Source organism: Galbibacter sp., from assembly GCF_048266365.1.
Classification (GTDB): Bacteria; Bacteroidota; Bacteroidia; order Flavobacteriales; family Flavobacteriaceae; genus Galbibacter.
Genome location: NZ_JBLWZP010000001.1, coordinates 57,672 through 115,342, shown reverse-complemented (window position 1 = coordinate 115,342; position 57,671 = coordinate 57,672). Strand labels below are relative to the sequence as shown.

At 38.3% G+C, this 57,671-nt stretch carries 56 protein-coding genes and 1 pseudogene (1 of these 57 only partly in view); 11 read left to right on the top strand and 46 right to left on the bottom strand.

Annotated features, from left to right (window positions below; all coding sequences use genetic code 11):
- Positions 1–78: 78 nt before the first annotated feature.
- From rpsK to ACN0TV_RS00385, 35 genes are all read right to left on the bottom strand, one after another.
- A complete protein-coding gene (rpsK, locus tag ACN0TV_RS00555; RefSeq protein WP_417359054.1) occupies positions 79–471 on the bottom strand; it encodes a 30S ribosomal protein S11 in 393 nt (130 codons plus the stop codon).
- A gap of 14 nt (positions 472–485) precedes the next feature.
- Entirely contained in the window at positions 486–860 is a 375-nt protein-coding gene (gene rpsM, locus ACN0TV_RS00550; RefSeq protein WP_417359052.1) for a 30S ribosomal protein S13, read from the bottom strand.
- A gap of 2 nt (positions 861–862) precedes the next feature.
- Positions 863–979, bottom strand: a complete 117-nt coding sequence (gene ykgO, locus ACN0TV_RS00545; protein ID WP_008992256.1) for a type B 50S ribosomal protein L36 — start codon at positions 977–979, stop codon at positions 863–865.
- A gap of 3 nt (positions 980–982) precedes the next feature.
- On the bottom strand, positions 983–1,198 hold the full coding sequence (infA, locus tag ACN0TV_RS00540; RefSeq protein WP_008992257.1) for a translation initiation factor IF-1: 216 nt from the start codon (positions 1,196–1,198) through the stop codon (positions 983–985).
- A gap of 2 nt (positions 1,199–1,200) precedes the next feature.
- Positions 1,201–2,556, bottom strand: a complete 1,356-nt coding sequence (gene secY / locus ACN0TV_RS00535) for a preprotein translocase subunit SecY (protein ID WP_417359046.1) — start codon at positions 2,554–2,556, stop codon at positions 1,201–1,203.
- A gap of 13 nt (positions 2,557–2,569) precedes the next feature.
- On the bottom strand, positions 2,570–3,022 hold the full coding sequence (rplO, locus tag ACN0TV_RS00530) for a 50S ribosomal protein L15 (RefSeq protein WP_417359044.1): 453 nt from the start codon (positions 3,020–3,022) through the stop codon (positions 2,570–2,572).
- Positions 3,023–3,035: 13 nt separating this feature from the next.
- The gene (gene rpmD, locus ACN0TV_RS00525; protein ID WP_417359042.1) at positions 3,036–3,215 is read right to left on the bottom strand and encodes a 50S ribosomal protein L30; all 180 of its coding nucleotides are present in this window, start codon (positions 3,213–3,215) and stop codon (positions 3,036–3,038) included.
- Between the two features lie 12 nt (positions 3,216–3,227).
- Positions 3,228–3,752: a 30S ribosomal protein S5 gene (gene rpsE, locus ACN0TV_RS00520; protein WP_417359040.1), complete on the bottom strand. Its 525-nt coding sequence runs from the start codon at positions 3,750–3,752 to the stop codon at positions 3,228–3,230.
- 6 nt (positions 3,753–3,758) lie between these two features.
- Positions 3,759–4,115, bottom strand: a complete 357-nt coding sequence (gene rplR / locus ACN0TV_RS00515) for a 50S ribosomal protein L18 (protein WP_417359038.1) — start codon at positions 4,113–4,115, stop codon at positions 3,759–3,761.
- An 11-nt stretch (positions 4,116–4,126) separates the two neighbouring features.
- Positions 4,127–4,669: a 50S ribosomal protein L6 gene (gene rplF, locus ACN0TV_RS00510; protein WP_417359036.1), complete on the bottom strand. Its 543-nt coding sequence runs from the start codon at positions 4,667–4,669 to the stop codon at positions 4,127–4,129.
- 19 nt (positions 4,670–4,688) lie between these two features.
- Positions 4,689–5,087, bottom strand: a complete 399-nt coding sequence (rpsH, locus tag ACN0TV_RS00505; protein ID WP_417359034.1) for a 30S ribosomal protein S8 — start codon at positions 5,085–5,087, stop codon at positions 4,689–4,691.
- Between the two features lie 62 nt (positions 5,088–5,149).
- Entirely contained in the window at positions 5,150–5,419 is a 270-nt protein-coding gene (gene rpsN, locus ACN0TV_RS00500; protein ID WP_417359032.1) for a 30S ribosomal protein S14, read from the bottom strand.
- A gap of 3 nt (positions 5,420–5,422) precedes the next feature.
- Entirely contained in the window at positions 5,423–5,974 is a 552-nt protein-coding gene (rplE, locus tag ACN0TV_RS00495; protein ID WP_417359030.1) for a 50S ribosomal protein L5, read from the bottom strand.
- Positions 5,975–5,976: 2 nt separating this feature from the next.
- Complete coding sequence (gene rplX, locus ACN0TV_RS00490; protein WP_417359028.1) at positions 5,977–6,291, bottom strand: 50S ribosomal protein L24; 315 nt, start codon at positions 6,289–6,291, stop codon at positions 5,977–5,979.
- Positions 6,292–6,302: 11 nt separating this feature from the next.
- The gene (rplN, locus tag ACN0TV_RS00485) at positions 6,303–6,671 is read right to left on the bottom strand and encodes a 50S ribosomal protein L14 (RefSeq protein WP_417359026.1); all 369 of its coding nucleotides are present in this window, start codon (positions 6,669–6,671) and stop codon (positions 6,303–6,305) included.
- Positions 6,672–6,673: 2 nt separating this feature from the next.
- Entirely contained in the window at positions 6,674–6,931 is a 258-nt protein-coding gene (gene rpsQ, locus ACN0TV_RS00480; RefSeq protein WP_008613590.1) for a 30S ribosomal protein S17, read from the bottom strand.
- Positions 6,932–6,947: 16 nt separating this feature from the next.
- On the bottom strand, positions 6,948–7,139 hold the full coding sequence (gene rpmC, locus ACN0TV_RS00475; protein WP_008992270.1) for a 50S ribosomal protein L29: 192 nt from the start codon (positions 7,137–7,139) through the stop codon (positions 6,948–6,950).
- 13 nt (positions 7,140–7,152) lie between these two features.
- Positions 7,153–7,572 carry a 50S ribosomal protein L16 gene (gene rplP, locus ACN0TV_RS00470; protein ID WP_417359024.1) on the bottom strand — a complete coding sequence of 140 codons (420 nt, stop codon included), beginning with the start codon at positions 7,570–7,572 and terminating at the stop codon, positions 7,153–7,155.
- Between the two features lie 20 nt (positions 7,573–7,592).
- Complete coding sequence (rpsC, locus tag ACN0TV_RS00465; RefSeq protein WP_417359022.1) at positions 7,593–8,318, bottom strand: 30S ribosomal protein S3; 726 nt, start codon at positions 8,316–8,318, stop codon at positions 7,593–7,595.
- A 12-nt stretch (positions 8,319–8,330) separates the two neighbouring features.
- Positions 8,331–8,738, bottom strand: a complete 408-nt coding sequence (gene rplV, locus ACN0TV_RS00460) for a 50S ribosomal protein L22 (protein WP_417359020.1) — start codon at positions 8,736–8,738, stop codon at positions 8,331–8,333.
- A gap of 9 nt (positions 8,739–8,747) precedes the next feature.
- Positions 8,748–9,026: a 30S ribosomal protein S19 gene (rpsS, locus tag ACN0TV_RS00455; RefSeq protein ID WP_008992274.1), complete on the bottom strand. Its 279-nt coding sequence runs from the start codon at positions 9,024–9,026 to the stop codon at positions 8,748–8,750.
- 11 nt (positions 9,027–9,037) lie between these two features.
- Positions 9,038–9,862, bottom strand: a complete 825-nt coding sequence (gene rplB / locus ACN0TV_RS00450) for a 50S ribosomal protein L2 (protein ID WP_417359017.1) — start codon at positions 9,860–9,862, stop codon at positions 9,038–9,040.
- Positions 9,863–9,875: 13 nt separating this feature from the next.
- Positions 9,876–10,166, bottom strand: coding sequence for a 50S ribosomal protein L23 (rplW, locus tag ACN0TV_RS00445; protein WP_417359015.1), 291 nt, complete (start codon positions 10,164–10,166; stop codon positions 9,876–9,878).
- Between the two features lie 8 nt (positions 10,167–10,174).
- The gene (gene rplD / locus ACN0TV_RS00440; RefSeq protein WP_417359013.1) at positions 10,175–10,804 is read right to left on the bottom strand and encodes a 50S ribosomal protein L4; all 630 of its coding nucleotides are present in this window, start codon (positions 10,802–10,804) and stop codon (positions 10,175–10,177) included.
- A complete protein-coding gene (gene rplC, locus ACN0TV_RS00435; RefSeq protein ID WP_417359011.1) occupies positions 10,804–11,421 on the bottom strand; it encodes a 50S ribosomal protein L3 in 618 nt (205 codons plus the stop codon). The genes rplD and rplC overlap by 1 nt, the downstream gene beginning before the upstream one ends.
- A 230-nt stretch (positions 11,422–11,651) precedes the next feature.
- On the bottom strand, positions 11,652–11,957 hold the full coding sequence (rpsJ, locus tag ACN0TV_RS00430) for a 30S ribosomal protein S10 (RefSeq protein WP_008992279.1): 306 nt from the start codon (positions 11,955–11,957) through the stop codon (positions 11,652–11,654).
- Between the two features lie 11 nt (positions 11,958–11,968).
- Positions 11,969–14,098, bottom strand: a complete 2,130-nt coding sequence (gene fusA / locus ACN0TV_RS00425; protein WP_417359008.1) for an elongation factor G — start codon at positions 14,096–14,098, stop codon at positions 11,969–11,971.
- 8 nt (positions 14,099–14,106) lie between these two features.
- Positions 14,107–14,583 (bottom strand): 30S ribosomal protein S7, encoded by a 477-nt coding sequence (rpsG, locus tag ACN0TV_RS00420; protein ID WP_417359006.1) that lies wholly within the window; start codon positions 14,581–14,583, stop codon positions 14,107–14,109.
- Between the two features lie 23 nt (positions 14,584–14,606).
- Complete coding sequence (rpsL, locus tag ACN0TV_RS00415; RefSeq protein ID WP_008992282.1) at positions 14,607–14,981, bottom strand: 30S ribosomal protein S12; 375 nt, start codon at positions 14,979–14,981, stop codon at positions 14,607–14,609.
- A 212-nt stretch (positions 14,982–15,193) separates the two neighbouring features.
- Positions 15,194–16,366: a gliding motility-associated C-terminal domain-containing protein gene (locus ACN0TV_RS00410; RefSeq protein WP_417359004.1), complete on the bottom strand. Its 1,173-nt coding sequence runs from the start codon at positions 16,364–16,366 to the stop codon at positions 15,194–15,196.
- Positions 16,367–16,439: 73 nt separating this feature from the next.
- Positions 16,440–17,330, bottom strand: a complete 891-nt coding sequence (locus tag ACN0TV_RS00405; protein ID WP_417359002.1) for a hypothetical protein — start codon at positions 17,328–17,330, stop codon at positions 16,440–16,442.
- A 37-nt stretch (positions 17,331–17,367) separates the two neighbouring features.
- On the bottom strand, positions 17,368–18,210 hold the full coding sequence (locus ACN0TV_RS00400) for an immunoglobulin domain-containing protein (protein WP_417359000.1): 843 nt from the start codon (positions 18,208–18,210) through the stop codon (positions 17,368–17,370).
- A gap of 187 nt (positions 18,211–18,397) precedes the next feature.
- On the bottom strand, positions 18,398–20,326 hold the full coding sequence (locus tag ACN0TV_RS00395; protein WP_417358998.1) for an OmpA family protein: 1,929 nt from the start codon (positions 20,324–20,326) through the stop codon (positions 18,398–18,400).
- 11 nt (positions 20,327–20,337) lie between these two features.
- Positions 20,338–21,267 (bottom strand): type IX secretion system membrane protein PorP/SprF, encoded by a 930-nt coding sequence (locus ACN0TV_RS00390; RefSeq protein WP_417358996.1) that lies wholly within the window; start codon positions 21,265–21,267, stop codon positions 20,338–20,340.
- A gap of 51 nt (positions 21,268–21,318) precedes the next feature.
- Positions 21,319–28,302, bottom strand: a complete 6,984-nt coding sequence (locus tag ACN0TV_RS00385) for an Ig-like domain-containing protein (protein ID WP_417358994.1) — start codon at positions 28,300–28,302, stop codon at positions 21,319–21,321.
- Positions 28,303–29,833: 1,531 nt separating this feature from the next.
- Between ACN0TV_RS00385 and ACN0TV_RS00380 the strand changes: the two genes are divergently transcribed.
- The 6 genes from ACN0TV_RS00380 to rlmB all read left to right on the top strand — a co-directional run bounded on the left by ACN0TV_RS00380 (position 29,834) and on the right by rlmB (position 41,280).
- Positions 29,834–32,950: a SusC/RagA family TonB-linked outer membrane protein gene (locus tag ACN0TV_RS00380; protein WP_417358992.1), complete on the top strand. Its 3,117-nt coding sequence runs from the start codon at positions 29,834–29,836 to the stop codon at positions 32,948–32,950.
- 11 nt (positions 32,951–32,961) lie between these two features.
- On the top strand, positions 32,962–34,464 hold the full coding sequence (locus ACN0TV_RS00375) for a SusD/RagB family nutrient-binding outer membrane lipoprotein (protein ID WP_417358990.1): 1,503 nt from the start codon (positions 32,962–32,964) through the stop codon (positions 34,462–34,464).
- A gap of 17 nt (positions 34,465–34,481) precedes the next feature.
- Positions 34,482–35,336 carry a hypothetical protein gene (locus tag ACN0TV_RS00370; protein ID WP_417358988.1) on the top strand — a complete coding sequence of 285 codons (855 nt, stop codon included), beginning with the start codon at positions 34,482–34,484 and terminating at the stop codon, positions 35,334–35,336.
- A gap of 444 nt (positions 35,337–35,780) precedes the next feature.
- Positions 35,781–39,008, top strand: a complete 3,228-nt coding sequence (locus ACN0TV_RS00365; protein WP_417358986.1) for a SusC/RagA family TonB-linked outer membrane protein — start codon at positions 35,781–35,783, stop codon at positions 39,006–39,008.
- A gap of 10 nt (positions 39,009–39,018) precedes the next feature.
- Positions 39,019–40,458, top strand: coding sequence for a SusD/RagB family nutrient-binding outer membrane lipoprotein (locus tag ACN0TV_RS00360; RefSeq protein WP_417358984.1), 1,440 nt, complete (start codon positions 39,019–39,021; stop codon positions 40,456–40,458).
- Positions 40,459–40,542: 84 nt separating this feature from the next.
- On the top strand, positions 40,543–41,280 hold the full coding sequence (gene rlmB, locus ACN0TV_RS00355) for a 23S rRNA (guanosine(2251)-2'-O)-methyltransferase RlmB (protein ID WP_417358982.1): 738 nt from the start codon (positions 40,543–40,545) through the stop codon (positions 41,278–41,280).
- A 32-nt stretch (positions 41,281–41,312) separates the two neighbouring features.
- Here rlmB and ACN0TV_RS00350 read toward each other — a convergent pair whose 3' ends face one another.
- Entirely contained in the window at positions 41,313–42,119 is an 807-nt protein-coding gene (locus ACN0TV_RS00350; RefSeq protein ID WP_417358980.1) for a rhomboid family intramembrane serine protease, read from the bottom strand.
- A gap of 99 nt (positions 42,120–42,218) precedes the next feature.
- Here ACN0TV_RS00350 and ACN0TV_RS00345 point away from each other — a divergent pair, with 99 nt between their 5' ends.
- Positions 42,219–43,496 carry a replication-associated recombination protein A gene (locus ACN0TV_RS00345; RefSeq protein ID WP_417358978.1) on the top strand — a complete coding sequence of 426 codons (1,278 nt, stop codon included), beginning with the start codon at positions 42,219–42,221 and terminating at the stop codon, positions 43,494–43,496.
- 21 nt (positions 43,497–43,517) lie between these two features.
- On the opposite strand, the gene ACN0TV_RS00340 is transcribed toward ACN0TV_RS00345, so the two are convergent.
- The 10 genes and pseudogenes from ACN0TV_RS00340 to ACN0TV_RS00295 form a co-directional block, all read right to left on the bottom strand.
- Complete coding sequence (locus ACN0TV_RS00340) at positions 43,518–44,315, bottom strand: hypothetical protein (RefSeq protein WP_417358976.1); 798 nt, start codon at positions 44,313–44,315, stop codon at positions 43,518–43,520.
- Between the two features lie 15 nt (positions 44,316–44,330).
- On the bottom strand, positions 44,331–45,758 hold the full coding sequence (locus ACN0TV_RS00335) for a DUF5723 family protein (RefSeq protein WP_417358974.1): 1,428 nt from the start codon (positions 45,756–45,758) through the stop codon (positions 44,331–44,333).
- An 87-nt stretch (positions 45,759–45,845) separates the two neighbouring features.
- Positions 45,846–46,514: a hypothetical protein gene (locus ACN0TV_RS00330; RefSeq protein WP_417358973.1), complete on the bottom strand. Its 669-nt coding sequence runs from the start codon at positions 46,512–46,514 to the stop codon at positions 45,846–45,848.
- A 37-nt stretch (positions 46,515–46,551) separates the two neighbouring features.
- The gene (locus ACN0TV_RS00325; RefSeq protein ID WP_417358971.1) at positions 46,552–47,247 is read right to left on the bottom strand and encodes a YjjG family noncanonical pyrimidine nucleotidase; all 696 of its coding nucleotides are present in this window, start codon (positions 47,245–47,247) and stop codon (positions 46,552–46,554) included.
- On the bottom strand, positions 47,228–48,541 hold the full coding sequence (locus ACN0TV_RS00320) for a polysaccharide deacetylase family protein (protein WP_417358969.1): 1,314 nt from the start codon (positions 48,539–48,541) through the stop codon (positions 47,228–47,230). The genes ACN0TV_RS00325 and ACN0TV_RS00320 overlap by 20 nt, the downstream gene beginning before the upstream one ends.
- A gap of 1 nt (position 48,542) precedes the next feature.
- Complete coding sequence (gene radC, locus ACN0TV_RS00315; protein ID WP_417358967.1) at positions 48,543–49,241, bottom strand: RadC family protein; 699 nt, start codon at positions 49,239–49,241, stop codon at positions 48,543–48,545.
- 141 nt (positions 49,242–49,382) lie between these two features.
- Complete coding sequence (locus ACN0TV_RS00310) at positions 49,383–50,738, bottom strand: UDP-N-acetylmuramate--L-alanine ligase (RefSeq protein WP_417358965.1); 1,356 nt, start codon at positions 50,736–50,738, stop codon at positions 49,383–49,385.
- Between the two features lie 81 nt (positions 50,739–50,819).
- Positions 50,820–51,338 carry a DUF4136 domain-containing protein gene (locus ACN0TV_RS00305; RefSeq protein WP_417358963.1) on the bottom strand — a complete coding sequence of 173 codons (519 nt, stop codon included), beginning with the start codon at positions 51,336–51,338 and terminating at the stop codon, positions 50,820–50,822.
- A gap of 79 nt (positions 51,339–51,417) precedes the next feature.
- Entirely contained in the window at positions 51,418–52,434 is a 1,017-nt protein-coding gene (obgE, locus tag ACN0TV_RS00300) for a GTPase ObgE (RefSeq protein ID WP_417358961.1), read from the bottom strand.
- Positions 52,435–52,467: 33 nt separating this feature from the next.
- A pseudogene (locus tag ACN0TV_RS00295) lies at positions 52,468–53,575 on the bottom strand (adenylate kinase).
- A gap of 272 nt (positions 53,576–53,847) precedes the next feature.
- Between ACN0TV_RS00295 and ACN0TV_RS00290 the strand changes: the two are divergent.
- From ACN0TV_RS00290 to ACN0TV_RS00275, 4 genes are all read left to right on the top strand, one after another.
- On the top strand, positions 53,848–55,017 hold the full coding sequence (locus tag ACN0TV_RS00290; protein WP_417358959.1) for a 5-(carboxyamino)imidazole ribonucleotide synthase: 1,170 nt from the start codon (positions 53,848–53,850) through the stop codon (positions 55,015–55,017).
- A 449-nt stretch (positions 55,018–55,466) separates the two neighbouring features.
- On the top strand, positions 55,467–56,342 hold the full coding sequence (locus ACN0TV_RS00285; protein WP_417358957.1) for a CPBP family intramembrane glutamic endopeptidase: 876 nt from the start codon (positions 55,467–55,469) through the stop codon (positions 56,340–56,342).
- A 498-nt stretch (positions 56,343–56,840) separates the two neighbouring features.
- Entirely contained in the window at positions 56,841–57,326 is a 486-nt protein-coding gene (purE, locus tag ACN0TV_RS00280) for a 5-(carboxyamino)imidazole ribonucleotide mutase (RefSeq protein ID WP_417358955.1), read from the top strand.
- A 140-nt stretch (positions 57,327–57,466) separates the two neighbouring features.
- A protein-coding gene (locus ACN0TV_RS00275; RefSeq protein WP_417358953.1) for a M3 family metallopeptidase crosses the window boundary here: on the top strand, positions 57,467–57,671 show its 5' portion. It continues 1,829 nt past the right edge of the window; 205 of the gene's 2,034 nt are visible here — the first part of the coding sequence; it begins with the start codon at positions 57,467–57,469; its stop codon lies beyond the right edge, outside the window.

Below are 57,671 nucleotides of genomic sequence, written 5' to 3'. Positions count from 1 at the left end.
TTTAGTTATTTTGAAGGTGATTATGAATTAAGGCTATCCTTCGATAATCGTAAAAACCTTCAGTGAACATTAAATTAATTAAACTCTTCTTCTTTTCGGTGGACGACATCCGTTGTGTGGTAATGGAGTAACATCGATGATCTCAGTTACCTCAATTCCAGCATTGTGGATGGAACGGATTGCTGATTCTCTACCAGAACCAGGTCCCTTCACGTACACTTTTACTTTTCTAAGACCCGCTTCATGACCTACTTTTGAAGCATCTTCTGCTGCAACTTGAGCTGCGTAAGGAGTATTTTTCTTAGAACCTCTGAATCCCATTTTACCTGCTGAAGACCAAGCAACAACATCTCCTTTTTTGTTGGTCAAGGAGATGATTACGTTGTTGAACGACGCAGCTATGTGAGCTTCTCCTACAGATTCTACTATAACCTTGCGTTTCTTAGCAGTTTTTGTATTTGACTTTGCCATAATTAAGCTACGAATTATTTAGTTGCCTTTTTCTTGTTAGCAACAGTTTTTCTTTTACCTTTTCTTGTTCTAGAGTTATTCTTAGTGCGTTGTCCTCTAAGTGGAAGACCTGCTCTATGACGAATACCTCTTTGACAACCGATATCCATTAAACGCTTAATGTTCATCTGGATTTCAGAACGAAGTTCTCCTTCGATCTTGAAAAATGATACAGCCTCTCTTATTCGAGCGATCTCATCATCATTCCAATCATTAACCTTAGTATCTTCACTAACTTGAGCCTTTTCTAAGATCTCTTTAGCTCTACTGTTTCCTACTCCAAAGATGTAAGTTAATCCAATAACTCCTCTTTTGTTCTTTGGTAAGTCTACTCCTGCGATTCTAGCCATAACTACCCTTGTCTTTGTTTAAATCTAGGATTCTTTTTATTAATTACATACAATCTCCCTTTTCTACGCACAATTTTGCACTCGGGACTCCTTTTCTTAACGGATGCTCTTACTTTCATCTCTTAATATCTATAAGTAATTCTTGCTTTTGTAAGGTCGTAAGGACTCATTTCAAGTTTAACCTTGTCCCCCGGTAACAATTTAATGTAATGCATACGCATTTTCCCGGAAATATGAGCCGTTACTATGTGACCATTTTCTAATTCAACTCGAAACATTGCATTTGACAATGCCTCTATGATGCTTCCATCTTGTTCTATTGCTGGTTGTTTTGCCATAATTAAGCTACAACTTTTCTATTTTTACCTGTTTTCATTAAACCGTCGTAATGGCGGTTTAGTAAATATGAATTCACCTGTTGCATTGTATCGATGGCAACCCCTACCATAATTAGTAGAGAGGTTCCACCGTAGAACAGTGCCCATCCTTGTTGAACTCCCATTAATGACAACACAATGGCAGGTAAAACTGCTATAAGTGCCAAAAACAACGAACCAGGGAAGGTGATCAAAGACATTATCTTATCTAAATAGTCGCCGGTTTCTTTTCCGGGACGAATCCCTGGAATAAATCCACCACTTCTTTTTAGATCATCAGCCATCTTATTAGTAGGTACTGTAATTGCGGTGTAAAAATACGTAAATATTATAATTAATAGCGCAAAAACTATGTTGTACCACAAACCGAAGATATTACTAAACTCAGTTTGCAACCATTGCCCTGTTCCAGTGTCCTTTAACGCTCCTATTCTACCGATATAGGCAGGCGCAAACATAATGGCCTGTGCGAAAATAATAGGCATTACACCAGAGGCGTTCAATTTAAGTGGTATGTATTGTCTGGAACCAAATACGTTCTTCTCATAACCTCCTGAAGCGGTACGACGAGCGTACTGCACAGGGATTTGACGAGTAGCCATCACAAGCATGATACATGCAAGAATGATTACAAACCAAATAATGATTTCGATTAGAATTAGCATAAGTCCGCCATTTGATCCAGAAGTTCTGGAAACAAATTCTTGAACAAATGCCTGAGGCATAGTTGCAATAATACCTACCATGATTAGAAGTGAGATACCATTACCGATTCCTTTATCTGTAATTTTTTCTCCCAACCACATGGCAAAAATGGTTCCTGTTACTAGAATAAGTACGGCAGGAATCATAAAATCCAGTCCTTTACCTACGATAAATGCACTGTCCGGAACTCCTAGAGACCCTAGAGAATACAAATAGGCCGGTGCTTGAACCAAACAGATCCCAATGGTTAACCAACGGGTAATTTGGTTTATGGTTTTTCTACCACTCTCACCTTCTTTCTGTAATTTCTGAAGGTAAGGAATAGCAAGTCCCATTAATTGCACCACAATAGAAGCGGAGATATAAGGCATAATTCCCAGTGCAAAGAAGGAAGCATTCGCGAATGCTCCTCCAGTAAATGCGTTCAGGATACCCAATAGACCACCTCCATCTGTTCTGGAGGATAATTCTGCCAATTGTTGTGTATCAATACCCGGTAAAACTACCTGAGCTCCAAAACGGTAAACTAATAAGAGCCCTAGAGTTACTATGATTCTAGATCTTAGCTCCTCAATTTTCCAGATATTGCGTAATGTCTCTATAAAATTCTTCATGGTTACGTGTTGGTTATAAACTTACTGCTTCACCTCCGGCTGCTTCAATAGCTGCTTTTGCACTGGCGGTAAATTTATGTACTGATATTTTTAATTTAGCTTTTAGTTCTCCTCCACCTAGTATTTTAACTAAGTCTGTAGAATTAACAACGTTGTTATTTACTAAAACATCTAAATCAACAGTGTCTGTTACAACACCTTTATCAACCAATTCTTGTAACTTATTTAAATTGATACCTACGTATTCTTTGCGATTGATATTGTTAAATCCAAACTTAGGAACACGTCTTTGAAGTGGCATCTGACCTCCTTCAAAGCCAATCTTCTTAGAGTAACCAGAACGTGACTTAGCTCCTTTGTGTCCACGGGTGGCTGTACCACCTTTTCCGGAGCCTTGACCACGACCGACTCTTTTTCCGTCTTTATGTACTGAACCTTTAGCGGGTTGTAAGTTACTTAAATTCATCACTATTTTGTTATTAAGCTTCTACTACAGAAACTAAGTGTTCTACTTTTTTTACCATACCAAGGATGTTCGGTGTTGCATCATGCTCCACAACTTGCCCAATACCCTTTAGGCCTAGTGCTTCTAACGTCCTCTTTTGTGATTCTGGACGTTTTATTTGGCTTCTTACTTGTGTAACTTTAATTTTTCCCATGATACCCTTGATTTATCCTTTAAAAACTTTCTCTAGAGAAATTCCTCTTTGCGCAGCAATTGTTTTAGCATCTCTCAAACGCAATAGCGCGTCAAAGGTAGCTTTAACTACATTGTGCGGGTTAGAAGACCCTTGAGACTTAGAAAGTACGTCTTGTACTCCAACTGATTCCAGTACCGCACGTACAGCACCACCGGCAATAACCCCGGTACCGTGTGAGGCAGGCTGGATGTAAACGCGAGCACCACCGTATTTTCCTTTTTGTTCGTGAGGTAATGTACCTTTGTTAAGAGGGATGCGAATTAAGTTTTTCTTAGCGTCTTCAACCGCTTTAGAAATAGCATCGGCTACCTCTTTAGATTTACCTAATCCTTGACCAACTACACCATTCTCATCTCCAACAACTACAATTGCAGAAAATCCAAATGCTCTACCTCCCTTAGTAACTTTAGTAACTCTTTGTACACCTACCAGACGATCTTTAAGCTCTAGTCCGCCAGGTTTTACTAATTCTACGTTTTTATAATCTTGATACATATTTTCTTAGAATTTAAGTCCTGCTTCTCTAGCACTGTCTGCTAATGATTTAACTCTTCCGTGATACAAATAACCACCTCTATCAAAAGAAACAGTTTCAACTCCGGCGCTCTTAGCTTTCTCTGCAACAGCTTTACCTACTAGGGCAGCTATTTCAGATTTAGTACCTTTTTCAGAACTTATTTCTTTGTCTCTTGACGATGCTGCAACTAAAGTTTTTCCAGTTACATCATCTACCAATTGAGCGTATATTTCTTTATTGCTTCTAAAAACAGCTAATCTTGGTCTAGCTTCTGTTCCAGAAACCACCTTGCGGATTCTGTTTTTTATTCTTTGTCTTCTTTCAGTCTTTGATAATGCCATAATGCTAGTTATTAAGCTGATTTACCTGCTTTTCTTCTTAATTCTTCTCCTACAAATTTAATTCCTTTTCCTTTGTAAGGCTCAGGTTTACGGAAAGATCTGATTTTGGCAGCAACCTGACCAACTAATTGTTTGTCGATAGAGGTTAACTTTACAATCGGATTTTTACCTTTTTCTGAAACCGTTTCAACTTTTACTTCAGGAGCTAAATCTAATACAATGTTGTGAGAGAATCCAACTGCAAGGTCCAATTTTTGACCTTGATTGCTTGCTCTGTAACCAACACCTACAAATTCTAATTCTTTAGTAAAGCCTTGAGAAACTCCAATCACCATATTGTTGATCAAAGATCTGTAAAGACCATGCTTAGATTTGTCTTTCTTATCTTCTGTTGGACGCTCTAAAACAACCATTCCGTCTTCCACTTTTGCAGCGATACCGGAAACAGTTTGCTTAAGTTCTCCTAGTTTACCTTTTACGGTAACTTCGTCGTCTTTAATATCTATAGTTACTCCTTCCGGAATCGCTATGGGACTATTACCTACTCTTGACATTTCTTCTTGTCTTTATATATTAGTAAACGTAACACAACACTTCTCCACCAACACTCTCTTTCTGGGCTTGCTTAGAGGTCATTACTCCGTGAGAAGTTGACACAACTGCAATACCAAGTCCGTTTAGAACTCGTGGAAGTTCGTCTTTTCCGACATACTTACGCAATCCAGGTGTACTCACACGCTTAAGATTTTTGATAACAGGCTCTTTTGTTAGCTTGTCATACTTTAAAGCGATCTTGATTGTACCTTGCACTTTGTCGTCCTCAAATTTATAACTTAAAATATACCCTTGGTCGAATAATATTTTAGTAATGTCTTTTTTAAGGTTAGAAGCTGGTATTTCTACCACTCTGTGACCAGCGCTGTTCGCGTTTCTAATTCTTGTTAAATAATCTGCTATAGGATCTGTATACATCTATATTAATTTGCGGTCATAGTTTTCGCATCATGCGAACTTACAACCAGTTAAAATTCTTATTACCAGCTAGCTTTCTTAACTCCTGGGATCAACCCGTTGTTAGCCATTTCTCTGAATGTTACACGAGAAATACCGAAAGTTCGCATATACCCTTTAGGTCTACCGGTTAATTTACAACGGTTGTGTAAACGTACCGGAGAAGCGTTTGCAGGTAGTTTTTGTAATGCCTCGTAATCTCCGGCTTCTTTCAAAGCTTTTCTTTTCTCAGCATACTTTGCTACCATTCTTTCTCTTTTCCTTTCACGGGCTTTCATTGATTCTTTAGCCATGTCTTAATTCTTTTTAAAAGGTAATCCTAATTCGCTTAATAATGATTTTGCTTCCTTATCGGTTGGAGCAGAAGTTACAATGGTAATATCCATACCTGCAACTTTATGTACCCTATCGATGTTGATCTCAGGGAAAATAATTTGCTCGGTCACCCCAAGGTTATAATTTCCTCTTCCGTCAAAACCATTGGCTTTGATACCATTAAAATCTCTTACTCGCGGTAAGGCTGAAGTAATCAATCTATCTAAGAACTCGAACATACGCTCACCTCTCAAAGTAACTTTTGCCCCGATAGGCATACCTTTACGAAGTTTGAACGATGCAACGTCTTTTTTAGATATAGTAGATACAGCTTTTTGTCCAGATATCTTTGTCAACTCGTCTACTGCGTATTCGATTAACTTTTTATCTGCAACTGCTGCACCAACTCCACGGCTAATAACAATCTTTTCTAATTTAGGAACCTGCATAACATTTGCATACCCAAATTCTTCTGTAAGAGCAGAAATTACTCTTTCCTTATACTCTTGTTTTAATCTTGGAACGTAAGCCATAATTAAATTACTTCATTAGATTTCTTAGAAAATCTCACTTTCTTACCGTCTCTTACTTCAAAACCAACTTTCGTTGCTTCTCCTGATTTAGGATCGAGTAATGATAGGTTAGAAATATGGATAAAAGCTTCTTTTTCAACGATTCCTCCTTGAGGATTGGTAGCACTAGGCTTTTGGTGTTTTTTCACCATATTAACACCCTCTACAATCGCTTTATTTTTCTCACGATCTACTTTAAGGACCTTCCCTTGAGCACCTTTGTTCTCTCCGGCGTTAACCTTAACAGTATCTCCTGATTTGATCTTTAGTTTTATCATTTTCAGATGAATTAAAGCACCTCTGGTGCTAATGATACAATTTTCATAAACTGCTTATCGCGCAATTCTCTAGCCACTGGACCGAAAACACGTGTTCCACGCATTTCACCTGTTGGGTTTAAGAGCACACAAGCATTATCATCAAAGCGAATGTAAGAACCATCAGGTCTTCTCACTTCTTTTTTGGTACGAACTACAACTGCTGTAGATACCTGTCCTTTTTTAACGTTTCCGTTTGGAGTGGCATCTTTAATGGTAACGACAATTTTGTCACCAACAGAAGCGTATCTTCTTTTAGTACCTCCTAGAACACGGATAGTTAAAACTTCTTTAGCTCCCGTGTTATCTGCTACTTTTAATCTTGATTCCTGTTGTACCATAATTATTTCGCTCTTTCAATAATTTCAACTAATCTCCAACATTTGGTTTTACTCAAAGGTCTTGTTTCCATGATCTTTACAGTATCACCGATGTTGCAATCGTCCTTTTCGTCGTGCGCAACGTATTTCTTAGTTTTTAACACGAACTTACCGTACATAGGGTGTTTTACACGTTTAACTTCAGAAACCACTATAGATTTCTGCATTTTGTTACTTGTAACTACTCCTATTCTTTCTTTTCTTAAATTTCTATTTTCCATCTTTAGCAGAATCGAATTATTGTAATTCTCTTTTAGTAAGCTCAGTTGCTAATCTTGCCACAGTTCTTCTTGTACTTCTCAATTCAAGTGGATTTTCCAATGGCGAAACAGCGTGAGCCAATTTTAAATCTGCATATTGCTTTTTAACAACACCAAGCTTTTCTTGTAGCTCAGCTGTAGATAATTCTCTAATTTCTGATTGTTTCATAATCTCTTTGTGATTAAGCTGAATAATCTCTAGCTACAATAAACTTCGTTTTTACAGGTAGTTTCTGAGCTGCTAAACGCAATGCTTCTTTAGCAACATCCATAGGCACACCGCCTATTTCAAACATAATTCTACCTGGTTTTACTATCGCTGCCCAGTATTCTGGAGCACCTTTACCTTTACCCATACGTACCTCAAGAGGCTTTTTGGTGATAGGTTTGTCCGGGAAAATTTTGATCCATAATTGCCCTTCTCTCTTCATATAACGAGTAGCGGCAACACGAGCTGCTTCAATTTGACGCGCTGTGATGAATGAAGAATCTATTGATTTTATCCCAAACATACCATTTGAAAGTTCATGACCTCTTTGAGAGATCCCTTTCATACGGCCTTTCTGCTGCTTGCGGTATTTTGTTCTTTTCGGCTGTAACATTTTTCTTTTACTTTAAAAAATTACTTTCTACGACGAGATTTTCTTGCTCCTGCGTTTGATCCTCCTCCTTGTTTGCCAGACTGTTTTTTCGACATTCCTACAAGCGGAGAAAGTTCTCTCTTACCATAAACCTCGCCTTTCATGATCCACACTTTAATTCCCAATCTACCATAGGTAGTATGAGCTTCATGTAAAGCGTAATCAATATCAGCTCTAAATGTAGACAAAGGAATACGTCCATCTTTATAGTGCTCCGAACGTGCCATTTCGGCTCCGTTCAAACGCCCTGAAATCATTATTTTAATCCCTTCAGCATTCATACGCATTGCTGCAGCAATAGCCATTTTAATTGCACGTCTGTATGAAATACGATTTTCAATTTGACGAGCAACACTAGCAGCAACAAGATTCGCATCAAGCTCAGGTCTTTTGATTTCAAAAATATTGATTTGAACTTCCTTGTCAGTAATTTTCTTAAGCTCTTCTTTCAACTTGTCTACCTCCTGACCACCTTTCCCGATAATAATACCAGGACGGGCAGTAGTGATAGTAACGGTTACAAGCTTCAATGTACGCTCAATAATTACTCTAGACACACTAGCTTTAGACAAACGTGCATGGATATACTTTCTGACTTTATCGTCTTCAGCAAGTTTATCTCCATAGTCATTACCTCCGTACCAGTTGGACTCCCAACCTCTGATGATACCTAGGCGATTACCGATTGGATTTGTTTTCTGTCCCATACTATCTATCTATTAACTTTGTGTGTTATTTTTAGCTCCGATTACCACAGTTACGTGGTTGGAACGTTTTCTAATTCTGTGTGCGCGACCTTGCGGTGCCGGACGTAGTCTTTTTAACATACTCCCGCTATCCACCTTGATCTCCTGAACAAATAAATTTGCTGCCTCAATATCAGCATCCTCGTTTTTCGATTGCCAGTTTGCAATAGCAGAAACTACCAATTTCTCCAAACGACGAGATGCCTCTTTTTGACTAAATTTCAAAATAGCAAGTGCCTTTTCAACATCTTCACCACGAACTAAATCAGCAACTAGCCTCATTTTTCTTGGAGAGGTTGGGCAGTTATTCAACTTTGCAAACGCTAAGCTTTTCTTAGCCTCTTTTATTTGCTCTGCTCTTAATCTTTTACGAACTCCCATGGCTACTTATTATTTTTTTCCTTTATTTTTCGCACCAGCGTGACCTCTAAAAGATCTTGTTGGTGAAAATTCTCCTAATTTGTGACCCACCATGTTCTCAGTAACATATACCGGAACAAATTGGCGGCCATTATGCACAGCTATTGTTTGACCTACAAAGTCAGGGGTAATCATTGATGCCCTAGACCAAGTCTTAATAACTGACTTCTTACCTGATTCAACATTCTGTTGAACTTTTTTCTCTAAACTATAGTGAACGTAAGGTCCTTTTTTCAGTGAACGTGCCATCTCTTAATACTTTATTTCTTTCTACGTTCTAAAATATACTTATTACTCGCCTTGGATTTAGCTCTGGTTCTGTAACCTTTAGCTGGAATTCCATTTCTAGATCTTGGGTGACCTCCGGAAGCTCTTCCTTCACCACCACCCATTGGGTGATCGACAGGGTTCATAACTACAGGTCTAGTTCTAGGTCTTCTTCCTAACCAACGAGTTCTACCCGCTTTACCAGAAACCAATAATTGGTGATCCGAGTTGGATACTGCTCCAATAGTAGCAAAACAATTTGCTAAAACATATCTGGTTTCACCAGAAGGAAGTTTAATTGTAGCATATTTTCCTTCTCTAGCCATTAGCTGAGCGAAAGCTCCAGCAGAACGAGCCATAACAGCTCCCTGACCTGGACGTAGTTCGATACAAGAAATAACTGTACCTAAAGGAACCTCATTTAAAGGCATTGCATTACCAATCTCAGGAGCAATCCCAGTACCAGATTGAACTTTTTGTCCAACTTGAAGACCGTTTTGAGCTATGATATAGCTCTTCTCTCCGTCTGCGTAAATGATTAATGCAATAAATGCTGTTCTGTTTGGATCGTATTGAATAGATTCGACTGTAGCTTCAACTCCCGTTTTAGCTCTTTTAAAGTCGATGATACGATACTTTCTTTTATGACCACCACCTAAATAGCGCATGGTCATTTTTCCTTGACTGTTTCTACCTCCTGTCTTTTTTATCGGAGCAAGCAAGCTTTTCTCCGGCTTATCAGTAGTAATCGCGTCAAATCCGCTTACTACTCTAAATCGCTGACCAGGAGTTATCGGTTTTAATTTTCTAACTGACATCTCTCGTCTTTAGTTATATATTACTATAAAAATCAATAATATCCCCTTCGGCAACTGAAACAACTGCTTTCTTAACAGCGTTAGTTTTTCCGTTCTGGATACCTGTTTTTGTGTAACGAACGCTTCTTTTAGGTCCGTAATTCATTGTTCGAACTTTTTCAACAGAAACACCATAAGTAGCCTCTACAGCATCCTTAATTTGGATCTTGTTTGCTCTAGTATCAACAACGAAACCATAACGATTATTCAACTCGCTATCAGCGGTTGCTTTTTCGGTAATTATTGGTTTAATCAATACACTCATTGTCTTCTTTATTTACTTAAATTCGACTCAATTCCTTCAATAGACCCTTCAAAAAGAACAATACTATTTGCGTTTACAATTTTGTAAGTATTTAATTCTGAAGTAGTTACGACCTCAGAAACCTTTAAATTGCGTGACGACAAATATACGTTATTATTTGAATCTCCCAACACGAACAGGGATTTTTTGTTCTCTAACCCTAAAGCTTTCAAAACATTAGTGAATTCTTTCGTTTTTGGCGCTTCGAAATTAAAGTCCTCAACAACGATAATTGAATTGTCTTTTGCTTTCAAACTAAGGGCAGATTTTCTAGCTAAACGCTTAACATTTTTGTTAAGCTTTTGCGTGTAATCTTTTGGTCTTGGTCCAAAAATTCTACCTCCACCTCTAAATACCGGAGATTTGATACTCCCTGCTCTAGCTGTTCCTGTTCCTTTTTGTTTTTTGATCTTTCGTGTACTTCCAGCGATCTCAGCTCTTTCTTTAGACTTGTGAGTCCCTTGACGCTGATTTGCCAAAAACTGTTTCACGTCTAAGTATACAGCGTGATTACTTGGCTCTACACCAAAAACTGAATTAGAAAGATTAACCTTTCTACCAGTTTCTTTTCCGTTAATATCTAAAACTGCTACTTCCATTAATTCTGAACGATTACGTAAGCATTTTTGTGACCAGGTATACATCCTTTAACTACTAAAAGATTTTTTTCCGGAACCACTTTTAACACTTGCAAGTTTTGTACTGTTACTTTTTCTGACCCCATTTGTCCAGCCATGCGCATTCCTTTGAATACACGTGAAGGATAGGATGCTGCACCAATAGATCCTGGCGCTCTTAAACGGTTGTGCTGACCGTGAGTGGATTGACCAACTCCGGCAAAACCATGACGTTTAACAACCCCTTGGAATCCTTTACCTTTTGATGTACCAGTAACATCAATAAATTCTCCTTCTACAAATCTTTCAACAGTTAAAGTGTCTCCTAATTTGTATTCACCTTCAAAATCTTGGAATTCAACAACTTTCTTCTTAGGAGAAACGCCTGCTTTTTTTGCATGACCGACTTCGGCCTTGTTAGCACGTTTTTCTGCCTTGTCATCGAAACCAAGTTGAAGGGCTTCATACCCGTCAACTTCTAGAGTTCTGACTTGGGTAACTACGCATGGTCCAGCTTCGATTACTGTACAAGGAATGTTTTTCCCGTTTTCATCGAAAATGCTGGTCATACCAATCTTTCTTCCTATTAACCCAGACATTTAATTTACGTTTAAGGATCTCCGGTTTTCAATAAACCTTTGACCACATTGTTAGTACTTAATTATTTAATTATCAAAAATATTTCAGGGCTGAAAAATACTCCCAACCCTGAAATGTATTTTTATCCGTTTTTCCTTCGCGTATCGCTCAGGACATGTCTTTACTCAATAATTGAGTGAAACTATATTGGTCTTTAGGATTCCTAAGAATCCTCGAGTCCGTAAAAAGATTATACTTTAATCTCTACCTCAACACCACTTGGCAATTCTAGTTTCATCAAAGCATCAATAGTTTTTGATGAAGAACTGTAGATATCAAGTAATCTCTTATAAGAACTCAATTGAAATTGCTCTCTTGATTTCTTATTTACGTGTGGAGAACGCAATACAGTAAAAATCTTTTTATGTGTAGGCAATGGTATTGGACCTGTAACAACAGCTCCGGTACTTTTTACCGTTTTAACGATTTTCTCAGCAGATTTATCTACCAAATTGTAATCGTATGATTTTAATTTTATTCTAATTTTCTGACTCATTTTCTTAAAATTTAAGCTTCAACTCCTTTTGCTTCCTTAATAACAGCTTCTGCAATATTAGATGGTGTTTCAGCATAATGTGAGAACTCCATAGTTGAAGTCGCACGACCTGAAGAAAGAGTACGTAACGAAGTTACATATCCAAACATTTCAGAAAGTGGCACAAGTGCTTTAATCACCTTCGAACCTGCCCTGTCACTCATGTCATTAACTTGACCACGACGACGGTTAAGGTCACCTACGATATCTCCCATGTAATCTTCAGGAGTTAATACTTCTAATTTCATGATTGGCTCCATGATTACAGATTTAGCAGCCTTAGCAGCAGATCTAAATCCTATTTTAGCAGCCAATTCGAATGATAATTGATCGGAATCCACATCGTGATAAGAACCATCAGTTAAAGTGACTTTCATAGCGTCGAGCTCGTAACCTGCCAGAGGTCCGTTTTTCATCGCTTCTTTAAATCCTTTCTCTACAGATGGGATAAATTCTTTTGGTACGTTACCACCCTTGATCACAGATTCGAAATCAAGACCTACCTTACCTTCTTCTGCAGGTTCAAGCGTAAATACGATATCAGCAAATTTACCACGACCACCGGATTGTTTTTTGTAAACCTCTCTGTGGTCGGCTTTTTGCGTAATAGCTTCTTTATACTCAACGCGTGGCTGTCCTTGGTTTACTTCAACCTTAAACTCACGTCTAAGACGATCAACAATAACATCCAAGTGAAGCTCACCCATACCAGAGATAATGGTTTGACCTGACGCCTCATCAGTTCTTGCAGTAAATGTTGGATCTTCTTCAGATAGTTTAGCCAAAGCCATACCCATCTTATCAACATCAGCCTTAGTTTTAGGCTCAACCGCGATACCAATTACGGGATCAGGGAAATTCATACTCTCTAATACAATTGGTGCTTTTTCATCAGATAAGGTATCACCGGTTTTGATGTCCTTAAATCCAACAGCAGCTCCAATATCTCCAGCTTCAATAAAGTCAATTGAATTTTGCTTATTTGAGTGCATTTGGTAGATACGCGAAATACGTTCTTTTTTACCCGATCTATTGTTCAAAACATAAGATCCAGCATCCAATCTACCTGAGTATGCACGGAAGAATGCTAAACGACCTACGAAAGGATCGGTAGCAATTTTGAAAGCCAATGCAGCAAATGGTGCTTCAACACTTGGCTTACGAACTATTTCTTCTCCGGTATCAGGATGGGTACCTACGATACCTTCTTTATCAACCGGTGAAGGTAAATAACGACAAACTGCGTCTAATAAAAATTGAACTCCTTTGTTTTTAAAGGAAGAACCACACACCATAGGAATGATAGCTCTATCCATAACAGCAGCTCTAAGTGCAGCGTGTACTTCTTCTTCTGTAATAGATTCTTCGTCTTCGAAAAACTTCTCCATAAGGTTTTCATCGTACTCAGCAACTTGCTCTATAAGCAATGCTCTGTACTCTTTTACCTCATCTACCATATCAGCAGGGATATCCACTACGTCAAAAGTAGAACCATAGTTTTCGTCATGCCAAACAACCGCTCTGTTTTTCACCAAGTCAACGATACCTTTAAAATCAGCTTCGTCACCGATAGGCAAAACAATTGGGACTCCATTAGAACCCAACATTTCTTTAACCTGGTTAACCACGCTTAAGAAGTTAGCTCCTGAACGGTCCATTTTGTTCACAAAACCAATTCGAGGCACATCGTATTGGTCCGCCAATCTCCAGTTAGTTTCAGATTGAGGCTCAACACCGTCAACTGCACTAAACAAGAAAACTAACCCATCCAATACACGTAATGAACGACTTACCTCAACAGTAAAGTCAACGTGACCGGGAGTATCGATAATGTTAAAATTATAATTGTGCGTGTCAGGAGTGACCTCCGCATTCTCCATAGGGAACTGCCATGTACAAGTTGTTGCCGCCGATGTAATGGTAATACCACGCTCCTGCTCTTGCTCCATCCAGTCCATAGTTGCAGAACCATCGTGAGTCTCACCTATTTTATGAGAAACTCCCGTATAGAATAAGATACGTTCAGTAGTTGTTGTTTTACCAGCATCAATGTGCGCTGCAATTCCTATGTTTCTTGTATATTTTAAATCTCTTTGTGCCATCTTACGTATTAAAATCTAAAGTGTGAGAATGCTTTATTTGCCTCAGCCATCTTATGCGTATCAACTCTCTTCTTCACTGCTGCACCTTCTTCTTTAGAAGCTGCTAACACCTCAGAAGCTAATTTAAGAGCCATTGATTTGTCATTTCTCTTACGGGAATAACTAATCAACCACTTCATAGCCATTGATACTTTTCTGTCCGGTCTGATCTGCATAGGGATCTGGAATGTGGCACCACCCACACGACGACTTCTCACCTCAACATGTGGCATTACGTTTGACAACGCATCTTTCCATACTTCCAAAGCAGTTTTTTCTTCGTCTTGTTTTTTCTCTTCCACAATATCCATTGCGTCATAGAAAATTTTGAACGCTACAGACTTTTTACCGTCCCACATCATCATGTTCACAAAACGCGTGACTAGTTGATCGTTAAATCTCGGATCTGGTAAAAGAGGTCTCTTCTTGGCCTGTTTTTTTCTCATTTCTTCTTTTTAAAAGTGGTTAATTACTTTTTAGGGCGTTTAGCTCCGTATTTTGATCTACGTTGCGTTCTTCCTTGAACTCCAGCAGTATCCAATGCACCGCGAACGATGTGATACCTAACTCCTGGCAAATCCTTTACCCTTCCGCCTCTAACTAATACTATCGAGTGCTCTTGTAAATTGTGACCTTCTCCAGGGATGTATGCATTCACTTCTTTACCATTGGTAAGACGAACCCTTGCAACTTTACGCATTGCAGAGTTAGGCTTCTTAGGTGTAGTAGTATAAACACGCGTACAAACCCCTCTTCTTTGAGGACACGAATCTAAAGCAACCGATTTACTCTTCTTAGTAAGTGTGGTTCTTCCTTTTCGTACTAATTGTGAAATTGTTGGCATAATCTACTTAACAATAATTATGTTTTTTATTAATCAAATCCTTGTAAATCAATAGTTTCCAGTTATTGACCAGATACTCTTTTGGTTTAAAAGGGTGGCAAAGGTAAAAATATTTATTCATAAATCAAACGCTTAACGGATTAATTTTCAATAAAATCTATTCGCAATCAATGAAGTACGAAATCCAAAACCTTGAAAATTTCTGATTTCACCTAATATCCTATAAATATCCACCCCGTCATGGTTTTGGTGTCATTTCCTAAATCTAAAATGTAAAAATATACACCAGCAGGTAATGGTTTACTCCTATTAAGGGCCCACTTAGAATTGCTATACCCATTCCAACTATTGTCATATCCATATTTGGAATACACCAAGGACCCATCCTTATCAAACACCTTTAATGTATTGTTTGGATACTTCTCAATGCACTGGATAACAAAGGTGTCATTATTCCCGTCATGATTGGGTGTAAAAATATCAAACACACGCACACAAGTCGGTTCCACCTGAGCATTGGCAACATTGTTGTCAATCATAAAATCCTTCGGTTCTGAATAGACCAATGCTGCAGTGTTTACATAATTACGACCTTCTTTTAGGCGCGTACGAAGCTTTAGCTCCTCACTTGAATTGGGAGCCAATTCCGGCAGCTCCCACAAACCTGATACACTGCTGTAGTGCCCCAGGCTCAATTGATGATCCTGATACGAGTAACCATCCGGAAGCTGTTCTTTTATCACTAGGTTCTCACCAGTAATATTTCCGACATTACTAACAACTATCGTAAAACTCACCTGCGTGCCAACAGCGGCTTCTACGGCATCCACACTTTTTTCAACCGCGATATCCAGACAAGCATCTAAAAAGACTTGAACTTCATAATCCATAGCAGTTGTAGCGCTTATCCCGTAATAGGTTACACCATCCACTAGTGGAGTATTAGCCGGCAAGCTGGTTTGTCGCTCTTTTTCAGAAAACCAAACAATATCCTCTGCCCCGACATCAATTTCCAAAATGGTTGGTTTGGACCATTCACAATAATGCTCAACACTGTATTGGGGAACTGTTGCATTAACAACTACCTCAACAAGATTTGACATTATTGAGGAGCACTCAAAATCGTTATAAGCAATTGCACTATACATCCCTGCCTGGTCAGTAATCAGAAATGAAGTAGTTGCCATATCAATAATCTCATCATTACGCAACCATACATAGCTGGTAGCACCTTCTGAAAAGACGTTTAGGCGTACGGACTCTCCAGGATTCACTTCGACTTGTTGTATTTTAGATTGCCCATAGGCATTCTCAACACAAACAACAAGTACGATAATCAACCCCAGAGATACTTTGAACCATTTGTTATGACAATATCCTTGCATATTTAAATGACGTAATAGATCCTTAGAACGGAATGTTAGTTAGCTGCACTTCTATATAAAGTGCCATTTGCAATTATTCGGTGACTCCGCCAATTGTAATGGTTGGTGCTCCAGGTATCGGAGTTACTTCAATTTCCAACGGAACCCCTGTTCCACCTTCAACCACATCTGTAAATACTACATATTCTCTGGCACTATCATCAACTTTCACTGCGTAGGTAGCTTCAACATAAAAAGTATAGGTGCCTGGCTGCGTAATTGTCACATCATAATTATTTGTTGTCGTTGCTAAATCAATAGGATTGGCTGTTCCGCCATCCAAGACTGCATACCACTTATAGTTCAGCGTAAAGTCCTCTGCAGTTGGATTGACATATCCATTAGTATTAGCAGTATAATCCGCAGAGAGACCGCTTACAGATAAATTAATTGGAGTAGTCGGTATTTCCGCCACACAATAACCTGCAGGATTTCCATTAAGATTCGCTGTGGTAGTTACACTAAGTTCAGGCAAAACAAACAGAATGATATCCTGGTAATCATCGGATTGACAAGTCACGGTACCATCTCCATTATCAACCAATCCATAGACCCTATATTTATGATATCCGGGAGCCAGCCCGGAAGCGGTTAAAATAGCCGTAGTGGTACCTGTAACAAGAGTTTCGGTTCCATCCCCGAGCACGCTATTCCACTCATAGGAAGTAAAGGTATTTCCAGTCCCATCATCTAGGCTGGCGTTTAAAGTAATAGAGGGACCGCTAGTGACGGGATTATAAAACAATACTGCTTCGCTTAGTGTGGTCACCATAGTCTCTCCACTGCTAATAGTTCCAACGTCCAAATCAGCGGGCACACTAATGGGGGATTGAAAGTTTGGGTGGGTTTGTGCATTTATTTGAAATGCAAATAATAGCGTAAAGCTTATAAGAAAACTGAAAAAAAATTCTTTGTACGATTTCATAGTTCTGTGTATTTAAAAGTTAGATTATTATCCGATTTTAATTTTGATTGACATTTAGATCTATATCAGGATTACCTGGTTTTGGATAGATTGTAATGGTGAAAGCAGTTCTGGAAGAAGCAAATTCTGTCTCTCCTTCCACGGCTTCTATATAATAGGTTCCGGTTGTTCTTCCTTCCATAGAGAATGAAAGCACATCCGAAGTACCGCTAAGCAGTAGATTGCCACCAGTAAGGGCGTCATATATAGTATAGGTATAACCTGGTTGAAAATTAGAAATACTAATTAGCGCGGACTCCCCCTCACATACAGAGACAGGGCTCTCAACAGTGGGTGGAGTAATAAAAAAAGCATAGTATAAGTCAGTGCTAAAGCCTAAACCTAGAAGACCGCTACTTATTCTAAGTCGCACTCCATCTGCGGGCTCATTTGTACCAGGAACAGGAACGGTAACATCGCTAGCCTGCTCAGTCCCGAGAAGCCCTAGTAAATCAAGAAGATTGTTCGATGAATAGGAATCTCCCACAGGATTATTAATACCATTATTAGTACGTTGCACTTCAATCCCATCTAAAAGCCCAAGAAGAGAACCATCTGATGCAAATCGGATCATTAATGGCGCTGTTGGCTGAGGCTTTATAGTACCTGCAAATTGTAGGTTTTGCGTAGCAGTTCCTATACTAACTAAACTAATTGAAACATTCAAAGTAGAATAATTCGTAGTATCTACATCTACAGCATTGTTTTCATTAGTCACACTAGCTAGCAAAGGTGTTGCCAGAGACTCCTGCTTATCTGCGTACACTCGCTGTCCATAAGCCCTTTGAGTGCTGATGGCGTAAACACCAAGTAAAATCAATATGCAATAAACTGACTTCATGTAGTTTGAATGGTTTTAGGGGGGCCGTGACGGTAGTTTCCTTGAATTATAATAAGAGGTTGCCTTTTGTAATAGGTAATGTTTAGGAAAACCATACTACAGAAAGACAACCAATTACTCCCAATAAATTATGAGCAAACAAAAACTATCTTATATAATAGAATCGCATATAGCGTCTTATTAAAATTTATTCTTGAATAATTACAAAATTTGATCTTCGATTTAAAGCGTGTTCTCCATCACTACACCGCACCCCATTGGAGCATTTATTGAGTAATCTTTGCTCCCCGAATCCTCTTGCTCCTTCAATCCTAGATCGATCTATACCTTTTCCTATTAAATAGCGTTTGGTGTTTTCTGCTCTTAAATTAGAGAGACTCAGATTATAGTCATCCGACCCCCTACTATCAGTATGGGACTCAATTAATATCCGCATTTCCGGAAATTCCTCCATGACATAAAACACCTTTTCTAATGCAACTTCAGCCTTGGGTGTAATTTCTGCTTTATCGTATTCAAAGTAAATTGGATCAACATCAATCTTAAGCAGATCACCCTCTTTTACAGTTAAACTCTCTAAAGAAGTGAGGTAAACATCATTGTTTTTAAGTTCCGCTTCCGATGCATCTGTAATTTTTGCAAGTAGCGTTTCTGTGGTATACAGCTTCTTAGAGAATGTTAATTCGTGAGTTCTATTCATAGGTAACTTGAGCTGGTAAAACCCATTCTGATCGCTTTTAATCTGTGCATAAGTAGAATCACTCAAGTTATCGGTAACCACAATATCCGCATCGGATACCGGATCCTCCGTCTTTTTATCAAACACGGTACCCGAGAATAAATGGTATTGAACAGGCTCTTTTCTTCTAAAGAAGTAGATGTCGTCATCTCCTTTGCCTAAATTTCGATTGGACGCAAAATAACCTGTGTTTTCCTTTGGATCGATGATCATACTAAAATCGTCCATATTGCTATTTAACGCAGGTCCCATATTTAAAGGAATATCATAAGAGGTGCTGGAATGTATTTTGCTGTAAAAAACATCAAGACCACCTAATCCAAAGTGCGAATCAGATGAAAAGTACAAAACACTATCCGCTACAAAGGGAAACATTTCTCTCCCCGTTGTATTGATATTCGAACCTAGGTTAACCGGATTAGTTGCCAAGCCATCTTCATGAATTTCGGCAACATAAATATCCGTAGAACCATAACCGCCGGGCATATCTGATACAAAATACAGGTATTTCCCATCGGCTGAAACTGCAGGGTGTCCACAAGAATAATCTATATCATTAAAGGACAAGGATTCAATATTTGTGATATTATCACCATTGACATATCCCCTTACAATTTCAAAATTTGAAACGCCATCTTTATTTCCCTGGAGTCGCTTATTACTGATGTAATTCCGAGAGAAATACACAAATCTGCCATCCTTGCTAAATGTTGGGGTGGCGTCGTGAAAATCACTACGCGTATTCTCTCCAAATTTCACAGCTGCACCAAGCTCCCCATTTTGTTTATTTCGCTCTGCAATGTATAAATCCAGAAATGGTTGATTCGTCCATGAATAGAAGCGATCCTTTGCTACGGTGGTATCTCTTGCTGAAGTAAACAACAAATAATTACCGTGGTACATAGGTGCGAAATCTGATTTATTTGAATTGATATCCAGATTGTAAATCTTATATAGAGAATCACCTTCTTGGATCTTATCTAGGTCTCGTTTTTGCGTGGCAATCACCTCCAAGCGTTGTGGATTATCGGCATAAAATTCTGTTGCAACTTTACGAGCATGATCATATTCCCTACTGGCTCTAGCACTTTGGACATATCTTATCAAAGTACTTTCCTTTATGTCACCCCTTTTAAATTTATAGAGCTCGCCATACCATTTATAGGCAGTGCGATAGTCATTGAGGTTAAAATAACAGTCTGCAAGTTTTTCAAGCGTTGCAGCATCTACAACATCCGCATCAGCAATAGATTTCTCATACATCGCGGCAGCTTTTGTGAAATGATAATTCTCAAAGTATTGATCGGCTTTCCAACTGCTATTTTGCCCATAGAGACCCAGTTGTACAAATAGAACTACTATTAAAATTTTTTTCATTTTCCTTGGTATTAGAAGAATCTAGGTGATTTTGCCCGTGTATTAAACATTGGCACGGTGTATTTCAACATGATTTCATGTGACCCATCATTGTACTTATTGAGCTCCGTGGTGGAGTAATCGTAGGCATAGCCCACGAAGAAACCCCTGGATATATGAAATCCTAACAATGCGCTAATGGCATCGTTAAATCTATAGGACAAGCCTGCCGTGAAACGTTCTTGTAAAAGCACGTTTAAAGACACATCGACTGTAATTGGAGCTCCGTCATTGTATTTCATCAAGGTAGACGGCTTGAGTTTAAAATCAGGAGTTATGTCAAAAACATAGCCTCCTAATAAATAAAACTCGGTTGTCTTATCTATGACCAATTCTTCATCGTCATCATAGGTTTCGGTCTTTATAAAATTAGGTGTCGAAAGCCCTATATACCAGCGATCACCGTGTAGGTACGCACCTGCACCAATAATCGGAGTTACATTAGACAAATTATTGTTGAGGATTGGATCAGAAGGGTTCGCATAGGAACCCTCAGACCAATCTACATTCAAAATATCTAATCCAAAATTCATCCCAAATGATAAGTTCATTCGGTAAGACAATGGTACATTGTATGAAAACACCCCGTTGATGTCGAGATCATTGGAAGGCCCAATGTTCTCGTTCATCAAGGTTAGTCCTAGTCCTATTCTTCTACCCGTTCTTCCGGCAATAGTCAACGATTGCGTGGAAGGTGCACCATCGATGCCTACCCATTGCGAACGATGAATAAGCCCGGCCTCTAATTTATGATCCGTAACATATCCGGAATTCAAGGTTAATGGATTGTACATATATTGGGTAAACTGTTGTTGCTGCTGTCCGAAGACTAGATCAATACCGGCAAAGAATACTAATAACAGTAACAGTGCATTTGTTGTATATGTGTTTATAATTTTCATGAGTTTATGTTTTAATGAGGATTTTTAAATGAATAGTTAATTTGTTATCCGTTATTTGGCGATATATAACCATCCAGATTTATCTACTCCTATTTCCCTCACAACAAGTGAGTAATAGTAAACTCCAGCCGGGAGTTCCTTCCCTCTGCGAACTGCACCGTTTACATTGGCAATTCCTGTCCAATCGTTTTGATATCCAACTGCTTCATATACCTTATTTCCGTATCTGTTAAAGATTTTCAAAACACTGTTAGGATACTGTTCAATACACTCTATCCTGAAGTAATCATTATAGCCATCAAAATTGGGTGTGAATTCATTAAACACCTGTAAACAATTTAGTTCAATAGTCACCTCCGCAGTATTATTTGCGTTGTCATCCTCAGGTATCGAGCTCCTTATGGAGGCTATATTCGTGTGATTACCTGTTGGATTGACCTGAACTGAAACTTCCAAAGTCGCTGTTTGATTTGCGCCAAGGTTTTCTAGTTTCCACTGTCCAGTTGTAGAGTTATAATTTCCAATGGATGCTGTATGTCTATTATACGTAAATCCACTAGTGATTACCTCATCAATGACTAACTCACTAAATTCTGTTGCACCGTTGTTGTTTATTGTTACGGTAAAGTTGATTAAATCACCTACAAGCGGATTCAACTGGTCAGCAACTTTAGTAATACTGATATCAGATACTGGAAGAACATCTATAGTTAACTCATCCGTTGTTGTATCCGTTGCGGTGTTTCCCTTATCATCTGTTACAGTCACAACGACATCATAGGTGCCCACCGGGATTTCATTTCCGTCAGGAACTTGAAGTGTCCAGGTACCATCTCCATTGTCTACAAGGTTTCCGTCACCCTCAGTATAAACAACGCCATCAACTTCCACCGTTAAATCATCTTCAGAGTCTGCCGTTCCGGTAATTAGTGGCGTAGAATCCGGTGTTGCAATTGGATCTACTGTCGGCGTGGTCGGCGCATCCGCATCTATAGTTAACTCATCCGTTGTTGTATCCGTTGCGATGTTTCCATTACCATCAGTTACAGTTACTACAACATCATAAGTGCCCACAGGGATTTCATTTCCGTCAGGGATTTGAAGCGTCCAAGTACCATCTCCATTGTCAACAAGATTACCATCACCTTCGGTGTAGACTACTCCATTAACTTCCACCGTTAAATCATCTTCAGAGTCTGCCGTTCCGGTAATTAGTGGCGTAGAATCCGGTGTTGCAATTGGATCTACTGTCGGGGTGGTCGGCAAGCTAGAATTGATAGTCAACTCATCAACCGTAATATCCGCAGAAATATTTCCAACGGCATCCATTGTTGTTGCACTCACATCGTAGATACCATCCGGAATTTCATTCCCTGCAGGGATTTGAAGTGTCCAGGTGTTGTCTCCGTTATCTACTAAATCACCATTACCTTCTGTGTAAACCACACCATTTACACCTACTGTCAATTCTTCAGTTGAATCAGCAGTTCCGGTAATTTTCGGTGTAGAACTGTTGGTAACCAGAGGATTCACTGTCGGTATCATTGGGGTCGTACTGTTGATCGTTAATTCATCAACTGAACCGTCAATAGAAGTGTTTCCAGCTAAATCCGTTGCGGTTGCAACCACATCATAAACTCCATCCGGGATTTCATTTCCAACGGGTACCTGAAGTGTCCAAGTTCCATCGCCATGATCGACAAGATTTCCGTCACCTTCTGTATAAGTCACTCCATTAACTTCTACAGTTAACACATCAGCTGAATCCGCTGTTCCCGTAATTTCAGGAGTAGTACTATTAGTTACTAGCGGGTTTACCGTAGGCACAATCGGTACTATCGTATCAATAGTTAATTCATCAATTGAACCGTCAATAGAAGTGTTTCCAGCTAGATCCGTTGCGGTTGCAACCACATCATAAACTCCATCCGGGATTTCATTTCCAACAGGTATCTGAAGGGTCCAAGTTCCATCACCGTGATCGACAAGATTTCCGTCACCTTCTGTATAAGTCACTCCATTAACTTCTACAGTTAACACATCCGCTGAATCCGCTGTTCCCGTAATTTCAGGAGTCGGACTATTAGTCACTAGCGGGTGTACAGTAGGCACCGTTGGTGCTTGTCTATCAATTGTTAACTCGTTTGTTGTAGTATCAACGGAAGTACCTCCTGTAGTGGTATCAGTCGCTGTAGCCACTACATCATAATCACCATCAAGTAGGGTATTACCATCTGGAATTTGAAGCGTCCAGGTATTATTCCCATTATCAACAAGGTTTCCGTCAGCTTCGGTGTAAACTACACCATCCACTTCTACAGTCAAATCATCTGCTGAATCAGCTGTTCCTGTGATTATTGGAGTTGGATCATTAGTGTACAATTTGTTTACCGTTGGTGTCGAAATCGCATTTGGATCTATTGTTAATTCATCCACAGTCCCATCCGAAATAGTATTTCCAACAGTATCTGTTACTGTGGCCACCACATCATAGGTTCCATCCGGAATTTCATTTCCGTCAGGAATTTGCAGCGTCCATGTATCATCTCCATTGTCGATTAAATTTCCATCACCTTCCGTATACGTTATATTATCAACTGTTACCGTTAGGTCATCCACTGAATCCGCTGTTCCAGTTAACATTGGAGTACTATCACTTGTAGTTTGTGCATTTACTATAGGCACCGTTGGAGGCGTCAAATCGATCGTTAGTTCGCCTTGAGTACTATCTGTTGAAGTATTTCCAACAGCATCAGTTGCTGTTGCAACAACATCGTATATTCCCTCAGGTATTTCATTTCCGAGAGGAATTTGTAGTGTCCAAGTACCATCTCCGTTATCGACTAAATTTCCGTCTCCTTCTGTATATGTCACTCCATTAACTGTTATCGTTATATCATCTACTGAATCAACAGTTCCTGTAATAGTAGGAGTTTGATCATTAGTGACTTGTGGAACAACTGTAGGAACTGTTGGTGCAGTTAAGTCGATTGTTAATTCATCTACTGTTCCGTCAGAAGAAGTGTTTCCAGCTAAATCCGTTGCGGTTGCAACCACATCATAAACTCCATCCGAGATTTCATTTCCGTCAGGAATTTGAAGTGTCCACGTACCATCGCCATGATCGACAAGATTTCCGTCACCTTCAGTATAGGTAACCCCATTAACTGTTACCGTTAGTGTATCCCCTGAATCGGCAGTACCTGTAATTATTGGAGTTGGATCATTGGTTACCACTGGATTCACAGTAGGCGCGACTGGGGCAACGGTGTCAATAGTCAGCTCGCCATCAGTTACGTCTGTGGAAGTACTAGCTGTACTGTCTGTAACTGTAGCCTCCACATCATATACACCATCTGGAATTGGATTACCATCCGGGATTTGCAATGTCCAGGTATCATCTCCATTATCCACTAAATCACCATCACCTTCGGTGTAGGTGATTCCATTTACTGTTACCGTCAAATCATCAGATGAATCTGCTGTTCCGGTAATCATAGGAGTGGTATCATTTGTATTCAATAAATCAACCGTCGGCGTAGTTAAAGCATTTGGATCAATAATTAACTCGTCAACTGTGGCATCCACGGAAGAGTTTCCGGCTAAATCTGTTGCCGTTGCAACGACATCATAGGTTCCATCCGGAATTTCATTTCCGGTCGGTATTTGAAGTGTCCATGTATCATCTCCATTGTCGACTAAATCACCATCACCTTCCGTATACGTTACGCTATTAACAGTTACCGTCAGCATATCAGCTGAATCTGCTGTTCCGGTTAAGGTCGGCGTGTGATTGCTGGTTGTCTGCTCATTTACTGTGGGTACAATAGGATCAGTTAGATCAATGGTTAGCTCCCCTAATGTATCATCACTAGAAGTATTTCCAGCTGTATCTTCGGCAGTAGCAACTACATCATAAACCCCTTCCGGTATTTCATTTCCGGTCGGTATTTCCAGTACCCAAGTACCATCTCCATTGTCTACAAGATTTCCGTCTCCTTCTGTATAAGTCACTCCATTAACAGTTACCGTTATATCATCTACTGAATCAACAGTCCCGGTAATAGAAGGAGTTTGATCATTTGTTACTAACACATCTACAGTTGGCAGTGTTGGAGCCACTGTATCAATTGTTAGTTCACTATCTGTGTCATCTATGGAAGGATTGCCGGCGGCATCAGTTGCCGTTGCAACGACATCATAAATACCATCAGGAATTTCATTTCCGGCAGGTACGGTAAGTGTCCAGGTTCCATCTCCATTATCTACAAGACTTCCGTCTCCTTCTGTATAAGTTACGCCATTAACAGTTACTGTTAAATCATCTACTGAATCAGCAGTCCCGGTGATTACCGGAGTTTGATCATTAGTAACCTGAGTATCCACTGTGGGTACTGTCGGTGGCGTAGTATCAATAGTATAGACTAGGGATGCTTCTGCGGTGGTAGTACACGGTACTGAGGTACCTACATGCGAAAGAAGTGCCGTAACTGTCAGTGTTGGATCAGCTATTAGACCAGCACCCGGAACGTCTACTGTAAAAGTATTATCCGCTAGTACTGTTGCCGCATAACTCACTCCATTCACAGTGACTGCTACATTGTCTCCTTCTACTGCATCTCCACCAGCAGTTCCAACGACTGGAACCGTCGTGGAAGTACTTTCTTCAAGATTTATAACATTATCTTCTCCAATACTGGTGATTTGGACGGTTGGATTGTTATCGAGTCCATCAATAGTAAGAGGGTTGACATAAGCACCATATACTTCAAACTGATTAATAACATCTGCCAAAGCTCCAATTTCAATTCGAACTTCATCATATGCCCCGGTAGTAGTTACACCTATAAACTGCACCCCTTCCGGGTTAGCTCCGCCAGAAAGATCTATGCTAATAAGATCTAATGCATCCAATAAAAGTAACCCTGTAGAGGTTTCTGAATCAACTTCTGTTCCATCCAGATATGTCGACACTGTAATTTGATCCAACAACCCAAGTTCTAGTAGACCGTCTACTTTACGAACCATAAAACCAGCCTGACTCCCTGACGCATATTGTCCTAAAGGATTTAAGACCGATAAACTCATTGTCTCAAGAGCACCAACTGCTAAAGTAAGGGTTGCAAAATCCGTAGCATCCTCTGTTATAACATTTTGAACATCCTCCAACGTTGATCCAACACTTAAAACACCATTCACTCCTGTACCTTCGCTGTTTATAATTACAGGTTGACCAGGGTTTGAAAGTGGTGTAACTTCACAAGTAATTGGCGCTTCGCATAAACGTTCTAATATAAAACCATAAATATTTGTGACTCCTAAATCTACACTTACTAATGATTCATCAACAGAAATTTGCACTTCGTCAAAATCTGTGGTTGCTACAAAACCTAATTGATATCGACCGGCATTACCAAAAAGCAACCCGCTATTTACCGCTAATAATGCCTCTGAATTTCCATCAACTGTTTGCTGAACAGCACCATCCAAATAAGTGGTTAGCGTTACCCCATTTAATAAATCTAAATTGAGTAGACCTCCTGTTTCCAAATCAAATCCAACGTAAGTATTTTCAGGATAACTCTCTATAGGGTTTAAAACTGATAATGATGCAGAACCCAAAGCTCCTAATGTCATATCGATAGTCGCGAAATTTGCAGGGTCAGCGTCTATTATCGCATTTGTATTGGTTACAGCTCCTAAACCTACTCCGCTAACCCCGGTATTTACTCCGTTAATAACTAATGGGAAATCGGGTTCGGTTGCCATAACAGGTGTATTACATGCTAAGGCATCTGAGGCTGTTACACAAAAAGCTTTTAATGCAAGTCCATATACATTCATACTTCCTAACAAACTTGTTCCTGTTATTTGGACTTCATCGAAAGGCAGAGTTGTTATAAATCCGATTTGACCCCTTTCATTTCCTGAACCTAAGATACTTGTATTTAAGGCTAAGATTCCATCAGAAGTTCCCGTTGCATCCTCTTGAAAAACCCCATCTAAATAGGTAGATATAGTTATACCATCCAATAATCCTATACTAAGCAGCGAGGTGGACTCCATATCGAAACCGGCAAAAGTCCCAGCTGTATAACTACTAAGTTCATCTTTTACAGAAAGAGAACCTGAGCCTAGGGTAAAGTCTAATGTTGCATAATTATCAGGGTCACTATCGATGACATTTCCAAGATCAGAACTTGCATTTAACTGAATAATTGAGCCTAAATTAGTGTTATCCTCTGATATACTCATTGGATAAACGGGACGCATCATAGGGGTAGTAGTATTACACGCCAAAATTGGCCCTTCTTGAAAAGCTACGATACTCGCATGATAGACCTGCGCTGTATATAGCAACCCAACGAGTGTTTCATAAGTTATTCTTATTTCATCGAAAGGCTCAGTGGTAACCAAGCCGACATTGGAAGAATCTCCAAAAAGTAAATTAGCGCTAATTAATCCTGGAGTTAATTCCAATACATCAGCCGTCGGAACGCCATTATTGTATGTGGAAATTGTAATCTGCAAATCTACCATCGCGGTTAACAAACCTGATGTTCCAATACGGAATCCTGCCCAGGTGCCTGCCGGATAGGTGTTATTTGGATCACTAACACCAAATGTTGCATTACAGCCACCTCCTACTCCAAGTCCAAGGAGGAAACTTATAGTACCTGAATTATCAAGATCATTATCAATCAGATTACCCTCGTCAATCGCGGCTCCAAGACAAACGGGAACGAGACTTGGGACGTCATCAACTAAGCTTGCCTGTAAATCAGAATAAGTACCAGTGACCCATGGGGAAATCTCATTGGGAGGTGCATTGCTGATTTGAGCTTGCAGGCTGTTATGTCCTAAAGCTAAACTGAGTATGCAAGCTAATAGAATTAAAAGAGTTGTTTTTTGGGTTTGCCCCGAGTAATTAATAGTCGAGCTTTTGGCTTCGATTCTATTTAATTGGATAGTCACGCTATCATGTAAATCTAGGCTGTGGGGAATCCTACATGAGGTTGGTAGTTTTTGTTTCATTACGTATTTATTAGAAAAATGAGGTCCTGGGCGATTCAATTGATATATTGAATCGCCTATAGATCAGGCACTAACAAGTCGCTTCTATCTAAACATTAAAGCATACTTGACCTGTACTAAGCCAAACTAATGGATAGAGATCGGTTGTATCTATATGATATAGAAGTTACACATCTTCGCTTTATGCAAGGTGTAAAATCTAACCATAGTGGATAGTTTCCAGAAAAATTATTTGACTGTGAATTACGCCATTCGGCGAAGAGAAAGTAATTTTAGACATAGGCTATTAATCTAAGTTTATAAATATTTTAATCCAGGTTAACTATTGTACCTGATGTAAACTTGAGGGAAGTTTATAGTTAAAACATATATGTTAACTTCTAGCAAGACTTCTTGTCATTTAGAGTGACAATCGCTGGCTTTACATTAATTGTAGATTAAATGGGGCGGGAAATTTATTTAAGCAATTAATTAATTCAAAAAAATAAGTTCTTTAAAATCAAATTAAATAATTCGTAATATTTTCCTTCAAATACACAGGCATGGATACTATCAAAGTTTAAATGTAAGAAAAATTTGTAATACAAACTAAAATTACAACTAAATTTTTCTACACTAAGATTTTATCGAATAAATAATTCTTGATAATTGCTGCCCGGTTGAAAAAATAACCGAACAAGACATTTTACAGCCTAACCTGGTATGTCTGTATTTGAGTTGGGGCTAAAGCACCTATTTTACTAGACAGCGGATGTTTAATCAACAAATAAGGTTCATTGACAATTATAGAATACCCTATTAAATCATAAGTTGAGCAAATACAGCATATAAGCAGTTCTATACACCTATTTCTTACATGAGTCAAAACACTATGAGGATAGTTCAAGAAGACCGCTCTATTACTATATATAGTATTGTGTAGATATTTTTTTCCGTTAATTAAGTAATGGAAGATAGTCTTACCATCAATTGAAACACAAAGAAAGTATCAAAATACCACCTAACATAAATAGAACTCCCAAATAATATTTTAATGAGATGCTAAAAACTATAATCCTACATCATTTAACCATAGCAACGCCTATTTATAGTATATTGTAAAGACAGAAATATTAAGAATATGAGTTTAATGGAATCTGAAGGACATTTTATTGTATTCCGGAATCAGCTCGTTGTATAACATAGAAAACATAAAGAACTACTAATTATCGCCTTTACGCCCTTGAAAAACGGAATATTTGAGGAAATCAATGTACATACACATCAATTTACTGCTTTAGTGAAAAACACCACAAAACCCACTTAAACTCAACGCCTATTCACATTTGGCGATAATAAAAAACCAAAATTTATGAATTTATTATCTTTTTAAGAAAAAAAAGAACAGATACTATTTATTATATAATTAATCGTCGTGCTTACTGATATTTTAATTTTTCTTAACATTCATTTAGCATTTTATGATAAAAAAATTGGATTATTAACATGAATTTATCATTTTCGCAGTAGCTAATTCAAATAAATTTATAAAATGAGAACAAAGTTTAGTGGATTCTTGACGCTATTCCTAGCGTTAATTGTGCAATTTACTTTTGCACAAGACAAAACCGTGACTGGTGTGGTTACTGACCAAGATGGTCTACCGCTACCCGGCGCGAATGTCGTAGTAAAAGGTACCTCAAATGGTACTCAAACAGACTTTGATGGTAATTATTCCATCCAAGCCAGCACAGGTGATGTACTAGTATACTCCTTTGTGGGCCAAACAACAGAAGAACGTACTGTTGGTGCTGCTAGCAGCATAAGTGTTACGTTAGGAATAGATGCTCAAGCACTTGGCGAAGTTGTGGTCACAGGGGCTTTGAACATCCAGAGAAAACCAAGAGAACTTTCCTATTCCGTTGCAGCCGTAGACGGAGAAGATCTTACAAAAACTAGAGCGGTAAACGCTACAACTGCTATTATTGGTAAGGTATCAGGTCTTCAAATTAACACTGTAAATAATGGTGTAGATCCAAGCACAAGAATTGTACTAAGGGGTAACCGTTCTTTATTAGGTAATAACCAAGCTTTAATCGTTATTGATGGTAATCCTTCTTCAAGAAGTGCCATTGACCGTATCAATCCAAATGATATTGCCGACATTAGTATCCTTAAGGGTGCAAATGCCGCTGCGCTTTATGGATCAGATGCATCTAACGGTGTTGTTATGATTACTACTAAAAAAGGTGAAGGTAAATTATCTGTTAGTTACAATACTTCGTATACTGCAGAGAGCGTTTCTTACATGCCTGAATTACAAGACAAATTTGGAGTTGGTGGTTTCCCTGACGGGACTTTGTGGCCACTAGAAAACGTTAACTGGGGCCCTGCTTATGACGGACGTCTGGTACCGGCCAGTGAGTTTTACGAAGATGAAAATGGAAATCATATCCCTGGAAGTGCATGGATGGTTCCATTTAGTCCCATAAAAGACAACGCAAGAAACTTTTTCAATACTGGTTCCACAATTCGTCATGGAGTAACACTTGGCGGTGGAGGTGACAATGGGGATTTCCTTTTCTCTCTTGATCAAACAAACGTTAAAGGTATCGTACCTAGTGACCAATATAACAGAACAAACGTTAGATTAAATGCAACCAGAAAATTTGGTAAGCTAGAAGTTGGTGGTAACTTCTCATTCTTCCGTTCACATGCAAATATTGTTTCTCCAGAAGCAGGACGTCAAGGACGACCAGTATACTGGAATGTTCTTAACACACCTCTACACATACCTATGGAAGAGTTGAAGAATTGGAGAACTGGCCAATATACTCGTAACGAAGTTTCTTTCTTCGCATTCTACGAAAACCCTTATTTCATTGTAGACACACAAAGAGAAAAGAATGATATTTCAGAATTCAACTATATCAGTCACGTAAAATATGAATTCAACGACTGGATGAATATTACTTGGCGAGGTGGTTATACTAGCACTACTGAGAAGTTTAAACGGAACTTAGGAGCACTAACATATGCGTTTGAATTACAAAATCCATATTCAAGAATGGCTCCTTATGGAGCTAGTACAATAGATCGTTTGTTTACTAGCAGTCGTTTCAACAGTGATGTTGTATTAAATATTGACAAAGACATAAGTGACCAATTCAACGTTAAGGTCAATTTAGGCCAAAACGTTAGAATGTATGAATCTAAGAACATGGAAGTTTCAGGAGAAAACCTTATTATTCCTGATTTTTGGAACGTTTCAACAAGAACTGGCGCTCTTAATGGAGGAGAAGCTTCTTCACAATGGAGAAAATCAGCGGTATATGCTGATCTAACTTTAGGGTTTAACAATTACTTGTTCTTGAATATGACAGCTAGAAATGACTGGTCTTCTACACTTCCATCTGAAAGTAGATCATATTTCTATCCTGGAGCAGGGATTTCATTTGTAGCTACAGATGCAATTCCAGCTATAAAAAGTGATAAAGGATTGAACTACCTAAAATTAAACTTCAACGTTACTAAAACCGGTAATGATCCAGGAGCGTATGTAACTAATCCTACATTTTTCGCACCTGCCGGATTCCCATTCGATGGTGCTACAGGTCTAGCTCAAGATACAGACAACAGAATTTCATCAGCGGGCCTAAAACCAGAGTTTACAACTTCATTGGAAGCAGGTTTAGAGATGCAATTCTTTAAATCTCGTTTAACTACTGGATTTACTGTTTATCAAACGAACTCTACTGACCAAATTGTACCAATCAATATTGCATCTTCTTCCGGAGCTACAAGTATGTGGACAAATATTGGAGAGGTTCAGAACCAAGGTATCGAAGTTGATTTAAATGGTAAAATATTCTCAAGCGAAGACTTCTCATGGGATATAGGGATCAACTACTCAACTATTAAATCGGAAGTACTTTCTCTTTCAGAAGGTGTTGACCGAGTAGACTTAGGAGGATATGCTGCAGCTCAAATTGTTGCAGAAGTTGGACAACCTTATCCAATGATTAGAACTACTGCTTACGAAAGAGATGACCTAGGTAGAGTAATCGTTGATGGTAACGGAGATCCAATTCAAAGTCCTGACATGAGGACGATTGGTAAAACAATGCCTGATTATACTGTAGGTTTAAATACTAGCTTAAGATATAAGAACTTCAATCTTTATGCTGTAATGGACTATAGAACCGGTCACGTTTTCTTCAACAGTATCGTAGATGCTTTAGAATTTACAGGTCTTACTCAACACAGTGCTTCTTCAAACCGCCAACCATTCTTATTCCCTAACTCATCGTATTCGGACGGAAATGGTGGATATATTGCAAATACAGATAGACCAACCTCTAGCGGTGGTAATGCCTTTTGGGATGCATATGGTGACGTTAAAGAAAACTATGTAACAGATGCTACTACACTAAAAATTAGAGAGGTTTCACTTTCTTATGATTTTGATGGTGAGTTATTGGATAAATTAGGAATGCACAAATTGTCATTAGGCGTTTTCGGAAGAAACTTATTTACTTTCAGACCTAAAGATAACGTTTATACAGATCCAGAATTTAACTTTACCACAGGTAATGCAATGGGCGTTGGTACTCAGGCACAGACCCCACCAACAAGACAATACGGTATAACCTTATCTGCTAATTTCTAAAAAAGTAACTAATGAAAGCAAAAAATATATTTAAAACATCACTTTTGACGTTGGCTTTCGGATTGTTAACAGTGGGCTGTAGTGACGACTTTTATGATGTCAACGACAACCCAAATGATCCTTCAATATCAACGCCATACCAGACGCTGCCAGCAGCGCAAGAATATTTTTCTTCGCTAAATGGAACAACTATGACCTATATGGGGAATATGTTTGTCTACAACTGGTCTAAGCCATCCAATTGGTCGGCTAACCAGGACTATTTTAGATATAACATTACCAATTCATTTAACACCAATATATTCGAGGGATCTTACGTAAACATCCTTAAGAACTTGACTTATATTGAAAATTACGAAGATGAGACGGGTGCTGTTGATTACTCTGCATATGACGTAATTGCAGCTACCATGAAAGGTTTTCAATACCAATTGTTGGTAGACATCTATGGTGATATACCTTATTCTGAAGCGAATAAAAGAGCAGATAATCCAACACCAGCTTATGATGAAGCAGCAGTTATTTATAAGGATGTAATTGATAAGTTGACAGCAGCAGCACAGTTAGTTAATAATCTACCTGGAACTGCTGAGAATCCGGGTGATCAAGACATCATCTTTGGAGGTGACATGGAAAAATGGGGTGCATTTGCCAATACGGTGAAACTTCGTATGCTTGTGAGACTAAGTAATACTGGTCAGGATGCTTATATTAAAGAAGAAATTACCAAAATCGCTCAAAATGGTCTTGGTTACATTCAAGAAGATGTAGCTTCGAACCCAGGTTACAGCAGTGCAATGGAAGAGCAACAGAGTCCTTTTTATGGTTACTTCTTTAAAATTGATGACAGTGAAGAGGATAGAATGGATTTCACAGTAGCTTCAGACTACACCATTGATTACCTATCAAGTACAAACGATCCTAGATTAGAATATCTATATTCTGAAGCAGCTAATGGTGGCTATGCAGGGTCACATCAAGCTGTAGATTTACCAGGTAGTGGATTTACAAGTAATGATTTGTCTAAAGTTGGACCTGGTTTGCTTAAGAAATCAGATCAGGATCAGATCATAATGAGCTATGCAGAGGGCCTATTAATCCAAGCTGAAGCTGTTGTAAGAGGTTATATGAGCGGGGATGCTCAAGCATTATACGAGGAGGCTATCACATCACACTTTGTATATCTCGGTGTTGAAGACCCAGAGGTTACTGCCGAAGTTTATTACACTCAAACTTTAGGAAATGTGGGATGGGCTGCATCTACTAATAAGATTGAAGCAATTATTACTCAAAAATGGATCGCATTAAACGGTATTGCTTCAATTGAATCATGGATTGATCTAACACGTACTGGGTACCCAGCCAACCTTCCACTTCCTGAGGATGCACAAGCTGCCGGAAAAACAAGGCCAGTAAGATTGTTGATACCAAATTCAGAACAAGGTAGGAACTCTGAAAATGCTCCATCACAAACATCAGATGATGCATTCAACAGTGATCCATTTTGGAGATAATCGTTAAAATCTAGAAAATGAAGAAAAATATTATAAAAAACATGAGAAATCTAATGGTATTGGCACTTAGTGCAATAACTTTTAGTTCGTGCCTACTAGATGACAAAAAAACGGATTATGGTACAGGGCCTGATTTCGTAGGCTTTACAAATTCATCATCCGTAACAGCTTTTGAAGTGAGTGGTGAAGTGAAGACTTACGACCTACCTGTTCAATATTTCGGTCCAAGTTCTACTAAAAACACAGCTGACATAACAGTTAGTGTAGATATCGATTTGGAAAACACTACAGGTGAAGCTGGAGTACATTATGATTTCCAACCTGCTACAATAACTCTAAAAGCAGAAGACGGATATGTTGGGTATGTCCCAGTAACTATTTTAACCGAAAATGCTGATGCACCCGATGAGGTTACGCTAACATTCGTCCTTACAGATGTTCAAACCGAATCCGATTTTGAAATGATTGTAAGTGAGAAACAAGAATCTACAAACCTTTATGTCACCTATGTTTGCCCAATTGATATTAGTGGCACATATGCATTTGACAATAGCGTTTGTAATCCTCAAGAAAAATCTCATTATAAAAATGCAACTATAACTAAAGTTGGAGATGGTACATTTAATCTTTCCACAGCGGATGGTGGTCTATTACAGTTTTGTTCATCAAATACTGGTTTAGTGAATTCAGGATCCATTATGATCTCTTGTGGTAAAGTATTACCTAATGATAGTTTCGGATTTTGTGGTAGCAACGGTATTGGTTGTATCACAGGTGGAACCTATGATGAAGAAACAAAAACTCTAACTCTAGAGCATTTTGATACCTTCTTTGGTGTTGGAGCTTATACTTCAACTTACGTATTACAATAAATTAATTTACATCAAATTGTGTTAAACCCACCTCTGCTTAGAGGTGGGTTTTTCATTTAATTACATTGAATATTTTACATTTACAACTACTTAAAGTCTAATAAAATCCTTTAAATCTGTCAAAACTCCAGAATTTATCATCGATTCTCTTTCAATTTGTAGAATTTTTAAGTTTTCAAAATCGTAGGTGAATTTGAAGTAATTTCCCTATATACAACATGATAATTTCTTCTTACCTAAACGTTCCAAAGACCTACTCCACTTGACTTTTCATTGAATACAATATTATACACTTAATATACAAAATTAACAAAAACATAACCCTTATAAGATTGTCATATTCATAAAATTATTAACTGCATATTAACATTTTATGATAAAACAATTGGATTATTAACATGAAATTATCAAATTCGTATTAGCTAATTCAAATACTTTAATAACATGAGAACAAAGTTTAGTGGCTTTTTAACGTTTTTTTTAGCGTTAATTGTGCAGTTCACTTTTGCACAAGAAAAAACCGTAACAGGTTCGGTTACTGACCAAGATGGTCTACCACTACCAGGAGCAAGTGTCTTAGTAAAGGGCACTTCAAATGGTACCCAAACAGACTTCGATGGAAATTACACTATTCAAGCAAACACCGGAGATGTATTGGTATTTTCTTTTGTCGGTCAAACAACAGAAGAACGAAATGTAGGTGCCGCAAGCGCCATAAATGTAACATTGGGTATGGATGCCCAGGCCCTTGATGAGGTTGTAGTAACAGCCTTAGGTATTACAAGAGAGAAAAAACAATTGGGTTATGCAACCCAACAAGTAGATGGTGAGGAAGTCTCGAAAGTTAAATCAAGTAACTTCGTGAACTCGCTTTCTGGTAAGGTAGCTGGATTGAGTGTAAAAAGTTCAGGTACTTTAGGGGGATCAGCAAATGTTGTTATCCGTGGTAACAATTCAATCTCTGGTAACAACCAGGCCTTATTTGTTGTTGATGGTATCCCTATCAGTAATGAAAACTCCAACACAGCTGATCAGAAATCTGGTAGAGGAGGATTTGATTTTGGTAATGCTGCATCGGATATCAACCCTGATGACATTGCAAGCATCAATGTATTGAAGGGAGCTGCAGCGACAGCCCTATATGGTTCTCGAGGGATGCATGGTGCAATTATTATCACAACAAAAAAAGGACGCACTAAAAAAGGAATTGGTGTCACTGTAAATTCGAGTGTAACTCTCGGAACTGTGGATGACGAAACCTTACCTGTTTACCAAGACAAATATGGTGCAGGGTATGGTCCATACTACAGTTCAGATGACGGCTACTTCAATTTTGCCGATGTAAACGGCGATGGAGTAACTGATTTGACAACGCCTTTCACCGAGGATGCCTCTTATGGCGGTGCATTCAACCCAAACAGAATGATTTACCAATGGAATTCGATTTATCCCGGCCTTCCAACCTATCAACAAGCAACACCTTGGGTCGCCGGAAAAAACAATCCAAATTCAGTTTTTGAAACCGCAGCCACAGTAATCAATTCAGTTTCATTTGATGGTAGCACTGATAAGAGTAGCTTCAGAGTTGGTATCACTAATTTTGACCAAGAAGGAGTCCTTCCAAATAGTGGGATTAAAAGAAATTCGATTAATATTAATGCATCACATGATCTGACAGAAAAATTAAAAGTTTCAACTACAATGAACTATTCCAAAACAGATGGTAAAGGTCGTTATGGTACAGGTTATGACTCAAAGAATGTTATGCAACAATTTAGACAATGGTTCCAAACCAATGTCGATCTTAAAGAGCAAAAAGATGCTTATTTTTCTACTCGAAAAAATTTATCATGGAATCCGAATTCAGCGACTAACTTAGCTCCAATCTACTCAGACAACCCGTATTGGGTATTTTATGAGAATTATGAAACAGATACTAGAAATAGATATTTCGGTAATGTAGTTTTGGACTATAAAATCAGTGATGTATTCAGTTTGATAGGTAGGTTTACTTTTGATACCTATAGCGCTCTCCAAGAAGAAAGAATTAATGTTGGTAGTGCAGATGTATCACAATATTCACGTTACAACAATAACGTCGCGGAGTACAATTATGATTTAATTTTAAACTTCAATAAAGATTTGGGTGAAAAATTAAATCTTGATGGTAATATCGGTTTCAACTTGAGAAGGCAAACTTGGAATTCTATAAGAGCTACAACCAATGGTGGTTTAGCCATCCCAGGTTTATATTCACTAATTAATACCGTAAGTCCATTAGAAGCTCCAATAGAATATGATGCTACTAAAATGGTAGATGGTGCATATGCTAGAGCTAGTTTAGGTTATGATGACTTCTTATTCTTAGAGGGGACATACAGAAGAGACCGCTCCTCTGCCCTACCAAAGTCTGATAACACCTACGGGTATTTTTCCACTTCTGCAAGTTTCCTATTCTCGGAATTGATGGACGCAAGTTGGTTAAATCTGGGTAAATTTAGAGCAAACTACGCAGAGGTAGGTGACGATACCGATCCATATCGAGTTTTTAACACTTACGTAGTATCTACTGCATTCAACAGCACAGGAGTTGCTTCTAACCCAAATGACTTAAATACTATTGACTTAAAACCACAAAGACAAAAATCATATGAGTTTGGTCTAGAGATGGCTTTCGCTAAAAGAAGGTTAGGTTTTGATGTGGCATACTATAAAACTAGAACCGAGGATCAAATTGTAAATGTTCCTTTCTCTAATGCAACTGGTTATTCTTCAAGATGGTTAAATGCCGGTACAATTCAAAACAAAGGTTTTGAAGTTCTCTTATATGGTTCTCCAATTAGAACCAACGACTTCAGTTGGGATATCACTTTAAACTGGTCAACTAATGAAAGTGAAGTTGTTGAGCTTAGAGAGGGTATCGATAATTTGGTGTTAGCCGCTCTTCAAGGTGGAGTAAGTATTAATGCTACTCCAGGTGAAGCTTACGGAACCATTAGAGGAACCGATTTTATATACGATGAAACTACTGGTCAAAAAGTCGTAGGAAGTAATGGTTATTACTTGACTACATCTACCAGTAACAGTGTAATCGGTAATGTTACTCCTGATTGGAAAGGTGGTATCAATAATAGCTTTACTTATAAAGGTTTTAATTTAAGCTTCCTTATAGACATACAAAAAGGCGGGGATATTTTCTCCTTAGACACTTGGTATGGTTATGCAACTGGACTATATGATTTCACGGCAGGAAATAATGATTTAGGAAACCCTGTTAGAAACCCTGTTACATCAGGAGCGGATAGTGGTGGTGTAATCCTTACCGGTGTAAAAGAGGATGGTTCGCCTAATGATATTAGAGCAGATGCCACAACTTACGCTAACCCATGGGGTTATGTAAGAACACCAAACGCTGCACACGTATACGATGCCTCATTTGTTAAACTAAGAGAGGTTAGTTTATCGTATAACTTTGGCAAAGATTTTATTAGCAGATTGCCACTTTCAGGCGCGTCAATCTCCTTGATTGGTAGAAATTTATGGATAATACATAAGAATGTTCCTTATTCAGATCCAGAAGCAGGTTTAAGTTCAGGTAATATCCAAGGATATCAATCCGGTGCTTACCCGGCAGTAAAAGAAATAGGAGCAAGTCTTAAACTACAATTTTAAAATAGTAATTATGAAAAAAATAGTTGTTTCTATATTAACCATTGCTCTCGTTCTATCATCATGCCAAAGCGATGATAAATACGAAAGCTATAACCAGGATAACAAAAATCCTCAAAATGTGGCCTCGGGTGCTTTATTCACTTCGGCAACCAAGAGTCTGTTCGATCAAATGACCAGTACCAACGTAAACCTTAATGTTTTCAGGTTATTGGCTCAATACTGGACAGAGACCACATACATCGATGAAGCTAACTATGATTTGAATGGTAGAAATATCACTCAAAATCATTGGGGAATTATATATCGTAACGTATTGTGGGATTTAAAAGATGCTAGTCAAAGAGTTTTAGATGACCCTTTATTATCTAGCTCTGAGAAAACAGGACGTCTAGCCCAGATTGAAGTATTGGCCATATATTCTTGGCAACAGCTGGTAGATTCTTTTGGAAATATCCCTTACACCGATGCAATGGATATCGAAGGTAGCCCACTACCTTCATATGATGACGCTGCAACAATTTATGAGGATCTAATTAGCCGAATTAACACAGTTATTCCTGATTTTCAATCTGGTGAAGGCTATACTTCTGAAGATCAAATATATGGTGGTGACATGGCACAATGGGCTAAGTTTGCCAATTCTTTGAAATTACGCTTGGGTATCAGACTAACTGATGTTAATATGCCTCTTGCAAAAGCTACTGTTGAAAGTGCTGTTGCCGCTGGAGTGTTTACTTCCAATGCTGACAATGCGCTTATTTCATATCAAGGTTTTGCGCCAAACACAAACCCATTATGGGTTGATTTAGTGCAATCAGGCCGTTCTGACTTTGTTGCAGCAAATACTGTAGTAGATTTTATGAATGGGCTTGATGACCCTAGAAGAATGGTCTATTTTGATGACAATTTAGGAGCTGGAATCTATGACGGTGGTGTTTATGGAGATAATAACAACTTCGGTAGTTTTACCCATATTGGGGAAGTAATGCATGCACCAACCTATCCAGGAGTTTTAATGGATTATTCAGAGATTTCTTTTTATCTAGCTGAAGCTGCAGCCATTCCAGATATAACAGTACCAGGAACAGTAGAAACTTATTACAATCAAGGTATTAGTGCATCCTTTGAATACTGGAATGCTGGTGACGCAACTACATATCTAGCTAATCCAGATGTAGCATACGCTACAGCACCTGGTGCTGATTGGAGAGAAAAAATAGGAAACCAATTCTGGCTTGCTATGTACAATAGAGGCTTTGAAGGATGGACAGTTTGGAGAAAGTTTGACATTACAATGTTCACACCACCAGCTGATTCAGGAAATCCTATTCCAAACAGATATACGTATCCTGTTAACGAGCAAAACCTTAACGAAGATAATTGGACTGCCGCATCTACTGCTATCGGCGGAGACGAACAGACTACTAAACTTTTCTGGGATGTAAACTAATTTAGTTTCACTTAGTTTTTAGTAAATCATATTTTATAAAGAACCACCTCAATTCGAGGTGGTTTTTTTATGTACCTTTACCCCATGGAAGACAACTATCAAATATTTGGGATAAGAGCCGTTATTGAGGCTATCCAATCAGGGAAAACCATCGATAAAGTTTTTATTCAAAAAGGGCTTCAAGGAAATTTATTTCAGCAGCTTAACACCCTATTAAAACAAAATGAAATTGGCAGTTCATATGTTCCGGTTGAGAAATTGAATCGATTGACCAAAAACAATCACCAAGGGGTGGTTGCTAATATTTCTCCGATTGAGTTTTATGACTTAGATACCTTGGTCACCCAAACCCTAGAATCTGATGTAACTCCCCTATTCCTTTTACTTGATCAATTGTCGGACGTACGTAATTTTGGTGCCATTATCCGTACTGCTGAATGCTGCGGCGTGAATGGGGTCATAATCCAAAGAAAAGGTAGTGCGTCTGTAACTGCAGACACCGTTAAAACCTCAGCAGGCGCTGTATTCAGAATTCCAATCTGTAAAGTAGATCATATTAAAGATGCCGTTTTCCATATGCAGGCCAGTGGTATACAAGTTGTTGCGGCAACTGAAAAAACTGAAAATGTTATCTATGACGTGGATCTAACTACGCCAACTGCAATTGTTATGGGGTCAGAAGATATAGGTATTGCCCCTTCTGTTCTAAAAGCAGCAGATCAAAAGGCTAAATTGCCTTTGCTTGGAGAGATCGGTTCTTTGAATGTATCGGTGGCTTGCGGAGTATTCCTATATGAAACGCTTAGACAACGAATGGCATAAGGCCAATCATACTTTTAAATTTTTCCCTTAGATTATGACTCAGTATTATCAGTGGGTCTAGGTTTGTAGTGATATATGACCTTGAACTCATTTGTCTTCTTTTGAGGATTTACCGAGGATTGTTCTACCTCCTTTGATGGCGTCACTACTCCCTTTTCCTCTAGATCTTCTAACTCACTAAAGGGAATGAAGTTTCCGTTTTCATCAAATTGTCTGAGAAAAGGATCGTTGGATTCATTATAATCTTCCCGCTCCCAGGTGTATTTTTCCTTTGGAAGTACGGCAGATTTAAAGTATATAGCCATAAGAAGTCCTGCTACAAAACCAGATAGATGCCCTTCCCAGGAAATTCTGTCTTCAATTGGAAACATATACCAAAACATACTGCCATATGCAAATACTACAATTAATGATAGGGCTATTAACCTTCGATTGCCCGCAAACACACCTTTAAAGAACAAAAAACTTACGAGTACATATATTACTCCACTTGCGCCAATATGGTATGAGGGGCGTCCTATGGCCCAAGTCAAAATACCACTGAGTAGAACGCCATAAAGCAACACCCTCCAGCTAATTTTTTCGTAGAAGTAAAAAAGAGCGGCACTTAAGATCATTAATGGAAGCGTATTACTATACAGGTGATCAACAGAACTGTGAATAAACGGGCTGAAAATTACACCTCTGAGTCCTGAAATGGTTCTTGGGTAGACACCCCACTTATTAAAATCAAAACCAAAGGACAGTTCAAACCAGTAAACGCTCCAAATCACAATTCCAAAGAGCATTGGAAAAATGAGAACGTTAGGTGAAAATATAAAAGGTTCCTGTCTATTCATAATTAGGAATCATTCAAAAACAAGTCCACTTTAAAAATACTGATAATTTGTCAGAAAGCTATTGTCTGACTTCCTATTAAAAATCCGTAATTTTGGGTTATGAATAAACCTTTAGCAGAACGTATCAGACCCAAAACCTTAGAGGATTATATCAGTCAAAGTCACCTTGTGGGAACTGATGGTTCACTCACGAATCAGATCAAGAGTGGAACCATCCCCTCTTTGATACTTTGGGGACCTCCCGGTACCGGAAAAACAACGCTGGCGAACATTATAGCTCAGGAGAGTAAACGGCCGTTTTACACCCTGAGCGCCATTAACAGCGGCGTTAAAGATATTAGGGAAGTCATCGACAAAGCAAAACAAAGCGGCGGCTTGTTTACCACCAAAAATCCTATCTTATTTATCGATGAGATTCACCGTTTCAGTAAGTCTCAACAAGATTCGCTTCTTGGCGCTGTAGAAAAAGGATGGGTTACCCTGGTAGGTGCTACCACTGAAAATCCAAGTTTTGAGGTCATCCCTGCCCTATTGTCTCGTTGTCAGGTATACATCTTAAATGCTTTTGGCAAAGAAGACCTAGAACAGCTATTGCGTCGGGCAATGAAAGAAGATCCGGAATTGTCCAAAAAGGAAATTATACTAGAGGAAACTGAAGCCTTGCTACGACTCTCGGGTGGTGATGGTAGAAAACTTCTTAATATTTTTGAGCTTCTCATCAATTCTGAAGATCAGGACAGAATTGTCATTACAGATGAACTGGTAACAAAAAAGGTTCAAAAGAACACCGTGTTATATGATAAAACGGGAGAACAACACTATGATATCGTTTCTGCATTTATAAAATCCATTCGAGGTAGTGATCCTAATGGTGCTCTATATTGGCTTGCTCGTATGATAGAAGGCGGTGAAGATGTTAAATTTATTGCCAGGCGTATGTTAATCTCAGCATCCGAGGATATCGGTAATGCAAATCCTACTGCGCTCATTATGGCCAACAACACCTTTACGGCAGTAACCACTCTTGGATACCCGGAATCTAGAATTGTTTTAAGTCAGTGTGCTGTATATCTAGCCACCTCAGCTAAAAGTAACGCATCTTATGAGGCTATAGGGAAAGCTATAGCTTGTGTTAAACAAACTGGAGACCTCAGCGTGCCTATGCATTTGAGAAACGCTCCAACGAAGCTTATGAAAGACCTAGGCTATGGGGATGATTACAAATACGCGCACAGTTACGAGAATAACTTTGCAGAACAAGAATTTCTACCACAAGAAATCTCTAACACCACCTTTTATACTCCGGGAAACAATCAACGGGAGAACGCCCTTCGGGATTTCTTAAAAAGACGATGGAAAGACAAATATAGGTATTAAGCCTTATTTGAAAACATTGTACTAAAACTTGATATTAAGTACCTCTTGCTTTAAGGTCTGTCCTTCATAGTATTCTGCTATCCAACGGCCGTCTTTCTGATACACAAAACCATTTCCGCCTTGAATAAGGAAGTAATTTGGCTGTGTAGTTTTGGTGAGCTTATAAATCACTTTAGGACTACTGTCAACCAGTTGAAAACCGTTAGCTGTTGGCTGTGCATAAAGAACTTCTGTAACCTGATCAACTGCATTAGCAGTTGCAACTTCAACTACTTTAGCCGGAACTTGAGCAACTGGCGCCTGAACAGCTGTAGTGGGTGCTTGTGCAGCAACAGGAACTTGAGCAACTGGTGCTTGAGCAGAAGCAGGAAGCAACGCCACATTATTCTCCGCAGGAGTGTAGTGATAATTTAATCCGCGTACGGAAACAAATGCATCTTTAATGGCATCCTGATAAGCTCCTTCGTATTCTTTAATTTTACTTTTACCTTCTTCTGAAGTATATACAATTAGACCTTGACAATTCTTAAGGGTAATATTCAACTTAGTGCTGAATAGGTTAGAATGATCCTCAATATTGGCTATCAAACCAAGACATGGATTCATTCGTAAGTCTTGTGGTTGATTGTCATCATAAATGGCGGTGAAACCATTTTTCTCAAATAGAAACTTAGTAAACGTATTGACTCTGTACTGATTCGGTTCCTTTAAAAAGTCGAATTTTTTAGGAACAACAATGTATTTGTACTGATTAATGCTTTCTTGAGCACTGATGGAAGCTGTGATAAGGAACAGTCCTAATAGTATTAATTTCTTCATGACTTTAATTCAGATTTACTTTTTCACCGGAAATACATAATTCAATCCCGTCTGAAGTGACAATGTATTGGCATCTGCTAAATTACCTAATTCTAACAAATTATCCGCTAATAAATAGAAGTTAAAGTTAGCAAAATGAGTGGATATTCCAAGACCCACATTAGTTTTTGAATATTTATCTACCGTATATGTTGCTTTAATTCTGAGTGGTTCCCATATTTTTCGGTAGTAAAAGGCTGTTAATGCCATCTGAGGATAGCGCGGTCTTTTCTCAGCAAAAAACTGTAATCCAATCGCGGATGGTGGCTCATTACTGGTAGTACAATTACAAGGTTTATTGGACCTGAAATACCCAAAGCGGTACATCGCGGAAGCGTAAAACTCAACAGGTCTCATAGTCGTATAGGAATCCGTATTGTCCGTTCTTTGGAAATCACCTTCGATGACCTGGAATAAATCATCCGGGTCTGAACTATTGCTATTTGTCCCATCAAACCCGTAAGTACCTGTGACTACGTAATTTCGAACATCATCTTTATGATTGATAAATCCTAAGTCCAATATACTGGCAGAATATGACCAATTTTCACTGGGTTCATAAGTAAACCCAATATCAATTCCTACACCCAGGTTTTTAGTAATAAATGGCCCCTCTGCAAATACTTTTCTATGCAAGTCTATAGCATCACTAACCGGATCTACATTACCGTCAAAAATATCATCTCGAATATACCTGTATACTTCTTTTAACCTTTCATTACTGGAAGTATGAACGACGGCGTCACCATAAAAAATCTGATCTGATTCTGCACCACTACCTACAAAACCTTTATTATTGGTAGAAGTAACGTCCATATTACTAGAATAGAACTTAAGACGTCCTCCGATAGTCCATTTTTCATTGAGCTCGTGTTGTAGTCCAACATGTAGTACCGTGACAATTTCACCTTTAATATTCGCATCTGCTAAATTATAGTAATCCCCGGTAGAACCCTGGTTTCCATAATACCCTAGATAAGCCAAATCCTCCGGCCAGTAGTTGAAGAAGTCTGCTTCTTTATATAGTCCAAAGCTTATAAAGTATGTATTGAATATACCTCCAATTTCAAAGCCGGCATTGAGTATTTCAATATGCTCCGATGCTCTCTGTGAATCATTACGATCCAATCTGCCGATTACATACTCCAACCGCTGATCCATATTATCAAACTCTCCATCCTCAAAAGCATCATACACAGAGATCCCACTACTTGAAGCTCCGCCGTAGAGTCCAGATATTAATGGAACACCAATATAAGCACGTCCTGGTAGTTTACCTCCAGGATTCAACATTAAAGCTTGCGGTATCTCTGAAAAATTATAAAGCAGCTGCTTATTTTGGGCATAAAGACCCACCATAGACATAAGGAAAAACAGGCAAACTATCGATCGATTGTTTAACATGGTAATACAAATTATAAGTTCAAGTAGGACGTTAGGGCGTCATCTTTTTCGAATTAATATCGAATTTTCGGTTCAAGCAATCGTTGTTTATGGTAATCCTTCACTAGTATCATAACTAAAATTAAAAATTCCATTAGCATTAATGGTTAAAGACCTATTGGGGTCTGGATAGAGATCTTCATTTGGATCCATAGTGAATTTAATTGCAATTTCCACCGCTTTTTTAATATCCGCAGCATCATAAGAATAGCTAACAACTGATTCTACAATCCTCCCGCCGACTGAGGCACTAATACTACTTTCTCCGTGTGTTTCAGATATATTAATTTCTTTTTTGTCTTTGTCTAGAAGGTAAATTTCAATACCAAATTCACTATTAATTGTATTGGTGAATGTAAATGTCAACACAGGTGTTGCTGCTCCGCTTTCTTTATCTACACCATCAACCAGGTATTTCAGGATTCGTTCTTCAGAGGTTAAACTAATTGGTTTCACAATGGGATTTGGTAATTGAAATGGATAAAATCCGGGGGGAGCTGCTTCTGGCATGTACCCGATTGGGGGTGGAAGATTATCCTCAAAAATTGCAACCATATCTTCTTGAGTTATTTCTGCCTTCAATAACTCGATCTTCATTTGCGGTTCAAGTGTAATGTCTTTAACACCGTTAAAATCCATTTCTTTCACACAAGAACTCATCACCATAAGAAAGGTGACTAGGATATAAAACTGGTGATTTTGGGCAAATCTTTTCATAACAGTTTAACGGTTAAGCTAGTCTATTTATTGTAGATTAAAGATAATTTTTTATCTGAATTAATCCCTGAATTTCAATTGTAGATTTATCATTTTTTGGAATTAATGGATTGAAATACAGTGTATGCATACCTACATTCTTCGCTCCAAGTATATCTACTTCATAATTATCGCCTACCATAAGAGCCTTTTCAGGCTGTACGTTTGCAAGGCTCATAGCTTTCTCAAAAATCACTGGATTTGGCTTTTTAAACCCTGCCTTTTCTGAATCCATAATCACTTCAAAATAGTGATTAATACCGGAGTTCTTCAACTTACCTTCTTGCACTTCTGCAAAACCGTTAGTGATGATGTGAAGCTTGTATTTCGGTTTTAAATAATCGAGGATGGTTTCTGCATGCTCAAATAAATGATTAAAGGTGGAAAGGTATTTGATGTAGTCATCAGCAAGTACATCAATATCCTGATCAGTGACAGATACTCCAATCTGGTCAAAACTCATTTTTAGTCGCTGATACCGAAGCTCCTCTTTTCCGATCTTATCCAATTGATATAGCCCCCATAATCTTGTATTATTTGGAACGTATACCTTGAGAAAATCAGGCAGGTGAATTTGTAGATTGTACTTCTTAAATATCTTGTGATAGGTGAGTTCAGAATTTCGTTCAAAATCCCATAGCGTATGATCTAAATCAAAAAACACATCGGTTATTTCAAGTTGCTTGTTCATCATAATTGGGGTTCATTTTCAAATACTTTATATACAAATCTCTCCATGAGTTGCGCTGGTTGAGCTGTAAGATCTCATTGGAGAACACCACATTAAAATCACCGTTGACTTCTTGTACGATCTCGGATAGTTCTCTTATTTTTTCTTCTGCTTTACTCACGCTTTTAAACTTATACAAACTAGTGTATTGCATACAAAAGCTATTGATAAGCAAGGGGATTTGTTCTTCAAAACTAATATCGTAAAAATAGAACGGGCTACAGGTTCCTGCTCTAAAGCCCACCTCATTGGTATATCCCATGGTGTAGTCTTCATTAAAACCGGCATCCACCATTAACCTATAGGTGTCCGGTATATTCAACCTGTTAAAACGTTGACGCACCCTTTTAACCGGTCTGTTAATGGTATTGATAAGTCTGTTGCGCTCCTTTTTTAAAATGACCAAATCATCAAAACCTTTATAAGATGCCATCAGAGACACTATACTATAATCGGCTACAGACTTTATTAAGGTTTTAAAGCTGGAATTAATAACTGAAATATTCTTGTCGTAATTCGAATAATCTGCCATTAAAAAGAAAAAAACGGCCTCGCATTGGTATTGTTTATGAAGCTGGTTGATGCGAAAGAAAAAGTCATAAGGATCTTTCCGGAATCCCAAAAGAACAAGGTATCGATCAAGCACCTTGGACAACCTGAATTTAAACAGATCGATAAGGGTAGCTCCTATAGTACGGATCACTCCTTTTTTTCGATACGCATAGGCTACAGACACATCCATAATTGAGGTCTGTTTGTAGACGTTGCTTTTAAACTCTAACTCAGGGAAACGTCTTTGAAGTGCAACTTTTAAGCGCTTTACCCAAAGGTCCACGACGGGTATTTCTAAAAAATCATTTTGAAAGGCTAAACTCTCACTAACCGGAAACCTTCCGTGTTCGTCTTTCACATGAGGCAAGTATTCTTCATAACGACTCAATAAATAAAAACTCGCTGAGAAGATATCATAAGGAATCACACTGCCTTCAGTAGTTGGAAAAAAACAAGGTAATCCATCCCAATCATGAATCGAAATTTCAACATCAGAAATTCCTTGTTCAAATAAAAGTTCGTTACTTTTTATAAAAAACTCATTCTGTAAAGGCTGCCTTGTATAGGTAATCTTCGGCCCTTTATGGGCTATAAAATCTTCAACTTTAGTAGTGATGTTCATATCGACATTTAGCATTCTAGAAAAGATATGCTTCATGATATAATTAACTCGCGGGGTGATTTTATAAGTATAAACTAACAACATATTAAATGAATCCTTCGTCTTGGAAACTAAAGTAAGATTTTTCAGTTACAATAAGGTGATCTAGAAGCTTAATATCCATGGAATAGCAGGCATTTTTGATCTTTTCAGTAATTTCTCTGTCTGCTGTACTGGGCTTAAGTGTTCCGGAAGGGTGATTGTGGGCTAGAATGATAGCCGTGGAATTAATCACCAAGGCTTCTTTTAAAAGTAATCTTACATCCACCAAAGTACCCGTTATCCCTCCCTTGCTTAACTGAAAGACATTAAGTACCTTATTGGCATTATTGAGATAAATTACCCAGAATTCTTCATGAGGTAAATCACCAATTCGAGGTTGCATAAATTCATAAGCATCTTTACTGGCCTTTATACCGGTCTCCGGTGTCGCCTTAGCCATTCTTTTCCTTCTACCTAGCTCCAATGCCGCAACGATAGCAATTGCTTTGGCCTTCCCAATTCCGCTAAATTGTGATAATTCTTCAATGGAAAGTCTGCCCAATACACTGAGACTGTTACGTGAAGTTTTTAAAATCCTTTTGGATAAATCTACTGCGCTTTCGTTTCGATTACCACTACCGATTAGTATCGCAACGAGTTCCGCATCGGACAGCGCATCCTTACCCTTTAGAAGCATTTTTTCCCTGGGTCGATCTTCTGCATTCCAGCTTTTTATGGTGGTTTTTGGAGTATTCACTTTCATAACCTAAAGGTATTGAACATGCCTCTGAGTTCTACTGGAGCGCAAAGTGACTTATCAACAAAAAACAGCTGTCGAAGTATGTTTTTAGTAAAAAAGTCCAAGCATTACGAGTTTGGTCGATGTACCTGGCTATTTGGCTTTTTAGTGAACTTTTTCTTTTAATTTATCCATGTCCAATCCACCATAAGTCCCACTACTCATTAAAAGCAATGCCGTATTTTCAAGATCCATGTTAAGGATAAAGTCACTAAAATCTTCAGCCTCAGTGTAAATGATTAAATCCTCACGTCCAAAGGCATCTTTAATCTGCTGCTTGCTAAGGGAATCGAGTTTTTTAATCCTTAGTGCCTCCGGGGTATAGAATACTACGGCGGTATCGGCTTCATTTAAACTATCTTTATACTCTTTTATAAAAGTAGCATTTAAGCTACTATAGGTATGTAGCTCTAGACAGGCCACGATGGTCTTGTTTGAATATTGTTCCTTTACGGCGCCCAGGGTTGCTTTCACCTTACTTGGAGCGTGTGCAAAGTCTTTATAGACAACAGTTTTCGAATTCTCAGCAAGTTTATCCAGGCGTTTAGACGCTCCTTTAAAACTGGCAATTGCTTCGTAAAAATCATCTTGATCCACACCCATATGTTGACAGATCCATTTCGCACCGGCCAAATTACTCAAATTATGCTTTCCAAACACTTCAATGGGCATAGAACCTTCTGGTGTCTCTAAATAGGTAACCCCGACATCTATTGTATGCTCTGGTGTGTAGTACGGTATTTTTCGAATTTGATTTTCAGAGTCATGTACCACCTTCGCTACTTCAGGATCTTCAGCATTATATGTAATACTTCCGCCCTCTACTATAGAATCTACATAGATCTTAAATTGCTCCACATAATCTTCAAAGGTCTCAAAGACATTGATATGATCCCAAGCAATACCACTGAGTAGTGCTATGTTGGGTTTGTACAAATGGAATTTTGGTCTTCGATCTATAGGGGAAGACAAATACTCATCGCCCTCCAAGACAATAAAGTCATTATCCTGGGTAAGTTTTACCATAGTATCGAAGCCTTCTAATTGCGCTCCGACCATATAATCTACATCCTTGTCATGATAGTCCAATACATGAAGAATCATAGCTGTAATGGTTGTTTTACCATGACTTCCGCCAATTACAACTCGAGTTTTGTACTTACTCTGCTGGTAAATAAACTCAGGATAGGAATAAATCTTAAGACCCAATTCTTGTGCTCTTAAAAGCTCCGGATTATCAGCTTTTGCATGCATCCCAAGAATTACAGCATCTAGAGAATGATCTATTTTTTCCGGGAACCAACCGAAGCTTTCCGGTGAAAGTCCTGCGGCTTCTAATCTGGATAAGGAAGGTTGATAAATCACATCATCGCTCCCGCTAATGTGGTATCCTTTGTGTTGTAGTGCCAAGGCTAAATTGTGCATGGCGCTGCCTCCTATGGCAATAAAATGTATCTTCAAAGTATTGGAATTCTACTGATGTTTAACACAAGCAAAGATACACATTCGACAACCTTGCACAAAGGCATCAAAAAACAATTTCTATCGTGGAGGATACTTTGAGAATACCTTATCCACTACGGCTTTCATTTTAGCCTCACGAACCAAGGGAGTCATGGACTCTGATATGGTAGTCTCACTGACGGCTTGCCATATCAAGTCATCATTCATCACATCGATAATGTCAAAAATAATTTCGCGATACTGGTCTTGCTTATCAACGGGAATTCCGACTGAAACTCCACCTCCTATATTTCGGTTGGTTCCGCCGATTCCAATACCTACAGCGCTATTTACAGGTTTAGGTCTGCTTGAGCTTTTTATATTGATGAACAAATCTGGAGATTCACTAGTTTTGAATCCTCTGGCGTGCATTAAACTATCAACACTTCTGAGTAGTCTTTTTTCGTCCAGTTGACTCAACCCACTACTCATAGAGGGATAGTAATTGTAGGTTTGAACTTCTGAAAAATCAAAATTATTGTCATAGTCATAAGCCACTTGGATACCACAACCGGCAACAAGTAAACACAGGACAATTACTGCAACACGTATTTTCATCACTTTTAATTTAAGGTATTTATGTTTTACACAATATTAAAACATTTACCGTACTAAAAATACGAATAAAACAGGCAATTTAGATCTTTGTCTCTGCTTTGTTTAGCATTTTCCATAGCTCATCTTTCAACTGCTGTATACCTTGCTGAGCTACAGAGGAAATGAACATATAATTAACATCTCCAAATTGAGAGTCAAGTTGCGCTTTCATTTCTGATTTTAATTCATCATCCAGCATGTCTGATTTTGAAATTGCAACCAAACGATCTTTATCTATGAGTTCCGGGTTGTATTTCTGCAATTCATTGAGCAGAATTTCATATTCCTCATAAACGTCTTTGGCATCTGCAGGAACTAAAAACAACAGGGTAGAATTTCGTTCGATATGTCTTAAAAAGTAGTGTCCCAATCCTTTTCCTTCAGAGGCCCCCTCAATAATTCCGGGGATATCTGCCATAACAAAGGTTTGGTAGTCTCTGTATTCAACAATCCCTAAATTTGGTTTTAGGGTAGTGAATTCATAATCACCGATTTTTGGTTTTGCAGAGGTAATTACAGAAAGTAATGTTGATTTACCGGCATTTGGAAAACCGACCAATCCAACATCGGCCAAAAGTTTTAATTCCAGTAATATCTCTAATTCCTCTCCCGGAAGTCCCGGTTGGGAATATCGAGGCGTTTGATTGGTGGCAGATTTAAAATGCCAGTTACCCAATCCGCCTTTTCCACCGTTAGCTAAGATTTTTTCTTCATCATGCTCGGTGATTTCAAAAAGGACTTCATTGGTCTCCGGGTCTTTAATTTGAGTACCTAAAGGCACCTCAAGATATACATCCGCTCCGTCTGCACCGGTACTGGTTTGTTTACCGCCATTTTCGCCATGTCCTGCTTTAAAATGTTTTTTAAACTTAAAGTGGTACAGCGTCCACAGATCTTTGTTCCCTTTAATGATGACATGACCTCCACGGCCACCGTCTCCTCCATCCGGACCACCTTTAGCAACATATTTTTCCCTGCGCAAATGGCTGGAACCTTGTCCTCCTTTTCCGGATACAACATTAATTTTTACATAATCTGTAAAATTTCCTTCTGTCATCTAAATAGAACTTACGTAATTGTTTTAAATTTATTAAAGTGCGTCAATAATTGCACTTAGGCGTTGTGTTATTTCTCCTATGCTACCAATACCATTCACACTGTGAAATTTGTTTTGTTCTTGGTAGTATTTTATTAGTGGAGCTGTTTTATCGTTGTACTCCTCAAACCTATTTTTGATTTTAGCCTCATCCTGATCATCGGTTCTTCCGCTAACCTGTCCACGTTCCAAAAGTCTTTGAATCAAAACATGATCATCAGCCTCCAGAGCTATAGTAGCATGGATTTTCATGCTTTTTTCTTCTAGTAGCCTATCTAGTGCTTCGGCCTGAGCATTGGTACGAGGAAAACCATCAAAAATAAATCCGGCAGCATCCGGGTTCTTTTCAACCTCATCCTTCAACATATCAATAGTAACCTGGTCCGGTACTAGATCTCCTTTGTCGATATATGATTTCGCTAAAGTTCCAAGTTCTGTTCCATTTTTGATGTTGAAGCGAAAAACATCACCGGTAGAAATGTGTTTTAGATTGTATTTTTCCTTTAAAAAGTTCGCTTGCGTACCTTTTCCTGCACCCGGTTTCCCGAAAAGCACTAAATTGATCATATTAATTCTCTTTTATTTGATAAACTTCGGGTAGGTTTCTACCCAATTCGTCATAATCAAGCCCGTATCCCACGATAAATTTGTTTGGGATTTCAATACCGACATAGTCTATATTGTATTCACCTGAATAGACCTCAGGTTTATAAAACATTGAAGCAATTTTAAACCGTTTTACATTGATATTGGAAAACATGGAAACGAGTTCCTTTACTGTTTTTCCCGTATCAATGATATCTTCAAGTATCACTACGCTCCTACCTTCAACATTATCCGGAACATCCAATAAGGTCTTTACAATCCCGGTAGATGAAAATCCGTGGTATGAACTTAGTTTCACAAAGCTAATCTCACAAGGCTGATCGTATTTCTTAATGAAATCAGAAGCAAACATAAAGGCACCGTTAAGGACGCAAATAAAAATGGGCGTTTCTTCCTTAAAATCTGCTTTTACGTTTTCCACTATTTGGTCAATAGCGGCATCGATCTCCTGTTTAGAGATAAAAGGTTCAAAATATTTATCGTGAAGCTTGATCAATTGTCTTAAAATTATAAAGTTGCAAAGATACTATTCCATATTTGTTTTCTCCTTAAATTTAGTCGATTTAAACAATTTTTTATAGATTTTCACAAAAAATCATCCTATGACTAGTAATTTGCACTATTAAACAAATTTAAATCAGCCTTGAGCATTCATTTAAAGGGCATTTAAACATTGGATTTTCACTTTTTACTGTACTTTTGCCGTGTCACTAAACAAATGATTGTTTCGCTATAATTCGATTTATATAAATTAGGTATTTTAAAGGCATGAATTATTTTTCATCAGATTTTAAACTTGGTATTTTAGGAGGTGGTCAACTGGGTAAAATGCTACTCTACGAAACTCGAAAATTCGATATTCACACCCTAGTCTTGGACCCTAGTCCAGAGGCACCTTGCAGCATCGCTTGTAATGAATTTCAGTTGGGAGATTTGATGGATTACGATACCGTTTATAATTTTGGACTGCAGGTAGATGTACTCACTATAGAAATCGAAAATGTAAATGTCGATGCATTAGAAGCCTTAGAAAAGCAAGGTAAAAAAGTGTACCCTTCTTCTGCTACTCTTAAAAAAATACAGAATAAGGCGAAACAAAAGTTATTCTACAGGGATCACAATATTCCCACTGCGGATTTCAGTCGTTTTGCTTATGCAGATGAATTGCTTTCTGCCGTAAAAAATGAATCCATTGCATTTCCGTTTGTATGGAAAAGCGCTATGTTCGGATATGACGGACAAGGCGTTAAAGTCATTCGTACTTATTCTGATTTAGAGGGACTTCCAAGCGGGGAATGCATTACCGAAAAGATGATTCCTTTTAAAAATGAATTGGCAGTGATCGTATCCAGAGACGTTCATGGTAATGTCAAAACCTATCCCGTAGTAGAGATGGAATTTCATCCACAAGCCAATCAGGTGGAATATGTCATTTGTCCTGCACGAATTGAAGAATCTGTGGCTAAAAAGGCTCAGTTAATCGCCTTAAAAGTTTCACAAGCTTTTCAACATGTTGGCTTACTTGCAGTGGAAATGTTCCAAACCCAGAATGACGAGATCTTGGTCAATGAAGTTGCTCCACGACCTCACAACAGCGGTCATTACAGTATAGAAGCCAGTTACACCAATCAATTTGAACAACATCTTCGAGCAATCTTAGGTCTTCCTTTAGGAGAGACAAGAAGCAAGCTTGCCGGAATCATGGTTAATCTGGTCGGTGATGAGAATTATAAGGGGGCTGTCATCTACAAAAATATCGAAAAGATCATGGCCATGGAAGGTGTTACTCCTCATATCTATGGTAAACGAGAAACCCGGCCTTTCCGTAAAATGGGTCACGTCACTATTGTAAATGAAGATATTGCAAAAGCCAGGACTATCGCTGAACAGGTGAAAAACAGTATTCGGGTAATTTCGGATAATAAAATTACTGGGTAGTGAACGTACTCCCTCTAAATCATATATTATAGAGTGAGAATTTCGCGATTTTTAGTTAAAATTTTAATTTACCATTGGCAGAGAATTATGGCGGGCAATTAACAGCGTTATAGAAGACTATTTCCAGTACTAAATGCTACATAGGTTGGGTTGAAGCTCGCTGTTGGAGGCTAGAAAACACATATTACAAACGCAGTAGAAAGCAGCTTAAAACTAATCAAAAATTACTCGCCTAATTGAAGTTAATACAGTAATGCGTGTTTATTTGTACTCGTCTACAATAATTAAACTGAAATCAACTGTAAGGTATAATTATAAAGCGACGACTTATAGAAACCTATTCGCATACTTTAAATCAAACTAATCGCAAATTACATTCCTCATAACAAATCAACTATAAATCCCTTGTTTTTAAACTTTGGAGCCAACTAAAACTCAACTAAATAAAAATGAATAATAAAAATATTACACGAAAAATTCTTCACTTTCCACTGACTAAAATAATAGTAGGAATTTCCATTATAGTTGGGTTATTTGCTTTATCAAAAAATTTATTAGGAAAAATTTTTCAAACTAATTTATTGAGCAATGATTTAATAAATTTAATTGTTAATATTATTTCGAGTATTCTAACCATAGTAGCATATATCTACCTTTATAAGTATTATGAAAAAAGAAAAATAACCGAGTTTTCGACTAATGGAATTGCGAAAAACCTATCTTTGGGTATTCTACTTGGGGCGGTTGCACAATCTTTAACCATTCTCGTAATTTATTTCGCAGGAGAATACTCAATTGTGTCCGTAAACCCAATTCTTTACATACTTCCAGCTTTGGGTATGGCATTTTCCTCAGCAATATTTGAAGAAATTCTATTACGAGGTATATTATTTAGAATCGTAGAAGAAAAATTAGGAAGTTATATTGCTTTATTCATTTCCGCTCTCATATTCGGATTACTACATCTCCTTAACCCAAACAGTTCTTTAATCGCTGGGATTGGACTTGCAATTCAAGCAGGCTTATTATTAGGAGCTGCCTACATATATTCGAGGAACTTATGGTTTCCGATTGCGATACATTTTGCATGGAATTTCACACAAACCGCCATTTACGGAGCTAATGTGTCTGGTAATGCGTTGTCTAAAACCTTGATTACATCTAGGATAAGTGGTTCGGAATGGTTTACAGGCGGACAATTCGGCCCGGAAGGCTCGATTCAGGCGACTGTTTTTGGGCTTTTGGCGAGTGTATTTCTTTTGTTTCTAAGTCACAAAAAAGGAAATATTGTAAAACCGTATTGGAAAACCACTATTACCAGTTAGACAAAATTAAAAGCTATCAAGAGTAAAAGATTTATATAAAAAATACAAGAGATAAATCATTAATACTCAATATTATAACAAGTTGTAGGTGATTTTTGAAATTATTCTACGGTCTTTCAATACATCAAACCTATGGCTTATCAATCAGATATTCACATATGACAAAATTTACAATTATAGCATTCATTGCATTTACTCTTACTTCTTGCGATGTTGATAGCCTACCAGAGTAATCTGGAGATTTCTTAAATCAATTAGAAAATGCTATTCACGATTTTAAAATACTGGCAAAGAAAACACATTCAAAACTCCGTAAGGGTTTTTTTGAAGGAGAATTCACATATCGCGAATAGTGATATGTAATATACACTTGGTAAACCACAAAATTTGCACGTATTCAAAGTATTTAAAAACCTCCTATTAAAAATAAACCTGGCCTAAGAAGTTCTTCTTGAGGCTTCTTTGTACATTTGTGTCTGAAAAATAAATTAAACAAACATGGCCAAAGTAGCTGTTATTATGGGAAGCACAAGTGATCTTCCTGTTATGCAAGACGCAATAGACATTTTAAAAGAATTGGGAATCGAAGTTTTTGTAGATATTGTATCTGCACATAGAACCCCGGAAAAAATGTACGAATTTGGTAAAAATGCACATTCCAACGGAATTTCAGCAATCATCGCCGGAGCCGGTGGTGCAGCCCATCTTCCGGGAATGGTAGCCTCCTTATCTCCTCTTCCTGTGATTGGGGTTCCGGTAAAGAGCAGCAACTCTATTGATGGATGGGATTCTGTCCTTTCTATATTACAAATGCCTGGTGGAGTTCCTGTGGCCACTGTTGCTTTAAACGGTGCTAAAAATGCTGGTATTCTTGCAGCACAAATTGTTGGTGTAGCTGACCTTAAAGTTCGTCAGAGCATCATCGATTACAAAGAATCCTTGAAAGAAAAAGTAATTAAGGGTGCTCAAGAACTGAGGCCTTAAGTTAGTAATACCGGAAAGTAATAATCGTTGTTTGATCTACGATTCCTTTTTGGATACTTCCAATTGTTAATCATTTGTAAAGGCAAGGCGCTATTTGGGCAAAGCTTGTTATTTTGTAGCTATTCATAAAATTAATACTCATGTCAAACATACTCAATCATACATTTAATACCCCTTATACAACTGCTCCTTTTTCTCAAATTAAGAATGAAGATTATCTTCCCGCCATTGAGAAGGAGATTCAAAAAACAAAAAGTGAAATTGATGTAATTTGCAACGATCCTGAGTCACCAACATTCGAAAATACAATTGAAGCTCTGGAATTCACCGGAGAACAATTGGATA

Excerpts from the sequence above, each read along its gene's own strand:
- rplX (WP_417359028.1), bottom strand. The coding sequence starts at position 6,291 with ATGATAAAACTAAAGATCAAATCAGGAGATACTGTTAAGGTTAACGCC.
- rplD (WP_417359013.1), bottom strand. The coding sequence starts at position 10,804 with ATGGAAGTAGCAGTTTTAGATATTAACGGAAAAGAAACTGGTAGAAAG.
- ACN0TV_RS00370 (WP_417358988.1), top strand. The coding sequence starts at position 34,482 with ATGAAGAAAAATATTATAAAAAACATGAGAAATCTAATGGTATTGGCA.
- rplW (WP_417359015.1), bottom strand. The coding sequence starts at position 10,166 with ATGAGTGTATTGATTAAACCAATAATTACCGAAAAAGCAACCGCTGAT.
- ACN0TV_RS00400 (WP_417359000.1), bottom strand. The coding sequence starts at position 18,210 with ATGAAGTCAGTTTATTGCATATTGATTTTACTTGGTGTTTACGCCATC.
- rplV (WP_417359020.1), bottom strand. The coding sequence starts at position 8,738 with ATGGGAGTTCGTAAAAGATTAAGAGCAGAGCAAATAAAAGAGGCTAAG.
- rplB (WP_417359017.1), bottom strand. The coding sequence starts at position 9,862 with ATGTCAGTTAGAAAATTAAAACCGATAACTCCTGGTCAGCGATTTAGA.
- ACN0TV_RS00340 (WP_417358976.1), bottom strand. The coding sequence starts at position 44,315 with ATGAAGAAATTAATACTATTAGGACTGTTCCTTATCACAGCTTCCATC.
- rpsC (WP_417359022.1), bottom strand. The coding sequence starts at position 8,318 with ATGGGACAGAAAACAAATCCAATCGGTAATCGCCTAGGTATCATCAGA.
- ACN0TV_RS00405 (WP_417359002.1), bottom strand. The coding sequence starts at position 17,330 with ATGAAATCGTACAAAGAATTTTTTTTCAGTTTTCTTATAAGCTTTACG.
- rplF (WP_417359036.1), bottom strand. The coding sequence starts at position 4,669 with ATGTCAAGAGTAGGTAATAGTCCCATAGCGATTCCGGAAGGAGTAACT.
- ACN0TV_RS00380 (WP_417358992.1), top strand. The coding sequence starts at position 29,834 with ATGAGAACAAAGTTTAGTGGATTCTTGACGCTATTCCTAGCGTTAATT.
- rplE (WP_417359030.1), bottom strand. The coding sequence starts at position 5,974 with ATGGCTTACGTTCCAAGATTAAAACAAGAGTATAAGGAAAGAGTAATT.
- obgE (WP_417358961.1), bottom strand. The coding sequence starts at position 52,434 with ATGACAGAAGGAAATTTTACAGATTATGTAAAAATTAATGTTGTATCC.
- rpsM (WP_417359052.1), bottom strand. The coding sequence starts at position 860 with ATGGCTAGAATCGCAGGAGTAGACTTACCAAAGAACAAAAGAGGAGTT.
- rpmD (WP_417359042.1), bottom strand. The coding sequence starts at position 3,215 with ATGGGAAAAATTAAAGTTACACAAGTAAGAAGCCAAATAAAACGTCCA.
- ACN0TV_RS00345 (WP_417358978.1), top strand. The coding sequence starts at position 42,219 with ATGAATAAACCTTTAGCAGAACGTATCAGACCCAAAACCTTAGAGGAT.
- rplC (WP_417359011.1), bottom strand. The coding sequence starts at position 11,421 with ATGTCTGGGTTAATAGGAAGAAAGATTGGTATGACCAGCATTTTCGAT.
- fusA (WP_417359008.1), bottom strand. The coding sequence starts at position 14,098 with ATGGCACAAAGAGATTTAAAATATACAAGAAACATAGGAATTGCAGCG.
- rplP (WP_417359024.1), bottom strand. The coding sequence starts at position 7,572 with ATGTTACAGCCGAAAAGAACAAAATACCGCAAGCAGCAGAAAGGCCGT.
- rpsE (WP_417359040.1), bottom strand. The coding sequence starts at position 3,752 with ATGTATCAAGATTATAAAAACGTAGAATTAGTAAAACCTGGCGGACTA.
- rpsK (WP_417359054.1), bottom strand. The coding sequence starts at position 471 with ATGGCAAAGTCAAATACAAAAACTGCTAAGAAACGCAAGGTTATAGTA.
- ACN0TV_RS00320 (WP_417358969.1), bottom strand. The coding sequence starts at position 48,541 with ATGTTGTTAGTTTATACTTATAAAATCACCCCGCGAGTTAATTATATC.
- ACN0TV_RS00350 (WP_417358980.1), bottom strand. The coding sequence starts at position 42,119 with ATGAATAGACAGGAACCTTTTATATTTTCACCTAACGTTCTCATTTTT.
- ACN0TV_RS00285 (WP_417358957.1), top strand. The coding sequence starts at position 55,467 with ATGAATAATAAAAATATTACACGAAAAATTCTTCACTTTCCACTGACT.
- rplO (WP_417359044.1), bottom strand. The coding sequence starts at position 3,022 with ATGAATTTAAGTAACTTACAACCCGCTAAAGGTTCAGTACATAAAGAC.
- ACN0TV_RS00375 (WP_417358990.1), top strand. The coding sequence starts at position 32,962 with ATGAAAGCAAAAAATATATTTAAAACATCACTTTTGACGTTGGCTTTC.
- rlmB (WP_417358982.1), top strand. The coding sequence starts at position 40,543 with ATGGAAGACAACTATCAAATATTTGGGATAAGAGCCGTTATTGAGGCT.
- rpsS (WP_008992274.1), bottom strand. The coding sequence starts at position 9,026 with ATGGCACGTTCACTGAAAAAAGGACCTTACGTTCACTATAGTTTAGAG.
- rpsL (WP_008992282.1), bottom strand. The coding sequence starts at position 14,981 with ATGCCAACAATTTCACAATTAGTACGAAAAGGAAGAACCACACTTACT.
- rpsJ (WP_008992279.1), bottom strand. The coding sequence starts at position 11,957 with ATGAGTCAGAAAATTAGAATAAAATTAAAATCATACGATTACAATTTG.
- ACN0TV_RS00390 (WP_417358996.1), bottom strand. The coding sequence starts at position 21,267 with ATGAAAATTATAAACACATATACAACAAATGCACTGTTACTGTTATTA.
- rpmC (WP_008992270.1), bottom strand. The coding sequence starts at position 7,139 with ATGAAACAATCAGAAATTAGAGAATTATCTACAGCTGAGCTACAAGAA.
- rpsH (WP_417359034.1), bottom strand. The coding sequence starts at position 5,087 with ATGTATACAGATCCTATAGCAGATTATTTAACAAGAATTAGAAACGCG.
- rpsQ (WP_008613590.1), bottom strand. The coding sequence starts at position 6,931 with ATGGAAAATAGAAATTTAAGAAAAGAAAGAATAGGAGTAGTTACAAGT.
- rplR (WP_417359038.1), bottom strand. The coding sequence starts at position 4,115 with ATGGCATTATCAAAGACTGAAAGAAGACAAAGAATAAAAAACAGAATC.
- rpsG (WP_417359006.1), bottom strand. The coding sequence starts at position 14,583 with ATGAGAAAAAAACAGGCCAAGAAGAGACCTCTTTTACCAGATCCGAGA.
- ykgO (WP_008992256.1), bottom strand. The coding sequence starts at position 979 with ATGAAAGTAAGAGCATCCGTTAAGAAAAGGAGTCCCGAGTGCAAAATT.
- ACN0TV_RS00410 (WP_417359004.1), bottom strand. The coding sequence starts at position 16,366 with ATGCAAGGATATTGTCATAACAAATGGTTCAAAGTATCTCTGGGGTTG.
- purE (WP_417358955.1), top strand. The coding sequence starts at position 56,841 with ATGGCCAAAGTAGCTGTTATTATGGGAAGCACAAGTGATCTTCCTGTT.
- rpsN (WP_417359032.1), bottom strand. The coding sequence starts at position 5,419 with ATGGCTAAAGAATCAATGAAAGCCCGTGAAAGGAAAAGAGAAAGAATG.
- ACN0TV_RS00305 (WP_417358963.1), bottom strand. The coding sequence starts at position 51,338 with ATGAAAATACGTGTTGCAGTAATTGTCCTGTGTTTACTTGTTGCCGGT.
- ACN0TV_RS00395 (WP_417358998.1), bottom strand. The coding sequence starts at position 20,326 with ATGAAAAAAATTTTAATAGTAGTTCTATTTGTACAACTGGGTCTCTAT.
- ACN0TV_RS00335 (WP_417358974.1), bottom strand. The coding sequence starts at position 45,758 with ATGTTAAACAATCGATCGATAGTTTGCCTGTTTTTCCTTATGTCTATG.
- ACN0TV_RS00330 (WP_417358973.1), bottom strand. The coding sequence starts at position 46,514 with ATGAAAAGATTTGCCCAAAATCACCAGTTTTATATCCTAGTCACCTTT.
- ACN0TV_RS00360 (WP_417358984.1), top strand. The coding sequence starts at position 39,019 with ATGAAAAAAATAGTTGTTTCTATATTAACCATTGCTCTCGTTCTATCA.
- radC (WP_417358967.1), bottom strand. The coding sequence starts at position 49,241 with ATGAAAGTGAATACTCCAAAAACCACCATAAAAAGCTGGAATGCAGAA.
- ACN0TV_RS00290 (WP_417358959.1), top strand. The coding sequence starts at position 53,848 with ATGAATTATTTTTCATCAGATTTTAAACTTGGTATTTTAGGAGGTGGT.
- rplN (WP_417359026.1), bottom strand. The coding sequence starts at position 6,671 with ATGGTACAACAGGAATCAAGATTAAAAGTAGCAGATAACACGGGAGCT.
- ACN0TV_RS00325 (WP_417358971.1), bottom strand. The coding sequence starts at position 47,247 with ATGATGAACAAGCAACTTGAAATAACCGATGTGTTTTTTGATTTAGAT.
- secY (WP_417359046.1), bottom strand. The coding sequence starts at position 2,556 with ATGAAGAATTTTATAGAGACATTACGCAATATCTGGAAAATTGAGGAG.
- ACN0TV_RS00385 (WP_417358994.1), bottom strand. The coding sequence starts at position 28,302 with ATGAAACAAAAACTACCAACCTCATGTAGGATTCCCCACAGCCTAGAT.
- infA (WP_008992257.1), bottom strand. The coding sequence starts at position 1,198 with ATGGCAAAACAACCAGCAATAGAACAAGATGGAAGCATCATAGAGGCA.
- ACN0TV_RS00365 (WP_417358986.1), top strand. The coding sequence starts at position 35,781 with ATGAGAACAAAGTTTAGTGGCTTTTTAACGTTTTTTTTAGCGTTAATT.